Origin of the sequence: Bacillus sp. JJ1521, from assembly GCF_036965165.1 — a bacterium.
Taxonomy (GTDB): domain Bacteria; phylum Bacillota; class Bacilli; order Bacillales; family Bacillaceae_L; genus Ferdinandcohnia.
On record NZ_JBALOX010000011.1, the window covers coordinates 15,312 to 72,982 of the forward strand.

The 57,671-nt window shown below is 40.0% G+C and carries 44 protein-coding genes (1 of these 44 only partly in view); 3 read left to right on the forward strand and 41 right to left on the reverse strand.

Annotation, left to right across the window (positions count from 1 at the left end):
• Positions 1 to 65 precede the first annotated feature (65 nt).
• The gene (locus V7147_RS02045) at positions 66 to 1,697 is read right to left on the reverse strand and encodes a catalase (RefSeq protein ID WP_438824529.1); all 1,632 of its coding nucleotides are present in this window, start codon (positions 1,695 to 1,697) and stop codon (positions 66 to 68) included.
• Positions 1,698 to 2,011: 314 nt separating this feature from the next.
• Between V7147_RS02045 and katA the strand changes: the two genes are divergently transcribed.
• Together katA and V7147_RS02055 are read left to right on the forward strand one after the other, a co-directional pair.
• Complete coding sequence (katA, locus tag V7147_RS02050) at positions 2,012 to 3,472, forward strand: catalase KatA (RefSeq protein WP_335366193.1); 1,461 nt, start codon at positions 2,012 to 2,014, stop codon at positions 3,470 to 3,472.
• 118 nt (positions 3,473 to 3,590) lie between these two features.
• A complete protein-coding gene (locus V7147_RS02055) occupies positions 3,591 to 4,019 on the forward strand; it encodes a Fur family transcriptional regulator (protein ID WP_335366194.1) in 429 nt (142 codons plus the stop codon).
• A gap of 163 nt (positions 4,020 to 4,182) precedes the next feature.
• Here V7147_RS02055 and ftsX read toward each other — a convergent pair whose 3' ends face one another.
• The 33 genes from ftsX to V7147_RS02220 all read right to left on the reverse strand — a co-directional run bounded on the left by ftsX (position 4,183) and on the right by V7147_RS02220 (position 48,605).
• Positions 4,183 to 5,076: a permease-like cell division protein FtsX gene (gene ftsX / locus V7147_RS02060; RefSeq protein WP_335366195.1), complete on the reverse strand. Its 894-nt coding sequence runs from the start codon at positions 5,074 to 5,076 to the stop codon at positions 4,183 to 4,185.
• Positions 5,066 to 5,752 carry a cell division ATP-binding protein FtsE gene (gene ftsE / locus V7147_RS02065; protein WP_335366196.1) on the reverse strand — a complete coding sequence of 229 codons (687 nt, stop codon included), beginning with the start codon at positions 5,750 to 5,752 and terminating at the stop codon, positions 5,066 to 5,068. Before ftsE ends, ftsX begins: the two co-directional genes overlap by 11 nt.
• Before the next feature lie 281 nt (positions 5,753 to 6,033).
• A complete protein-coding gene (locus V7147_RS02070; RefSeq protein ID WP_335366197.1) occupies positions 6,034 to 7,014 on the reverse strand; it encodes a nuclease-related domain-containing protein in 981 nt (326 codons plus the stop codon).
• 383 nt (positions 7,015 to 7,397) lie between these two features.
• Positions 7,398 to 7,739, reverse strand: coding sequence for a cytochrome c551 (cccB, locus tag V7147_RS02075; RefSeq protein WP_335366198.1), 342 nt, complete (start codon positions 7,737 to 7,739; stop codon positions 7,398 to 7,400).
• 54 nt (positions 7,740 to 7,793) lie between these two features.
• Entirely contained in the window at positions 7,794 to 8,660 is an 867-nt protein-coding gene (locus tag V7147_RS02080; RefSeq protein WP_335366199.1) for a YitT family protein, read from the reverse strand.
• Positions 8,661 to 8,831: 171 nt separating this feature from the next.
• A complete protein-coding gene (locus V7147_RS02085; protein WP_335366200.1) occupies positions 8,832 to 13,520 on the reverse strand; it encodes a lamin tail domain-containing protein in 4,689 nt (1,562 codons plus the stop codon).
• Between the two features lie 205 nt (positions 13,521 to 13,725).
• Positions 13,726 to 13,851 (reverse strand): hypothetical protein, encoded by a 126-nt coding sequence (locus tag V7147_RS02090; protein ID WP_335366201.1) that lies wholly within the window; start codon positions 13,849 to 13,851, stop codon positions 13,726 to 13,728.
• A gap of 134 nt (positions 13,852 to 13,985) precedes the next feature.
• The gene (locus tag V7147_RS02095) at positions 13,986 to 17,468 is read right to left on the reverse strand and encodes an Ig-like domain-containing protein (protein WP_335366337.1); all 3,483 of its coding nucleotides are present in this window, start codon (positions 17,466 to 17,468) and stop codon (positions 13,986 to 13,988) included.
• Positions 17,453 to 18,922 (reverse strand): Ig-like domain-containing protein, encoded by a 1,470-nt coding sequence (locus tag V7147_RS02100; protein ID WP_438824530.1) that lies wholly within the window; start codon positions 18,920 to 18,922, stop codon positions 17,453 to 17,455. The genes V7147_RS02095 and V7147_RS02100 overlap by 16 nt, the downstream gene beginning before the upstream one ends.
• 5 nt (positions 18,923 to 18,927) lie before the next feature.
• A complete protein-coding gene (locus V7147_RS02105; protein ID WP_335366203.1) occupies positions 18,928 to 19,485 on the reverse strand; it encodes a hypothetical protein in 558 nt (185 codons plus the stop codon).
• A gap of 140 nt (positions 19,486 to 19,625) precedes the next feature.
• Positions 19,626 to 21,566 carry a protein kinase domain-containing protein gene (locus V7147_RS02110; protein ID WP_335366204.1) on the reverse strand — a complete coding sequence of 647 codons (1,941 nt, stop codon included), beginning with the start codon at positions 21,564 to 21,566 and terminating at the stop codon, positions 19,626 to 19,628.
• A gap of 136 nt (positions 21,567 to 21,702) precedes the next feature.
• Positions 21,703 to 22,470 carry a PP2C family protein-serine/threonine phosphatase gene (locus V7147_RS02115; RefSeq protein ID WP_335366205.1) on the reverse strand — a complete coding sequence of 256 codons (768 nt, stop codon included), beginning with the start codon at positions 22,468 to 22,470 and terminating at the stop codon, positions 21,703 to 21,705.
• Between the two features lie 12 nt (positions 22,471 to 22,482).
• A complete protein-coding gene (locus V7147_RS02120) occupies positions 22,483 to 23,739 on the reverse strand; it encodes a DUF6382 domain-containing protein (protein WP_335366206.1) in 1,257 nt (418 codons plus the stop codon).
• A gap of 351 nt (positions 23,740 to 24,090) precedes the next feature.
• A complete protein-coding gene (locus tag V7147_RS02125; protein ID WP_010676860.1) occupies positions 24,091 to 24,393 on the reverse strand; it encodes a pore-forming ESAT-6 family protein in 303 nt (100 codons plus the stop codon).
• Positions 24,394 to 24,433: 40 nt separating this feature from the next.
• Positions 24,434 to 24,736 carry a WXG100 family type VII secretion target gene (locus V7147_RS02130; protein ID WP_335366207.1) on the reverse strand — a complete coding sequence of 101 codons (303 nt, stop codon included), beginning with the start codon at positions 24,734 to 24,736 and terminating at the stop codon, positions 24,434 to 24,436.
• A gap of 804 nt (positions 24,737 to 25,540) precedes the next feature.
• Positions 25,541 to 25,732: a hypothetical protein gene (locus V7147_RS02135; RefSeq protein WP_057997876.1), complete on the reverse strand. Its 192-nt coding sequence runs from the start codon at positions 25,730 to 25,732 to the stop codon at positions 25,541 to 25,543.
• Between the two features lie 23 nt (positions 25,733 to 25,755).
• A complete protein-coding gene (locus V7147_RS02140; protein WP_335366208.1) occupies positions 25,756 to 27,159 on the reverse strand; it encodes an Mbeg1-like protein in 1,404 nt (467 codons plus the stop codon).
• Positions 27,160 to 27,163: 4 nt separating this feature from the next.
• Complete coding sequence (locus V7147_RS02145) at positions 27,164 to 27,889, reverse strand: hypothetical protein (protein ID WP_335366209.1); 726 nt, start codon at positions 27,887 to 27,889, stop codon at positions 27,164 to 27,166.
• A gap of 309 nt (positions 27,890 to 28,198) precedes the next feature.
• A complete protein-coding gene (locus tag V7147_RS02150) occupies positions 28,199 to 28,450 on the reverse strand; it encodes a methyltransferase (RefSeq protein WP_335366210.1) in 252 nt (83 codons plus the stop codon).
• Positions 28,443 to 33,011 (reverse strand): type VII secretion protein EssC, encoded by a 4,569-nt coding sequence (gene essC / locus V7147_RS02155; protein WP_335366338.1) that lies wholly within the window; start codon positions 33,009 to 33,011, stop codon positions 28,443 to 28,445. Before essC ends, V7147_RS02150 begins: the two co-directional genes overlap by 8 nt.
• A 268-nt stretch (positions 33,012 to 33,279) precedes the next feature.
• Positions 33,280 to 34,071, reverse strand: coding sequence for a hypothetical protein (locus tag V7147_RS02160; protein WP_335366211.1), 792 nt, complete (start codon positions 34,069 to 34,071; stop codon positions 33,280 to 33,282).
• Between the two features lie 77 nt (positions 34,072 to 34,148).
• Positions 34,149 to 34,499: a hypothetical protein gene (locus V7147_RS02165; protein ID WP_335366212.1), complete on the reverse strand. Its 351-nt coding sequence runs from the start codon at positions 34,497 to 34,499 to the stop codon at positions 34,149 to 34,151.
• An 893-nt stretch (positions 34,500 to 35,392) separates the two neighbouring features.
• Entirely contained in the window at positions 35,393 to 36,373 is a 981-nt protein-coding gene (locus tag V7147_RS02170; protein ID WP_335366213.1) for a LacI family DNA-binding transcriptional regulator, read from the reverse strand.
• Between the two features lie 143 nt (positions 36,374 to 36,516).
• Entirely contained in the window at positions 36,517 to 37,563 is a 1,047-nt protein-coding gene (locus V7147_RS02175; RefSeq protein ID WP_335366214.1) for an aldose epimerase family protein, read from the reverse strand.
• Between the two features lie 16 nt (positions 37,564 to 37,579).
• Positions 37,580 to 39,064: a UDP-glucose--hexose-1-phosphate uridylyltransferase gene (galT, locus tag V7147_RS02180; RefSeq protein WP_335366215.1), complete on the reverse strand. Its 1,485-nt coding sequence runs from the start codon at positions 39,062 to 39,064 to the stop codon at positions 37,580 to 37,582.
• A gap of 10 nt (positions 39,065 to 39,074) precedes the next feature.
• Positions 39,075 to 40,064, reverse strand: a complete 990-nt coding sequence (galE, locus tag V7147_RS02185; protein ID WP_335366216.1) for a UDP-glucose 4-epimerase GalE — start codon at positions 40,062 to 40,064, stop codon at positions 39,075 to 39,077.
• 144 nt (positions 40,065 to 40,208) lie between these two features.
• Positions 40,209 to 41,372, reverse strand: coding sequence for a galactokinase (locus tag V7147_RS02190; protein ID WP_335366217.1), 1,164 nt, complete (start codon positions 41,370 to 41,372; stop codon positions 40,209 to 40,211).
• Between the two features lie 275 nt (positions 41,373 to 41,647).
• A complete protein-coding gene (locus V7147_RS02195; RefSeq protein ID WP_335366218.1) occupies positions 41,648 to 42,472 on the reverse strand; it encodes a sulfite exporter TauE/SafE family protein in 825 nt (274 codons plus the stop codon).
• 247 nt (positions 42,473 to 42,719) lie between these two features.
• Positions 42,720 to 42,953 carry a ferredoxin gene (locus V7147_RS02200; RefSeq protein WP_335366219.1) on the reverse strand — a complete coding sequence of 78 codons (234 nt, stop codon included), beginning with the start codon at positions 42,951 to 42,953 and terminating at the stop codon, positions 42,720 to 42,722.
• A gap of 137 nt (positions 42,954 to 43,090) precedes the next feature.
• Positions 43,091 to 44,077 carry an electron transfer flavoprotein subunit alpha/FixB family protein gene (locus V7147_RS02205; protein WP_335366220.1) on the reverse strand — a complete coding sequence of 329 codons (987 nt, stop codon included), beginning with the start codon at positions 44,075 to 44,077 and terminating at the stop codon, positions 43,091 to 43,093.
• A 13-nt stretch (positions 44,078 to 44,090) separates the two neighbouring features.
• Positions 44,091 to 44,861 carry an electron transfer flavoprotein subunit beta/FixA family protein gene (locus V7147_RS02210; RefSeq protein WP_335366221.1) on the reverse strand — a complete coding sequence of 257 codons (771 nt, stop codon included), beginning with the start codon at positions 44,859 to 44,861 and terminating at the stop codon, positions 44,091 to 44,093.
• 258 nt (positions 44,862 to 45,119) lie between these two features.
• Positions 45,120 to 47,261: an acetate--CoA ligase family protein gene (locus V7147_RS02215; RefSeq protein WP_335366222.1), complete on the reverse strand. Its 2,142-nt coding sequence runs from the start codon at positions 47,259 to 47,261 to the stop codon at positions 45,120 to 45,122.
• Positions 47,262 to 47,393: 132 nt separating this feature from the next.
• Complete coding sequence (locus V7147_RS02220; RefSeq protein WP_335366223.1) at positions 47,394 to 48,605, reverse strand: acyl-CoA dehydrogenase family protein; 1,212 nt, start codon at positions 48,603 to 48,605, stop codon at positions 47,394 to 47,396.
• 348 nt (positions 48,606 to 48,953) lie between these two features.
• Between V7147_RS02220 and V7147_RS02225 the strand changes: the two genes are divergently transcribed.
• Positions 48,954 to 49,877, forward strand: coding sequence for a LysR family transcriptional regulator (locus V7147_RS02225; RefSeq protein ID WP_335366224.1), 924 nt, complete (start codon positions 48,954 to 48,956; stop codon positions 49,875 to 49,877).
• A 124-nt stretch (positions 49,878 to 50,001) separates the two neighbouring features.
• Here the strand turns inward: V7147_RS02225 and V7147_RS02230 are convergent, their stop codons facing one another.
• From V7147_RS02230 to V7147_RS02260, 7 genes are all read right to left on the reverse strand, one after another.
• Positions 50,002 to 51,507 carry a tripartite tricarboxylate transporter permease gene (locus V7147_RS02230; RefSeq protein ID WP_335366225.1) on the reverse strand — a complete coding sequence of 502 codons (1,506 nt, stop codon included), beginning with the start codon at positions 51,505 to 51,507 and terminating at the stop codon, positions 50,002 to 50,004.
• Positions 51,508 to 51,519: 12 nt separating this feature from the next.
• Positions 51,520 to 51,975, reverse strand: coding sequence for a tripartite tricarboxylate transporter TctB family protein (locus V7147_RS02235; RefSeq protein ID WP_335366226.1), 456 nt, complete (start codon positions 51,973 to 51,975; stop codon positions 51,520 to 51,522).
• Positions 51,976 to 52,071: 96 nt separating this feature from the next.
• Positions 52,072 to 53,058 carry a Bug family tripartite tricarboxylate transporter substrate binding protein gene (locus tag V7147_RS02240; RefSeq protein ID WP_335366227.1) on the reverse strand — a complete coding sequence of 329 codons (987 nt, stop codon included), beginning with the start codon at positions 53,056 to 53,058 and terminating at the stop codon, positions 52,072 to 52,074.
• A 184-nt stretch (positions 53,059 to 53,242) separates the two neighbouring features.
• The gene (locus V7147_RS02245; RefSeq protein WP_335366228.1) at positions 53,243 to 54,508 is read right to left on the reverse strand and encodes an MFS transporter; all 1,266 of its coding nucleotides are present in this window, start codon (positions 54,506 to 54,508) and stop codon (positions 53,243 to 53,245) included.
• 187 nt (positions 54,509 to 54,695) lie between these two features.
• On the reverse strand, positions 54,696 to 55,892 hold the full coding sequence (locus V7147_RS02250; RefSeq protein ID WP_335366229.1) for an iron-containing alcohol dehydrogenase: 1,197 nt from the start codon (positions 55,890 to 55,892) through the stop codon (positions 54,696 to 54,698).
• A gap of 41 nt (positions 55,893 to 55,933) precedes the next feature.
• The gene (locus V7147_RS02255; RefSeq protein WP_438824531.1) at positions 55,934 to 57,442 is read right to left on the reverse strand and encodes an aldehyde dehydrogenase family protein; all 1,509 of its coding nucleotides are present in this window, start codon (positions 57,440 to 57,442) and stop codon (positions 55,934 to 55,936) included.
• Positions 57,443 to 57,569: 127 nt separating this feature from the next.
• A protein-coding gene (locus V7147_RS02260; RefSeq protein ID WP_335366230.1) for a R2-like ligand-binding oxidase crosses the window boundary here: on the reverse strand, positions 57,570 to 57,671 show its 3' end. The gene runs 765 nt beyond the window's last position; the window shows 102 of its 867 coding nt (coding positions 766-867); its start codon lies off the right edge, out of view — the gene reads right to left on this strand; its stop codon occupies positions 57,570 to 57,572.

Here is a 57,671-nt window from a genome sequence, read left to right on the forward strand (position 1 = left end):
AAAATTCAATCAAACGCTTGATTGACATGAAAAAGCATCGGTTCTCTGAAAACCGATGCTTTTCTTTAATACGGGTCTGACTCTAGTCCCATGTTTTTCGATTTCTCAACTGCTTCTGCGGCTGCAGCTGAGCTTGTGTCTGTAGAATCCATTGCCTGAGCAAGGCCCTCTCTTACACGTCTACCGTATTCCTCATCTGCATTTGTGAAGTACTCCACCATTTTGTTTTGGATTTCAGGTCGGCAAACCTTTAAGTTATCTACTAAATTACTGATTAGTTCTTCCCTTTCAGCATCCGAGAAATTACGATATGTCTCGCCTGCTTGTCCAAAATCATTCGGACGGTCAATTTTTTCACGAACGAGCTTGTCGTTATAATGCGGCTCGTGAATTTTGCCCACCTGCTTCGCATCCTTCAATCCTCCAATCGTGGACGGTTCGTAATTGATATGTGGATTTCCGCTCGGTGGTACATCGGCATAATAGGACATCATCCCACCGCGCTGATTGGTCGCAACTCGCTTTTTCGGTGCGTTAATAGGAAGTTGCAAATAATTTGTTCCAACACGATGTCGCTGCGTATCTGAATAAGAGAACGTTCTTCCCTGGAGCATTTTATCATCGGAAAAATCAAGACCATCGACAAGTACACCTGTTCCAAACGCAGCCTGCTCAACTTCATTAAAATAATTCTCAGGATTCTTGTTTAACACCATTTTACCGACCTTCAAAAACGGAAACTTATCTGTCGGCCAGAGCTTTGTATCATCAAGTGGATCGAAATCAAGCTCGGGATGATAGTCATCACTCATAATTTGTACAAAAAGCTCCCACTCCGGATATTCTCCACGCTCGATTGCTTCATATAAATCCTGAGTTGCATGGCTAACATTTGTCGCTTGGATTTCATTTGCTTCCTTTTGCGTTAAGTTTTTAATTCCTTGCTTGAGTGGCTCCCAGTGATATTTCACTAATACCGCCTCGCCATCCTGATTCACCCATTTGTATGTATTGACACCAGAGCCCTGCATTTGGCGGTAGTTCGCCGGAATTCCCCATGGTGAAAAGAGGAACGTAATCATATGTGTCGCTTCGGGCGTTTTAGATACAAAGTCAAACATTCTTTCAGGGCTTGATAGATTTGAGACCGGGTCTGGCTTAAATGCATGGATCATGTCGGGAAACTTGATTGCATCGCGGATAAAAAAGATTTTTAAATTATTGCCGACTAAATCCCAGTTTCCGTCTTCCGTATAAAATTTGATCGCAAACCCGCGCGGATCCCGTGCTGTTTCAGGAGACTCCATTGCCCCTGCAACTGTTGAAAAACGTACAAACACTGGTGTCTTTTTTCCTGCTTCTTGGAACAGTTTTGCACGAGTATACTTAGATATTGGCTCTTCGCCAACCTTACCATACGCTTCAAAATACCCATGGGCACCTGCACCTCTTGCATGTACCACACGTTCTGGAACTCGCTCGCGGTCAAAATGGGATATTTTTTCAATAAAATCGTAATTTTCTAATGTTGAAGGGCCACGATTCCCAACCGTTCGGATATTTTGATTATCCGTAACCGGGTGCCCCTGCCTATTTGTTAATGAATCCGCAGACTCCCCAGTGCCTAAGCGGTCATCATGTGGTCCCCCCACCCCTTCCACGCTAGCATGATGCTTTTTTTCCTTCAATTTGCTCATCCTCCTAAAAGAAATATCAACGTAATTATTTCCAATTGCTTCTTTTCCTATGTACACGGAGGATAGCGTAATCTTCAGGTGATTCTCAAATAAGGATTAAAATGAAATCTAATTGAAAAACAATAGATTAGGATAAACAAGCATCTCAGCATATTTTCCTAGTGAATCATTGTGATTCCGTACATGATAGAGGTTACAACTAACACTCTACTTTTATCTACTTTATAATTAATATAAAAAGGTATTGATTTTTATTTAGTAGATGTTATTATAATAGATGTATTCAAAAAAACTACTAACATGAGGTGATCTAATTGAGTAACAATAGACTAACGACAAGCTGGGGAGCTCCAGTTGGGGACAACCAAAACTCAATCACAGCTGGTTCAAGAGGACCGGTACTAATCCAGGACGTACACCTCCTAGAAAAATTAGCACATTTTAATAGAGAACGTATTCCTGAACGTGTTGTTCACGCGAAAGGCAGCGGTGCACACGGTTATTTCGAAGTAACAAATGATGTATCAAAATATACGAAAGCAAAATTATTTAATGGAGTTGGCAAACGCACTCCTCTATTCATCCGTTTTTCAACGGTTGCTGGGGAAAGTGGCTCAGCTGATACATTACGAGATCCACGCGGTTTCTCGGTAAAATTTTACACAGAAGAAGGAAACTACGATATCGTCGGAAACAACACTCCTGTATTCTTTATCTGTGATGCGATTAAGTTCCCTGATTTTATCCATACACAAAAGCGTCATCCACAAACACACCTGAAAAACCCAACAGCTGTATGGGATTTCTGGTCTCATTCACCTGAATCTTTACACCAAGTGACTTGGTTAATGGGTGACCGTGGTATTCCTGCGACATGGCGTCACATGCAAGGATATGGAAGTCATACATTCAAATGGACAAATGCAGAAGGTGAAGGCGTTTGGATTAAGTACCATTTCCGTACCGAGCAAGGCGTGAAGTCCTTAACGAATGAGGTTGCTACAAAGCTAGCTGGAGAAAATCCAGATTATCATACAGAGGACCTGTTTAACGCAATTAAAAAAGGAGACTTCCCTGAATGGAAGCTTTATGTGCAGATTATGCCATTGGAGGATGCGAATACATACCGCTTCGATCCATTCGATGTAACAAAAGTATGGTCTCAAAAAGACTACCCACTAATCGAAGTAGGACGCATGGTATTAGACCGCAACCCTGAAAACTATTTTGCAGAGGTTGAACAAGCTACATTCTCACCTGGAACATTGGTACCTGGTGTCGATGTTTCGCCTGACAAAATGCTTCAAGGTCGCCTGTTTGCTTACCATGATGCAGCTCGTTACCGTGTTGGAGCTAACCACCAAGCACTCCCAATCAACCGTTCAAGAGTTGAAGTGAACAACTATCAACGTGATGGTCAAATGCGTTTTGATAGCAACGGGGGTAGCTCCGTATATTACGAGCCTAATAGCTTTAGTGGTCCAAAAGAAACTCCAGAAGCGAAGCAACATGCATTCGCAGTGGAAGGCATTGCGGATAGTGTGGCTTATGATTCTGATGATCACTACACACAAGCTGGTGACCTTTATCGCTTAATGAGCGAAGATGAACGTACTCGTCTTGTTGACACAATTGTTGGCGCAATGAAGCCAGTTCAATTAGAGGAAATCAAGCTTCGTCAAATCAGCCACTTCTACAAGGCAGACCCTGAATACGGAACTCGTATCGCAGAAGGCCTTGGACTTGAGGTTCCAGAAGAAGTTTTAGCGAAGTAATTAGAAAAGCAGAAGCGTAAGAAATAAGTAGTTTCATTTCATTTTATTCTCACATATAATAGGTATCCGCGTGTTGTGGGTACCTATTCTTATGATATGAAAAAAGAGGTTGGTAATCGTGCAGGAACAAATGGCAGAACTTATACCTTTTTTAAAAGAACGTGGATTACGCATTACACCTCAACGAACGTTAATCTTACAAACGATCCTTTCCTTGAAAGGTCATCCAACCGTGGAAGACATTCATCGTAAAATACCACATATTAGCCTTGCCACCATCTATAACAATGTCAAACTGTTTGTTTCACTACGGATTTTGAAGGAACTACCCTATGGCAACGGGTTGAGCAAATATGAACTCGCCAACCAGCCGAATCACTACCATATTTTATGCGAATCGTGTGGGGAAATTATTGATTTTAATTACCCGACTCTCAGCCAAATCGAGCATGTTGCCTGCAAATTAACTGAGTTTAAAATTTACTCTCATCAGATGGAAGTATACGGACTTTGTCAATCATGCCAGAGAAAAGAAGGTGTTTATTAGATGCCAAAACAAAACTGTCCGATCTGTAAAACGGAAATCAAAATACTCAAACATAGCACAAGCTGTAAATGTGGGATGAAACTAAAGAAAGCAAAAACCCCTTATGTCGGGTAGGTTTGGTTCTAAGCGCAAAAAAGCACACCTTTAAATGGTGTGCTTTTGCTTATACTTTTAAGAACTTTCGAACAGACATTAAGCTTCCCCAAACCCCGATAAATGCACCAATTAGAAGCAGAAGCCCCGTTACTTGGTAGGCAAATGGATTAAACGCTAAGAGCTCTAAGAATGTTCCAGTCAACTGCGGTTGAATCATATCATACACAAAATTATAGGATCCTAGAATAATCCCAATTGGAATCATCGAACCAAGAATTCCAAGGAACAAGCCCTCTAGGAAAAATGGCCAGCGAATAAACGAATTTGTTGCTCCAACTAGCTTCATAATCTCAATTTCTCTTTGTCTCGCAAAAATCGTTATTTTAATCGTATTTGAAATTAAGAACATGGCAGTAAAAAGAAGACCAATGATTAGCCCGATTCCGATGTTACGTGAAACGCCAACCGTACTAAAAATCTTTTCAACTTTTCCTTTTCCATAGTTTACACTGTGGACAGATTCCATTTTTTCAACCTGCTCAGCAACCTTCATGATTTCCTGTGGTTGCTTCGTTTTCACGACAAACACATCATGAAGTGGGTTACCCTGCTCGTACATTTCAAAAATCTTTCCATCCTCACCAAAGCTCTCGATCATTTTCTGTAGCTCTTCATCCTTGGAAGAGAAGGTGACATCTTGAACCTCAGGTATTTTTACAATTTCTGCTTTTAACGCATCCTGTTGTTCCTTCGTTGACGTTAAGTCCGTGTGAACACTGATACGGACGTCTTTTTCAAGTGAAGTTGCCATGCTGTTTAAATTCATCATGATGACTAAGAATACCCCAACAAGGAGTAGCGTTACAGTCACGGCGCTGACAGATGCGAATGTCATCCAGCCATTACGCCCAAGATTTTTAGAACTTTCCCGTAAATGACGGCGGAGTGTATTAAGCTTCATAACCGTAATCACCCCTTACTTCATCTCTCGCAATTTTTCCACTTTCAATCGCAATTACACGTTTTTTTATCGTATTTACAATTTCGCGGTTATGCGTCGCCATGACGATCGTCGTCCCGCGGAAATTGATTTCTTCAAAAATGTTCATAATTTCCCAAGATGTTTCCGGGTCAAGGTTACCAGTAGGCTCGTCCGCAATGAGCGCACCTGGAGAGTTTACGATTGAGCGCGCAATTGACACACGCTGCTGCTCCCCACCGGATAGTTCATCTGGTAAATGCCGTGCCTTATGCTTAAGACGAACAAGGTCAAGCACATCCATGACACGTTTCTTAATATTCTTCGGATTTTCTTCGATTACTTCAAGAGCAAATGCTACGTTTTCGTATACAGTTAATCGCGGTAAAAGTTTAAAATCCTGGAACACGACCCCAATATTTCTTCGTAATTGGGGAACCTTTTTTTCCTTTAATTTTGCAAGATCAATCCCGTTTATGACGATTGAACCCTTTGTCGGCTTCTCCTCACGGTACATCATTTTAATAAATGTCGACTTTCCCGCTCCACTTGGGCCAACGACATACACGAACTCACCTTGATCGATTTTTACATTTATACCATTAACGGCCATGACACCGTTCGAATACTTTTTATAGACATCCTTCATTTCTATCATTAAGAATCACCTATCATCGTTTTATTATCCCTCGTCTACTTGCAGTATGCCCCCCACCGGATCAATGGGAGATTAAGTTAGTAATCTATCAAATGGAAATAGAAGCGCAAATGCCCTTTTGGACATACTTGCGCCCCTAATCGGCTATGCAAATTGAAATTATAAGTCTATATGAACTATATCTTATTACGTTTTCCATTATAACATCATTATTCGTCAAAAAACGACTAAAAATATTACATTTTGATTTCATGGCAGTTAAGGTTGCTAGGGAAAAGGGTTCAGGTGGTGGTGTGTAAATTTTGGAATTGGGGGATATGGTAGATTCTGCTTTTATTCTCACCTTCGAACTCTGGGTTCATTGATTTTAATAGTTGAAATGCTAATTTTCCAGATGATATTTGTAAAAAGTCCCTCAACTCTTCATTTGTAATTGTAGGTTTTATTAGCAGCATGTAATCCTGGAGTGACTGAATAAATGCGTTTTTAGATTTCGAACAACAACTTTCACAGAACCAATATCCTCTCTTCCTTTCAATCGGTAAGGTAAAACATTCTGGGCAGTGGACTCCTTTTCTAATCTCCTCTTTTTGGATGGCAAATTTAGTTAGGAAATCTGGTTGTTTTGGCGTGTGGTGCTTCTCAATTGTCGCCGCTATTTTCCTCATTTCCTTCATGGTCAATGTTTCTTTAGTATGTCGTTTTTGAATTTTCTCGAAAGTAAAAGGAAGATTTGCGCTATGCATAACTTTTGTGAAGATACTTGATCTAGAAGCTTTTATGATTGTTTTTGGGTCACTGACGATGACTAAATTTTCAATTGGTAGGGTTGGAAGTTTCCGCTGCTGAAGCCAGTTGGTTAATTGGCGGGAATGTCGTTTTGCTTGTAGGATTGGATTCGACATCCCTTCTTCTTCGTTGTTTAGTGTCCGAATCATTTGATTGGATTCATCCTCAAAATATAGAGTTCCTGCGATATTTTTCACTTCTAGGATTAAGTAAAAATGTGGAGTAATCATGAGAGTGTCGATTTGGAAGAAGGTTTTGCCATCTTGAAGTCTTATATCGTGTAAAATGAGGAATTCTGATTTGTCGATTAGGTCTAAATAATAGTTTAATGAAAGCTCTCCGCGGTACCCTTTCTTTCGTTTGGCTAATTCGAATTGGATTTCTGGAATTTTCGGATGATCTTGCGCCAATCTCCTGATTAGTGCTACAAGGATTAAAATTTCAATTGGAATTGTACGTACTTTTCTTATCAAATGCATCTACTCCTTTTCATTTTATTAAATTTTCGACATTATTATTGATTTTCCTGCAAAATTTAAATAATGTTTGAACTTGGTTTTGTGGGTTTTTCGGATATCGACCCGAAATTTGATTATATCGACCCAAGTTCCAGTTTTATCGAACCAAACTTCAGAATATATCGGTCCAAGTTCTGATTATATCGACCCAACATCAAAATATATCGGTCCAAACCAATTCCGCCTATTTTAAAAGCCTTCCGGTTCATCCGGAAGGCAGACTAACTAATGAGGTTTTTTCGGATATCGACCTAAAGCCAAAAAATATCAATCCAATCCCAATTTCCACCCATATTAAAAGCCTTCCGGTTCGCCCGGAAGGCCTACATACTAATGAATTATTTTTTCTCAGATAACCATGCTGCAACTGCGTCTTTTTCGTCACCTTTGATGAGACCTTTTGGCATTGCGCCACGGCCATTGTCGATGATGTTCGCAATTTCGTCTTGAGAATACTTAGAACCTACTGTTTGAAGACTTGGGAAACTTCCAGCACCTGCTAGATCTTTACCATGGCATGAAGCACAGTTTCCTTGGTAGATTTCCTCAGCATTTAAGGCAGTAGCTCCGCCGTTGTTACCTGCTGGCTCTTCAGCTGCATTGTCGCCCCCACCGCCACAAGCTGCTAGAGCAAAAACAAGCGAAGTTCCTAATAAAAATCCAAATAGCTTACGTTTCACAGAATTTACCCCCTGTAATAAATTTTTCCATTATACAATTTTTATTATACCCTTTTACGCCCTTTTAAAACCCTCTCCTAATACCTCTGAAGCGTCCATAACAACGACAAATGCAGAAGTATCAATGCTTCGAACCACTTGTTTCAATTTTGTGAACTCTTTCTGGTCAACCACACACATGAGCATTGGTCGCTCATCGTCGGTATACCCCCCATATCCAGAGAGCTTTGTTACCCCTCTATCCAGCTTGTCAAAAATCTCCTGACGCACTTCATTCTGATTGTTCGTAATAATGAGAGCCATTTTCGAATTACCTAGACCAACCTGTACCAAATCAATCGTTTTACTTGTGACAAAAAGTCCAATCAGTGCATAGAGCCCACTCTCAATATCGAATACAATCGCAGCGGTTACGACAATCAGGCCATCAATGAAAGCAACACACTTTCCAAGGGAGATTCCTGTATACTTGTGAACAATTTGAGCGGCAAGGTCTGTCCCACCTGTCGACGCATTGCCCCGGAATGTGATGCCGAGTCCCAAACCGATTCCGATCCCGCCGAATAAAGCACCCAGCAATGGGTCGAGCGTTGCGGGTTCCAGATTTCTCGAAAGATAAACAACAAATGGTAGAAAAAGAGTGCCAATTAACGTTCTGGCACCATACACCTTTCCAAGAAAAATGACACCTGCAATGAATAAAGGGATATTAAAAGCCCATTGAACATAGGCTGCTTCCCATCCAAACAGGGAGTTCAGGATCGTACTAATCCCACTCACTCCGCCTGATGCAACCTTGTTCGGTAACAAAAACAGATTAAATGAAAGAGCCACAGTGGCTGAACCTAGTAGTATGTATATGTATTCCTTTACCTGTTGAAGTTTTGGATGTACTTCGTGCTGACGTTTTCTTCTATTCATGAATATACCTCCGTTTGCAATCGTGGCGCTTTTGGAAGTATATCACCGCTTCAAAAGTAAGTAAACGCCAGCATAATAACGTGGTAAAGCAACAAAATATACACCTACAATATTAGTTTGTAACGAGAGATGAATAATTATTACAAAAAGCAACTTGAAGGTGACAAAGAGCTATTTACGAAATGTCCAAATATCTGAAACGGTTCTGCCTGTGTATTTGTCCTTGACTACAGCGTACCAGGAATAAGAACGGTTCTTTTCTAAGCCTTTCCAGACAACCTCGGCGATTTTACCGCTTTTTGCCTTAGTCGTGCCGATTTCATGGTCAGTGTAGACATTGACCGCAAAGTAATCCGTTGCAACTCGCTTTGTGACCGGGGCTAAATCCATTTCAATCACAAATTCATCTTTTTCAGGATAAAAATCTGGCTTGTAATAATTGTATTGGTTAAGATATGGCGAATACGTATTTACCACAATACGATTATGATCTTGATCAAAATGCAGCAGTCTCATGTAGCCTTGGCCACCCTCTGGTCCAGCTTGATAATCGGCAAGCATTTGTGTCACCGTACGGTCAGGGACACCATCCCCGTCATCGTCAATTTCATCAACTAACGTTTGTGCCTCGTGATAATGACCACTTAACACCATGATCACATTTTTATTCGGAACAACAATTTCGTTAAAGAGCTTATCACCTAGCGGATGCCTCGTACCTGTAGCAAGCATGTATTCGTGAAAACTTAAAATCGCTTTTCGGTCCGGGTGGGCAGCCAGCACATCATTCACCCACTGGATGCCTTCATCCGTCACTCCCCAACCAAGGTAAACCATAATATAATCATTGCCACCAGCTGAAATTAAATCATAGTGACCACGATTGTTTAGGTAGGAACCGCCATAATATGGCTTATCCTTAAATCGATTTTCGCCAAAATACTTATAGAACTGCGAATAATCATTACTTACTTGATCCACATCATGGTTTCCTGCGAGAACTCCGTATGGAATGTTATTGTCATCCAGCACCTTCATTGCTTTATCTGCGTTCTTCCATTGATATTCCTGGTTTGATTTATTCACTAAATCACCTGTATGGAATACATATTTAATTTTGAGCTTATCCTTCATTTCAGCAATCCACTCGGTTTGTCGGTCAAAAATATATGGGTAGCTCTCTGAGTAAAATTGGGTATCTGACATCCAGACAAAGGTATAATCATACTCATCTGTCGTGCTTGGAATTTCATCTTGGACAATCACATTTATTTTTGACTCGCGTACAAAGTCGCCTACTCCAACTTCACCGGAGAGTTCAAAATCCTCTTTACCCGCTACCTTAAAATCAATTAACGTCCATTTTTCTGTTATGTGGTTCCAGGCATACATCGAAACCTTTCTACCCTCAAGTGAATTCCCTTTCCACAAAAGCTCAACAAGGTCCTTTTCATCAAGTGACGCATCCACTGTGACCTCAAAACGATGGTAAGGGAATTGTGTATCAGAATCGGACACCAAATACTTGCCGTCTGCTTTTGAAACAAGTGAAGTGTCCTCAGATGTAAACGCCTTTTCCCCGTCAGGAATCATTTCTTGTGGAGGCTCAAAATCACCTGCATTTTTAAAGCCTTTCACACCTGAGTTCACATCATATTGATAAGCCTCATAAAATGTAACATCTAATTGATCATTCGTTGGGTCCTTTACTTTTACCTGTAAAACTGGATTGCCATCAACATGAGCATTCAATTTAGGTGAGACAAGCTCAGGCTTCATTGGATTTTCATCAGCAACTTCAAATTGAAAAACTTCCTCTTTCTCGTTTCCTACTTTGTCAGTTGCAGCAACCTTCAGCTCATGTTTCCCAGCTTCAAGCTTTGAAGACGCTGTTTCAAACGGAACTTGAATTTCCTTGCCATCCAAGGTGACAATTACTTTTTCAATCCCAGAAAGCTTATCCTTCACATCGACTTCAATGGTAAAAGCACCCTTGTACGCTTTCTTTTTCAGGTTCGTTTTAATATCAGGTGCTGTGTTGTCGACCAAAACTTCTGCGGCGATCTCTTCATCTGCATCCTGAACGAGAACCTTATGCTTCTTGTCTTTAACAAAGGTCGTATCCCATTTATAGGTTAAGGAATGTGCTTCCTTTTCCGTAATCGTAAACGTAAAATCGACGAATGGATTATTGTCGTTCATTTTTAAAATACGTGCTGGGTCACTGAAGTTCGGATCCTTGATCACCGTACCATCCGCGAGGACTAATCGTACGTTTCGTAAATCATAGTCGTCTCGGTTTTCTGCGGATCCAAGATCAAACGGTGACGCCTTGTTACCGGAACGAACGGTTATTGTTGTCTCACCAACTGGAAGTCGCTCAGGCTCAATGGGAATGCTGAATGTTTTCCATTGTGTGAGCCAGTCTTTATCCATGACATATAAAACTTCTTCGCCCATCGTAACAGCGTTTTGGAAATACGTATTCAGTCCATTTACTTCAAACGCAAAATATGCCGTGTGTTCAATGGAGGGATATACCCCCTCTTTCACTTCACTACCATCAATAAACAGCTTCATTTTATCTGGAGAGTCAACCGCTGAAGTGGCCTTGATGATTTTTTCCCCGCGGAGCATTTCCCCATCTTTTAAATTAAGTCGTAGGCTTGAGTCATCAAGGTCATTCGTAATGGTTACACGATAGGTCTCACTTTTCACTTCATTTTTCCCATCAGACACGACGAAGTAATAATCCACATACTCATGTCCGATTAAATCAGGTGAATAGATGGTGTGATGATAAAGGAGATCATCGTAATTTTCCTGTAAAATCGCTTCGCTGTATTCATCCTGATGGTTGATCTTATAATACAAACGGACCGATTTGACTTCCTTGTCGTCTGTGACGTTTGCAACAATGTCGATATTGTCCTTCTGATTCACCTCAGTGATTGCCGTTAGGTTTTCAATCGTCGGTGGGACTGTGTCTTCTTCTATTTGGACAGGCTGACTTGGTACCTGGAAGCCTTCCACTTTGCCTGGTGTCGCATCTAGGATGCCCACTTTTTTTGAAAGAGTAGATTTATCGGTTGGATAGAGATAAACAATTCCTTTATTCGCAATCGTGTCATCTACGTTTGGTTCATCATTATAATAAGCAACCGAAATCTCTTTATGTGTGTTCGTTCCAATCACAAGTCCACGCATGCTGGCATTTGCCATGCCGTCACTGAAGATGCGAACGATATTCTTATTTTCTACCAAATTAGAGCCATAGTTCGCGTTAAAATCAGCAACGGTCTTTCCACCGTTTTGGGTATTGATAATCCATAAGACAAGCGTTTCCCCTGCTGGAATCACGACATCCTCTGGGACAGACGGCCAGACAACATCTGTTCCAGGGTCTGTTCCGTATCTGTAATACATTTTATAATTTTTAAAATCGATTGCTTCACTGCTGTTATTGTAGATTTCGATAAATTCATAGCCATCAGCTGACCCTACATTCGTTGAATCAGGGACAAGCTCTGTGACAAGCAAATGGGGGATTTTTGAAAAATCAACCTCGGGCTGCACGACCTGAATCGTATATTCATCGGTTTTTTCAGTATTTACACCATCACTTGCTTCGAGATAATAGGTGATTTCTTCATACACATGAAAACCTGGAATTTCCGCTGTATAGGTTTGCTCGTTTGGACTCATTGGTAATGACGTGAATACATTCGAGTCGCCATTTTTATAAAAAAGCGTCACACTTGGAATGGCGAGATTATCCGTGACGTTCGCCTCGATTTGGATTGGCATCAGAGGCTTGCTGCTTGTGATTGGTGTATGTGTAATCACAGGTGCTTCTGTATCCTCAGGTACATCCGGTAAATTCACCGGTGTTTCTGGGACTTGTGTTTGCCTGATTTCACCTGGAGTTGGCTGTGCTAGTACTCGGTGCTTCAGCATTTCAGTTCCTGTTTCAGGGTATTGATAGTCGACAACTGCTCCTGTATTATCAGTTTCCCCATCTAGATAGCTAGCAGAAATGATTTCAGTACCTTGAAGGCTTTTAATGACGAGGGCGCGATTGCCGCCATTTGCAAAGCCAGGAAAAACATCTGAAAATTGGACGACTTTTTCCTCCGGTAAATCAGTTCCAAAATTCGCGTTAAAATCAGCTAACGTTTTGTTTCCGTTATTAAACCAAAAAACGAGAGTTTCCTGTGGTTTCATGGTTGTTGCAGGGATTTGAAATAACAAATCTTTCCCAGTGTCAGTATAACGATATGTAAACGTGTAATTTGTTAATGTTTGCGGTTGATTGGTGTTATTGTATAGCTCAAAATACTCGTAATAGTCAGTTCCAGCACCCTTTGAGTTCGGTGAAACTTCCGTAATGAGAAGGTGTGGAAGACTATCAAAGTTTACCTCTGTTGATTGAGTTTTTTCGCTAGTTGGTGTAGGTGTTTCCTCCATGATTGTTGTGTTGTCTTCAGTTGGTGGTACCTCTTCTGTTATTGTCTCGTCTTGAGTCTCAGGCTGTTCCTGAGTTGCCGGGGCTGACTCAGTTTCGGGATCTTCCTGGGTTACTGACTCGGTTGATTGTTCTTCTTGGATCTCAGGTTCTTCTTTTTCCCCAGTTTCAATCTGGTTGGTTGGTTCTTCTGTAGGTGATTCCTCCACCTGTAATGTTTCATCCTCAGATGATTGGTTCGGTGCCTGCTGTGCAGAATTATTTGACTGAGCTTCCTCCGCAAATATCATTTTCGGCCCCAATGCAAGACTCACATTGGACAGTAAAATGGTTAGGACGAAACTGACAATCAATCCTTTTTTCAGCTTGTTCCTCACTCGTTTCCCTAAAATCATTTCATGTTCCTCCTGCAATTTTTATCTTCAATGTAAATCTTATCTGTATACTGTTAATAGCTTGTAAACTTACGGTAAAAATTATGATAAAATTGGTAGGAATAGGAATTTAGACTTAGATTTTGTTTTTCAGTTAGTTCATACTTACTATTCGAAATTAAAAAAAGACGACTGTAAAAGTCATCTTTGGTTTCGGGATATGTTTTTATACTTCAAATGAAGATACATAATTAATTGTAAGGTTTCGAGCAAAATTAGTAGATGATATCCCAGACAATAGTTGTGACCCAACTAAAGCGATATCGATTCTAATCGATAGAATTTCTAACATACGCATCGCCTCAAACTTTTTTTCAAAAACAGGCATTCGCTTGAACTGCGAATGCCTGAGGCCCACACGATGCGGGTCACAAAGACGTTGCCACAGGACGTGGCGTTCTTAGTCTTTGATCTTATGTTCCAATGTTACATATCCTTCGCGTCTCTTCTTCGGATAATGCTTCGACGTAGCGCGACAGCACTAGCTGCTGCTGCACCGACAAGTCCAACCATTGTGCCCGCAAATAACGGTTTATTCTCGTAAAACTTCACGAGTACGCTTTTCTCAATGATTTCGAATTCCATGACTTCATTTTTCTCGTTACCCGCTTCATCAACAGCTAATACTTCAATCTTGTATTGGTTGATATCAGAAAGTGTAACGGTAATCACTTTTGTACCGTTCACTTCTTTTACATCACCGTTAAAGAGCTCTCCATTGATCATCACAGACTTGAGGGCATCACTTGGATTATCAAGGCTGATGGAGATCGTCACTGGGTCACGATATGTTTCGTTTCTTTCCACGCCATCGAAAAGAACTTTCGGAGGTGTTTTATCAATAATAAACTCAACACTTAGCTGCTGGATATTTCCTGCTTTATCCTTTACCTCGAAGAAAAGTACGTGCTTTCCTTCTTCCTCAATCGGATCGCCTAAGTTATAAGGCTGACCATTCAAGGTTTGTGAAATGATATCATAGGCATTTAGATCCTCAATCAACAGCTCTGGAAGCAAGCTTTCCTTGAAATATTTCTCTGAAATAGCTTCCTTAAATTTAATAACTGGGGCTGTTTTATCAATTGTAAACACGATTGTTCGGGATGACACATTGTTTGCTAAGTCATAAATCTCAGCTTTTAAAATGTAATCTCCTTCATCACTTAGCTGCAACCCATTTACATACGGGCGACCATTCAGTGTTACTCTTGAACGACTTGAATCAAGATAGCGGTCTGAATAAGTTACATTCGGCATTTGATTCTTGTTAAAGAATCCATCAATAACACCTGTAATATTCAACAACGGTTTTGTTGTATCAAGGATAAAACTAATATCGATTGTTGATTCATTTCCTGCTTTATCTCGTGCAAGAACACTGAATTTGTACGCCATTTCAAGTGAAGCCGTTGGAATTCTGCCTGTCACATTTGAACCATTCATCGTTACCGAAACGATTGTGTCTTCAGCTTGGTCAAGCGCAAATTCAGGTGTGAACACTTCATTTATATACTCGCCATCCTTAATGACACGGCTTTGACCTTTAAATTTCGGTGTGATGACTGGAGCTGTTTTATCGATTGTAAAAGCAATCTGGTTGGTGAACTGGTTGCCCGCTTTGTCAATTGCTTCAACATGGATGACATAGTCACCTTCCTGGCTAAAATTATGGCTGAGTCTTGCTGTCTGATTCGCTACCGCAAAACCACCAGCATTATAGCTTCTTCCATTTCGTGTCACGTTGATACGATTCATATCAAGGTTCACATCACGTATCGTGACACTAACTGGTTTATCTACATTATAATGTGCCGCATTTTCTACACCCGTAATTTCGATCGCAGGCTTTGTTGTATCGATTGTAAATGTCTTGTTCGCATTGATTGGACCGTTTCCAGCCTTATCTTTTGCGCTAATGGCAATCGTGTACAAGCCATCATCATTAAAATTGTAGCTTAAGCTAGAAAAAATATTGCTGTTTTTCCATGCTCCGATGTTAAATGCCTTGCCATCCTTTGTCGCAGAAAGCGAAACATCGTTCGTACCAAAATTCAATTCATCAACAGAAACCGTTACCCGCTTGCCAGTTGGGTTAAAGGACTGGTGGTCAACACCATCAATTTTTACAACCGGATTGGTTTTATCGATGATGAACGCAATTTCATCATGTGTCGTTTTGTTGCCTGATTTATCAGTTGCATTGAAGTATAGGACGTAACTGCCTTCTTCTTTAAAATTATGGGTTAGGCTTGCTTTCGTTCTAGACTGTTCCGGTGCACCAACCTCATACGCTTTGCCATTCTTTGTCACGCGTATTGACGTTTGGTCAATGTTTGCATCGGTTACTTCGAATGAAACTTGCTTGCTCACATTGTAATCCGTCATATGCTCGACGCCTGTGATTTTTAAGGCAGGAGAACTTTCGTCAATTGTGAATGTAACTTCCTTTGCATCCGCAATGTTACCCGCCGCATCCCTCGAGGATACCTTAATCACATAGTCTCCGTCCTTATTAAAAAGGTGACCTAGCTTCGAAGTAGTTCCATATTCATCCCATGTTCCAACATCAAATGGTTTACCGTTTTTTGTCACATTAATTGTTACATCATTATTTAAGTAATTTAATTCATCAACTTGAATTTCTACCCATTGCTCTTTGGAATTAAATTCTTTAAAGTCTTTACTCACATTAACCTTAATTACTGGTGGTGTCTCGTCAACTGTAAAGTTTAACGTGTCAGTGTTACTAACATTCCCAGCTTTATCAACTGCACTAACAGATACATGGTATTTTCCGTCTTCATTAAAGCTATGCTTTAGCTGAGAGATCGTACCAGTATTCTTCCAAGTTCCAAGACTATAAGATTTACCATCCTTCGTAACATTTATTACAACCTTATTGTTTTCATAATGCTTCTCATCTACTTTGATAGTTAATTCCTTGCCTCTTTTGACGAAAGCATTATCTTTGATTCCACCTTCATCGCCAGATACAGTCACTTTAGGAGCTACTCTATCAATTGTAAATGTTAACGTTTCACTTGTATTAGCTTTATGGTCATCTGCTGCATATACAGTTACTTTGTATTCTCCATCCTCTTTAAAGGTTAGCTCTTGCTTTTTACCTTTAATCCACCACCACTCGTATAAGTTCTTCCAGCCTTCTGGACCCTCAACGTCTATAATCGTTTCACCGTCACGAGTAACTGTTAATCTAAGTGATGATTCGTCTAAGGTATAATCTTCAACTGAAGCATTAACTGTAATTCCGTTTTTGAAATTTTCATCCATTTCTTTTTTATTGTAGTGCTTATTGTTTTCTGCACCGGTAATATTAATCTTTGGACCAACCTGGTCAATTGTAAATGTTACCTCAACCTCTTCTGCTGTATTTTTCGCAAAGTCAGTTGAATTAACCTTTAGCTTGTAAACTCCATCATCAGCAAATGTGAGCTCTTTTATAGCTTTATTACCGTCTACATTAAAATCCTTTTTTGTTTCGGGAACTTTGTTATCTTTCGTTATAGTATAAGTCGAGTTGTCTAAATCAAAGTTACTTTCTGTAATACTAACAATAACTTTTTGTTTTTTATTAAAATCTCTTTGCCCCTCTTCTGCATCAACAAAAGAAATGTTTATGTCTGGAGGAAGGTTATCGATTGTAAAAGCAATTGTTTGCGTTGCAGTAGCATTACCTTGACTATCTGTTGCATTTAATGTGATAGTGTATTCACCATTCTCGATAAATGTATGTGTAGCTTCAGCAGTAATCGTACTTCCCTCAATCATTGTAAAAGGAATCGTAGTACTAGTTCCATCTTTTGTAATCTTTGCCGACGTTTGCTCTAAATCTAAATGTAAGTCCTCAACTTTTATTTTTACTTTTTGTTGATCTACACNNTATAATATTTTTTATCCTCAACACCCTCAACTGTAATTCTTGGTGCATCCTTATCTACAGTAAAGGAGATTTCTTCAGGTCCCGCTTTATTTCCTGCCTTATCAGTAGATTCAAGTTTAACAACATATGAACCTTCATCTTCAAATTTGTAAACTTTTGTAGCTTTTTTTCCCGAAGAATCCAATTCTAAATTTTCAACTTCATATGTTTCACCATTTCTTGTTACTGTAAGGCTGGTCTGTGATAAATCGAAATTTGGATCTTCCGCAGTTATTGTCACATTTTTTGGTTTTGTTATTTCGGTTTCATCAGAACTTATTGAAAGGGTTGGTGCCTCATGGTCAACTGTGAAGGAAAATTTATCTAACCTATAGGTCTTCCCATTGGGATGCCAATCTGTTACTACAACATTAATATCATATTTTCCGATAGGAAATTGATGTGTTAGGGTTGCAGTTCTTTTTAAAATGCTAAATTTGAAACTTTCGTCGTCTAGCTTATATGGCTCACCATCTCTATCTGCCGTTAAGGTTATCGTCTTAATAGATATATTACTATCAACCTTTAGCTCTAATTCTTGTGCATTGGTGACACCGTTATGTGATACTTCGGATGCTTTGTCAGCCTCCTTTTTAACAACCGATAATTTTGGTGCATTTTTATTGATTGAGAAGGTTATACTTTCACTAGATTCAGTATCTTTATTACCAACTTTGTCCTCTGTTTTTACAGCTAGCTGATATTCTCCTTCTTCACTAAAGGAATAATCATAGATTGTTAGTTCTCCATTATGGCTTATACTTGGTGTTACTTTTTTGTAATCTTTATCATTTCTTACGATGCTGATATCGGCATCATCTAAATTCAAATTTTTCTCAGTCACATTTACCTTTAAACTTAAACCAACAGAATGTACCCGGTCATCTACATATTCAGTACCGTCTTGGTTAAATATCTCTACAATAGGTGCTGTAGTATCTTTTATAAGTGAAAAGTCCCTTGGATGGTCTGGCAAATCCCAAGAAATATTTTTCTTAGTATTTATTTTTAGTTTTAATTCCCCATCTGGAGTATTTTCATTAACAGGAATCGTTACTAAATATTTTCCTGTTCCCACCGCTCCAGGAAGTTCATTAATAGTAATTCCTACTTCTTTAATTTCTGAATCTTCCCTTACCGATACCTCAACAGGTACTTCTGATGTATTCGTAACACCTTCTTGAACGTTTTCGCTTAAATCCACTTCAAATGATATCTTATTTCCATGGGCATTCGTTATCCATTCTTTATTTAAGTCTATCTGATTATTCGTATCCCAAATATCACCATTAAAGGTAATCTTCATTATGGTTTCAGGTGAAGAAAATGCCTTACCACTAGACAAAACCGCCGACAGCACCAACACAAACGCAATCGGTATCCAGAAGATCGATTTATTTTTTCGGTAGCTTTTTGAGATCATTGCTATCACTTTACTACGCTCCTTTGTTCAATCTGTTTATTTGTATGAATGATCATTACATCCACTTCGATTTGGAAATCAGACTCTTCCTCAGGTTCAGTAAGAATGGCGGTTTCACCATCACCTTCGAGTAGGATCGATGTTTCGTCCTCATCAACTAGCAATGTCGTCTCATCGTCATCCTGTAAAAGGGCCATTTCCTCAAATAAAAGCGAGGTTTCCTCCAATAATGAAGTTTCTTCCCCTGCCAGTAGAGCCGTAGGTGCGATGTTCGTTTCTTCATGAAAGGAGGTGGACTTGAGCTCATGGCTTATGAGGGCTGTGTCCTCAACTGCTGCCGCAACCAGAACCTCTTTTTTCCGTAGCTTGATTTCACTTGTTGTTCGCTTCGTTTCCTGGGCTTCTAGGGAAATGCGGTCGTTATTCCTCTTTCTCTTAAATCGATTTCCCGTAAGGTCTGCAAAAACTTGAGAGATTTGTAGCTTCATATAGACGATAATCGAGATGAAAAGCGTGATCAGCGCGCCTGCTAATCCCCCATAAAACATTATTTGATATTCCAATCGAGTGCCCTCCTTCATTGAAAAGCGCAATGCGCCACATATCGGCGACAAGCATAAGATAAGCGCTGATAGAAGGTGCATTTTACCTTCCGAAGCGATTGGCTAGACCAGAGAGCCGATGGCGCCTGGAGCTAGACAACCTAGCTGATGTTTAAGTTTGCCATGCGTCTTGCCAGTTTTTTATAGGCTTCGTTTTCCTTAGCATTTTCAAGCTGACCAACATTTTCAAAGACTTCCTTTGCTTTGCTGTAGTTGCGCTGGTCCTCCTGCTTTCCTTGCTCAATATCAAGCAATAGATTACCCAGCTTCACATACGCGTTCAGGCTATTCGGGTATTCCTTAATAATCTCTTCAAATTGCTCGACTGCCTGAGAATGATTCCTCATCTCCTGATAAATGACGCCGATATTGACCATTACCTCTTCCTTATTTGGCACATTCAGTTCGAGAAGATGATTGTAATGCTCAATCGCCTGCTCAAAATCGTCCCGAGCGGCAACCTGATCCTCTGAATTAACACCTCGACTGTAAAAGGCCTGGGCAAGCTTTTGCCCGAATTCAATCTCGTATTTCAGCTGTAGCTGCTCATCCGGAGCTAGTTCGAGAACTCTCTGCGCCTTTTGCACAACAGTGATTGCTTTTGTGTTGGCGTTTACGATTTGCCCCTTATACGAAATGTAAATATTGGCAAGCGAATTATAGTTATCTACCTTTTTCGCGTTGTTCGGAAGATTGTCATTGAATGATTCAAACTCTAATAGATTCGTAGAGAACTGCTCGTAATCAATATTCATCCCGCCCAATGTTGTCGCAAGCGTGATATAGTAGGTCGCGTCCGGAATCTTTTTTTCATCCACCTGCTTAAAATACTTCAGTGCTACTGGGTAATCGCGTTTCCGGTCAAAATACGTCATTCCGAGTTTAAAAAGAACTTCACTGTTTTTATGGATATTTCCGTATTCATCATTGATATAGGACTCAATTTTTGATAGGCCCGTGTCCACTTCATTTCGATTGATATACACATCGAGTAGATTGTTATAGGCAGATGCACGTCCCTTGTCAACCTTAATTGCTTTTTCCAGTAGCTTGATTGCTTCCGTATCATCGCCCTCAATTAATGCAATGCTAGATTCATTAACAAGCCCCATGTAATCCTGGAACTGCACATTTTTCATCCCTTGATAACCGAACACTGACGTAGTAGAAAAACCGAGACATAATACAGCAGGTATTAAAAAGAGATAGAGCCGCTTCATCATTTTTTTCCGGTAGCCCGCAGTGAGCTTGTTGATGTTTTCAAGATCGTATAAAAGCTCCTCACACGTTTGGTAGCGATTTTCTGGTTCAGCCTGGGTACATTTTAAAATGATGTGCTCGAGACCTTCTGGTAAAGTTGGGTCCCATTGGCGAATTGGTCTTACTTCATACGGCGGGTCGGCTAGGCTTTTTCCGGTGATTAGCTGATACAGAGTTAAGCCCAAGCTATAAATATCCGTTCGGGCATCGGTACGTTTGCCGCTTAGCTGCTCGGGTGCGGCATAGGTTTTCGTTCCGAGATTTGTCGTGTCCGTCAGGCTCTCGTCCTTAAATTCACGGGCTATTCCAAAGTCAATCAGCTTTATTTTTCCCTCCGGGGTGAGCATGATATTGTCGGGCTTCATGTCGCGGTAAATAATCGGATGTGGCTTTCTTGTATGTAAATAATGGAGCACCTCAGCAAGCTGCTTCGCCCAGTTGATAACGAGCTTTGCGGAGATAATTTTTTCCCGCTTCAGCTTTTGCTTGAGTGATTCACCCTCGACATAATCCATCACGACATAAATGTCGCCCTCCGACTCGATGATGTCGTAAATCTTCGGAAGCGCGCCGTGATCGAGTTTTTTTAGCATATTAGCCTCGACAACTAAGCTGTTAATGAGAAGCTCATTGTTGCTGTTGTCGCGTTTGCGGATATCCTTGACGACGAGGGACTTGTTGAGGCGGTTGTCCATCGCCAAATAGACAATACTCATCCCACCGCGCCCAATTTCCTTCAATACTTCATATCTATCATCTATAAATGATCCAATTTTAATCAATGTGATTCCTCCAAAATTGAAAAGCGCAATGCGCCCGTCTATCGGCGACAANNTGACCTCGAGCCGATGGCGCATGGAGCTAGACTCCGAAACTATATCCGAAGTCCAATCCTTAAAGCTCCTAAATCTCGGCCCTTCACACTACATGCGCAAGAACGATTGAGATATTGTCTACCTCTTTTCGTTCCTTCACGGCATCGACTAGTTTAATCGCCTTGTATTTTAACTGCTTTTCATTTAAAAATGGGTTCGGTCGGAGTTCCTCAAGCAGCTCGGCATCTGTGATTTTATGATAAAAACCATCCGTACAAAGTAAGAACACGGTCCCCGACTCCGTTTCACCGCTGAGGATGATAACCTCAAGCTCACGTGTAGCACCCACACATTGTAAAAGCACATTGCGTCGCGGGTCCCTCAGGGCTTGCTCGGGTGTGATATTTCCGCGCTCCACCTCACGAGCCACTAAGGTTTGGTCCTTCGTTAGCCTTGTCACCTGATCTTGAATTTGATAGGCTCGGCTATCGCCAATATGGATGATATAGTAGCGTGAATGAATAATGAGGAGCGCGGTAACCGTAGTTCCAACCTGGGTATTGGTTTCATCCCCGTAATCTAGTATTTTTTCATTTTCCTCGGTAATACATGCCTCAAGTGCTTCGCGGATGTCCTCATCTTGCTCGTTTGAATGAAGCAGGTCTGGAAGCTCTTTTTCGAACCAGTCGGAGAGTCCGCGAACGACCGTGGCACTCGCCAGTTCCCCTTGGTCGAGCCCGCCCATTCCATCACAAACAACGAACATGCCGACATAGCCATTCGGTGTTTTTGCTGTCTTAACAAGCATGGCATCTTGGTTTGTTTTTTTCTTAATTCCAACATCTGTGTGGTAAGCATGTATGAATGCCACTTTTTTCACCTCTTAAAAAAGACGGAAGACAAATTCTTCGTTTGCTAATTTGATTTTGTCCTCGTGCTTAATTTTCACCTTGTTTTTCGGAATCAACTTGACTCCATTTACGAAACTGCCATTTCGTGATTCCTTATCGACGATAAAATATTCCCCGTTATCAGTAATCAACTCCGCATGGACGCGCCCAACCACTTTATTTTTCGAAGTGTAATCGGTAACTCCAGGGTCACGACCGATTTTAAAAACTCGCTTCGTAACCATGATTTTTTCTTGAGTAGCTGTGAGCAGGAATGGTTGCTGCTGGTGGAAGCTTGTGCCCACACCGAGCGCCGTTGTTCCTTCTTCCTCTTCTGGTTCCTTATAAGCTGTGAGGACGGTTGTCCCCTCTTCCTCCTCCGGATCCTCTGTGTCAAACGAAATCGGGCTGCCAACATTCGGCTTAATATTGATGGAGGTTCCGCCCGCTAACAGGGAATTTCCTTCGCCAAGTTCAGTACGAGTGATCCGCTTGTACTGTACCTCTTCTTCAATCTCAAGCTTTTGTCTTGTCTTTTTATCAGACCATTTACTACTGTATTCTGATGTGATGACGCTATTTTCTTCAGTCGCCTTAATTTCACTGCCAGGACTATAGTAATTCGGTGTCCTTGGTTCCTCATCTTGGATTGGCAGATTCTTAAAGCTTTGAGGTGATTCCGGCTTGTTCAACAACAACTCATGCAGCTTTTTTTGAAACGCATAAAGATTGATTTCCTCTGCTTTCGCGAAATAATTATGTAATCGCACAAAAAAGGTAAGGTCATCATTTTCATCATAGGAGTGGGAGTGTAAGAAGTTGGTGAAAAATTCCCGGATTGATACCTTTTCAAAAATATTATTTTTAATTGGCATGTACAGTAGAATTAATCTGTTTGAAAAATTATCAATGAAGATGTAGTTCTCATCAAAAACAAAGTTGTTCACATTCAACCCAACTCGCTCAGCCTCAATCAATGTTTCGACGATATTGGTGAAAAACGAGTGGATCTGCTCTTTTGTGAGTTGGTTTGTTGAGGTTAGCCCAAGCGTCACCTCGGACACCAAGTCATAGCGGAAGTACGCCTCATCGTCCTTGTTAATCACAACACATGGCAAAAGCCCTGGAACCTTGTTGTTTTTTAGCTTATCGGCTTCTGTAAAATCAACACGGATTTCACGCGGCACCTTGTAAAAGATGAATTTCGAAACACCGTAGTTTTCAATATGTAAATCAACATGTTTGATCATTTCTTGCACTCCCATTTCTATCAAATGCGCCTAGGCGTATTTGCGCCCAGTTTTTTAGGCCCACACGATGTGGGTCAAAAAGACGTTGCCACAGGATGTGGCGCTCGTAGTCTTTGTTCTTACACGCGAAAAGTTTCCATTGAAAATCTGTGGCATCCGCCGAAGGCTTTGGCCAGCACGATGTGGGTCACTCAGAAGTTGCCAAAGGAAGTGGCGTTCTTAGTCTAAGTTCCTTAATTTCAGTCAGGGTTGAACCCAACTGAATTGAATAGTCTTGGCATCCTAGTTAAGGACTTCGCTGAATAAAGTTAGATGAGGACAACCGGCGAGGCCAATTGCCCTCTACATGGATTATTTAAATGCGCTAGCGTTATTGTTAATCGCTGTTTCTGCTGCGTTGTAGTTTGTAACTGTGTTGTCTAGGAATTTTGCGTAGCTATCAATAACTTGGCGATATTCCTCGAAACGTGGAGCCAATGCATTGAAGTTTCCGCGAATTGTATTAGAAGCGTCAGAGTTCCATGTAGCGGCTAAGCCGTTCATTTCCTTCTTGATGTCTTCTAATGCAGTCGAAAGCTGTTGGTTTAGGGTACGGATTTGCCCAGCGGTTTTACTAACCTCGCCAAGGGAAATCTTGATTCCATCAACTGACATAGTGGCACCTCCTTTTTTAGTAGTTTAGTAGGTAATAAAATTAGTTGGTTAAACGACGTGCTTGGTTTACTACCTCGCTTTGTGTTTCACGATATGTTTTTGAGCTTAACTTTAAGAATTCGGAGTATTGTCTCATCAAGTTCGTCATTTTTTGGAAGTCATCCATGAAGCCCTTGATTTGAGAAACATATGCCATATTATCAGTACCTTGCCATGCTGCACCCATGCCTTCAACCTCTGTATAAAGAGCCTTGTAAAGTCTCTCATAGTCAGCAGATTGTTGGTCAATGCGAGTAGCCGCAGTGTCTAATTTCGCTGGATCAACTGTAATTGAACGTGCCATTGTTTTCACCTCCTTTAAATGGAATATGTATGAGTTAACTCGGCTTGGGCCGAGAGAACTTTGGGTTAGTGTTTGCACGGTTTTCGGGTCGTGACCGGGTTTGCGGTATACCGAGTCCGGTTTTCGAGCTTGATGGTATACCGATAATGTCGTTTGCGGTATATCGAGTTAGAGTTTCAAGCTTGGTGGTATACCGATAATGGTACTTGCGGTATATCGAGCTAACGAATTTGAACCTTTGGTATACCGAAAAACGTGTTTGCGATATATCGTTTGTGTATTCAAGCTTTGTGGTATACCGATAATAGTACTTGCGGTATATCGAGCTATCGAATCTGAACCTTTGATATACTGATAACGTGTTTGCGATATATCGTTTGTGTATTCAAGCTTTGCGGTATACAGATAATGGTACTCGTGGTATATCGAGCTATCGAATCTGAACCTTTGATATACTGATAAACGTGTTTGCGATGTATCCTTTGATGAAACTTGCCCTTTGATATATCGCAAATCTGCATTTGTTCGTTTTTTAATAAAAAGGACTATCTAAAGGCGTTCTTAAGGTGCGATGCGTTCCCTATTTTTCTAAAACTCTATCAAATTGGGCACGCATAACCTTAAAACGTTACCTTTTTCAAAAAAATATCATCCAGTCGGGAACGATTATCCGCTTTTCGTTACCATTTTCACTGAAATCATAAGCAAATGGGCACGCAAAGCTCGTATTTGTTCCCTTTCTGCAAAAACGTTGCACAAAACAGGTACGATTCTACTAGTTTGCTAGTCAGCCAGCTTCAAATCTCAAATCCTTCTCAGGTTATAGCCAACCCTTCGGTACTTGTCAGCTGCACTCTGCAGGCTAGATGCACTTTTTGTAGAGCCAATCCCTTTGAACTCACGATTGAGACCATTTGAGATCTCATCGAGCTCCCGTGAGATCGCATTAATTTCAGCAATAATGCTATTAATCTTTCGTTGAACATGAGGTTTCATGGGGTACCTCCTTTGGTCTTCTCCTATCGAATAATCCTTGCCTTCCCGACTAACTTACTTTCGTTAGATTCAAGTAACCGGGCCGCTGTATTTAGATAATTAATGTTCTGATTGAGCCTAAACGAAAATGAAGTTAGGATATCGGCGTTCAGCACATGACGGATATCTAAAAGGTCTACCTCCCAATAGAGGGAATCGATTCTATCATTTAGTGCACTCACACGACGCTTAATGCTCTCAAGTCTTTGAGCATAGTAGACAAGCCTATCGATGTTAACATTTAAGTATGGTTCAACCGGGAAGTAGCCACCGAGCTTTGCGACTACTTTTACAAAAAGCATTGCCGCTTTCTGAGCTAAGTCATTAAAGAACTGGGTAACCTCTGCTTTGATTTTTTGAGATAATTTCTGAACCCCCGCAATAAGCTTTGTTACTTGGTCTTTAACAAATTCGACGGCTATTCTAATCCCTCGAACGGCTGCTTCTAACATTTGCATCGTGGCTTCACGAATATAGACAGAAATTTTATAGATTTGCACCTTAGGTAATTTGGAAACTAAATAAAAAATAGTTGCTGCCCCTGCATTTGCGAAGGTTCTTGTATTCGATTGACCATCAAAATACTTTTCAAAATCGCCAGCAGCTGTAAAATTCACACTATCTAATCCATGTGGATACATAAGCCCCTCATCAGGATTATTGATATAAACCGTTTTATCAACGTATTGCGCATACCCCAGAGAGGAGACAAAATCCCCTTCATGGACAATAAAAGTGTTTCGATCTCCTTTAAGAGCCTCTTGCTGCTCCTTGGTTAAACTCCACCAATACAAGGGCGCTCCGTTCACAATGTAAGAACTTAACCGTTCATCTAGATTATTGACTAGAACGTATGCAGCAAGATTTCCTCCCTTCGAATGACCGAATACATATTGCTCACCATCAAGACCTGCAATATATCTTTTATAAAAGGCATCCGCTTCTCTTTGTTGGCGGATTTCAACTCCGATTCCCGCATCAACATTTGACACCCAATCCGTTGCGATATGGGCTGGATTTGTTAAATCCTCACTGCCCCTATAGATTGCTGTTCCATTACCATCTTTGTCTGTAAACGCATAGCCAACGAAACCACTATGGGATCTACCATCAGAGGTGTTTCCACCGTTTGGATTGTTATTTTGATACCCAACTAATTGAACTTCTTTTAGCGGTGAAAATTTATGAGCGTCACTGTCCATATAGGCTTTAATCGCATCAAACTTTTTCTGAGTCCCTTCATCTAAGGATTTCTTACTCAGTTCCTCCATCATTCGATCGATCGTTACTGGTTTTTTCTCACTAGGGCGAAGATTATCAGGAATGTCTAAATAAGATAACTGCAACAAAATATATTTTTCTTCTTCAGTTAAATTAGTTAGTGACATGGAATCACTCCTCAAACGCTTCGTAGTTCTCGATTACATTTGCAGGACTATGAAGGATTACACTTGGATGAACAATTTCACTAGGATTTTCAGGGTCAAGCCGATCATCCACATTCACTTCTCCGTAAACCTTCGCATCTAAGTTGGACCATGGTAGATTATTGACAAATGATGATCGGATATATTCTGTAATTTCCTCTGATTCATCAACGAATCCAACCGAAATCACATAAAGATCAACACCTAATCCCTTTAGTAATTGAAACAAGTTGTAGATTCCCTCACTGTATTGATTGATATCTGGTTCACCGCTTGTTTTTATGCCTGCAGTGAGAGAAACTTTAACATCCTTATTTTCACTGAGGAATTCATCGACTGACATGTTAGCCATAGTTTCATCATATTGGCCATTACCCGCGGATAAATTCACCTTAAATTCGGTTCCCACTGGGAGTTCCTTCGCAATGTCCTTTTCTAGTTTTTGATGAAGTTCATAGCCCCATTTGGCCGGTAAATAATCATCTATCCATTCACCCTCATCGTTATATTCCTTCACGATGAAGACGATATCCGGCTCTCCCTTTGGATGAACAGTAATCATGTCCCCGCCATATAAATCCTGGAAAAGCTTACTTCCTTCTTTTGACCACATGACCTCAAACTCTTTATCATACTTCTCTTCTAAATACTGGATTGCTTTTTCCTCTGTACCTGCACTACTTGAACTCATACACCCTGTTCCTCCTATTATGAGAATGAATAGAAGAAGGAATAAGACTACCCTCTTTTGTAACCTCATTTGGCACCTTCCTTACGTAAAAAATGACTTCGATTACTAATAGAACGCTTCTGTGAAGTCGTCCAGGTTCCTTTTTCGAATATATCGGACCATGTTATCAATATATCGGACATTCTTTTTGATTTATCGGACAAAAAATTGATTTTATCGGACCATTCCGGTCAAATATCGGACAAACTCTTCAATTTGTCGGACATTGCCGGAATTTCACTTGTACTCGAATCTATCTAATCCCCGAATCTACACCAACATCAATTTCTTCCCATTCAAAAATCCTAACTCTTCCACGGTTTGGTTAATATCAAAAATCGTACCGGTCTCACGGTCACAAACCACAGTGGTATCGGTTGCGATAAAGTAACCGTTGGATAGCTCAGTCATGGTGTTTGCTAGTAAAAATGTGACTTCGTAAAGCTTGCTCCCCGCCGGGATGAAGACGTCATAGGAAACGCCTGCGGCTGGAATGAAAACCTTGACTAACACTTTATCCATGATAGACCGCCTCCTCATCACGAACTGCTGAACCCGTTAAAAGTTTGACTAACTTTGATTTTCCTTTTTTTAGCACATAACCGAAGTCCTCAGGGATTTCTTGATACATACTATTTGTGACTTTTGAAACTTTCATTAAGTACTGATCGGTAATTCCGTTTCCGACCCAGATCCCATCGCTAAGCGAAACCTGCTGCTTAAACCAGGGCTCAAATGCGACTGAGTTCAAAGCGTCAGCGCGGTCTGAGATGACCATAAATACATTGAGTCCGTCCCCGCGTTCTAGAAATACCTTCAACTTATCCTGACCATCTTCCGATAAAAGTAGCATCATATCGTTAAAAGAATGGACTATACAGTAAAGCGGTTCGAACACTGGTGGCGTTGCACCCTCGGCAATCGCATCCTTCGTTGTGTTGTTACGGAACACCAATGTATTAAATAGATACACGATTGTCTCTTCCATCTCTGCTGCACTAACTACATGCTTTCCGCCAAGCCGAATAAGCTCCTCATTCGGGTCAAGCACAATCACTTCATTTTTCTCATTCATATGAACAATTTCGGAAATCCCTTGTATAACTCCCGCACACGCCTCACTGCTACTAGCCAACACAAGATTCACAAACGTTTGACCGAAATCGAAATATGAAACAGCAAGCGAATCTTTTTCCACACCAACGGGTAGTTTATGAGACTTGTTGTAATGAATTTCATCATGCAGATACTCAATATCAACTTTTTCCGGCAAGACTGGAATTCGCTTCGCAGCACTCTTGCCCCAATTGTCGCGCAAACGTCGGCAGTAACCGGTAATGTACTGGTACATGTCCTCGACACCCTCGGTAATAAGAGCGACCTGGAACTCATACGCGCCGTCAACTTTGAAAATCCCCCGACCCTTATGCTTCGATGGAAAAACGCCGTCAACATTTCCGAGCACTGCTGAATATTCGGTTGTGTCATTAAGCTGCAGTACATACAATTGCTTGAAATTTTGCATCAAACGGTAGCGAACTGCACCGGTATGGGCAGCTGTGACGATAAAATAAATCCCGTACTTCGTGCCTTCACGAGTGAGGTATGAAATCGTCTCCTCGTACCCCTCGTACATTTCCGAAAATGCTGCATAGTTGTGAATCACAATGACAATCGATGGCAGGCCATCTTCTGACAGTCGGTTGTAAGTCTGCAGGTCTCCTCCATAATTGGACAACAGCTTTTTACGTCTCTCAATCTCGCTATTCATCATTTTAAAGAGATTATCAATCTTCTCACTGTCATGAGATAAAAGAACATCCCCAACATGTGGTGCTTCACGGAACCAACTTAGCGTTTCCGAGCTAAAATCTAGTAAATACGCATTCAGCTCATCAGGCGTATGGGATTCCATGAGTGAGTACATGATCGACGCAACAAATGTCGTCTTCCCACTTCCCGCAACCCCATAGATGATAGTATTGCCATCCTGCGTGATTGGTAGTCTCATCACATTTTGGCGTTGGTTCGCCGGATCGTCATATTCCCCAATCACCGGGTTCAGTTCAAAGCGATTCGTCGTAACCTCGGGATATTTTTCAGCTAACTGATCTAAATAGATCTTTGCCGGAATCGGGTCCAGCCATAGCTGCTTCACTGTGATATTTTCCTGTTTTGCTAGATTTTCTAAGTAATCTGTCACTTCATCAATCTGTTTCGGTGGATTTTTCACCATCGTTCTACGGTCTATCTTCGCACTCTTGATGACGCGACCTAAGTGGTCAATGACACTGATGCTTTCATCCACATGTTTTTCCACTTTTTCAGAAGGATAATACGGTGCTCCACCCCATGCCGATTGACCAAGCTCGAACAATTCGTTATACCCAACCTGTAGATAGAAACGACCAGTCGTAGAAAGCTCAGCAGCATCTGGTCGCTTGATGACCTCCATACTATCCGCTTTTTCCTGTACCTTCAGACTGATTCTAAATTTCGAGTTACTCCAAATTTGATCGTCCACGACTCCAGACGGCTTCTGTGTGGCTAAAATCAAATGGACACCTAAGCTTCGGCCGATTCGAGCCGCACTCACCAGCTGTTCCATGAACTCTGGCTGCTGGGTTTTAAGCTCGGCGAACTCGTCTGAAATCATAAACAAATGCTGTAGCGGCTCAGAAACTTGCCCCTCGCGATAGAGCTTTTGGTATTTATAAATGTCAATATTACTTACATTCATACGTCGACTCGTCTCACTGAAAATGGACTGACGACGCTTCAACTCACTTTGGATTGAAATCAACGAGCGCTTAACTGCTGCCCCGTCAAGGTTCGTAATCGTTCCAGCTAGATGCGGAAGATTTAAAAAGGCATTCGCCATTCCGCCACCTTTGTAGTCGATTAAAATGAAGGCAACTTCATCCGGGTGATAGTTCACGGCAAGTGACAAAATAAATGTCATGATGAACTCAGATTTACCCGAACCCGTCATACCCGCAATCAATCCGTGTGGACCATGGTATTTTTCATGAAGGTCTAATTTGAACAGCCCACCCATTGTGTCTACCCCAATTGGCGTTTCAATCGAGTGCACCGGGTTGTTTTCCTTCCAACGAGTGAGCGCATTCAAGTGCTCAATTTTACTGACCCCAAACATTTCAAGAAAAGTAACCATTTCTGGTAGCGTATAAGCCTCAACAGAGGATGCAAGCTGGATGTTGGCTAAGCGAATCGCCACCTCTTCAGCATCATCCCGCTCGTAAAATTCTGCATCGAACGCTGTGAATGAACCGGAAATGTCGTCCTTGTCGAAAATCTTGGACATGTCATCCGCAAGCTCAACAACCATCGTACATTCCTTCGGTAAATTTTTAAGCTCATCATACAGGGTAACAAGGCTAATCCCGATGTTCTTTTTCTCTTCTAAAAGGAGGTTGATCATCTCAGCCCTTGACGCGAGCGACTTACTCATCGAGAAAATCAGATAATGCTGGTCAAGGCCCTTTAACTGCTCCTCATCCATTGCCGCACGGTTTGCGATTTCTTTTTCAAAATAAGCAGACAGCTCCTTCACCTCGGTTGCATCCGTCGCAATAAAGCGAATCTGCATCCCCTCATCCCACACATGCGGAAGCCATTTCGAAAACTTCCAGTACTCTTCCTCATCCTTATCGTAAAGGAACACAAGCTTGAGCTCGTCGTAGCTGTGCAGAGCGGTTAATTGAAAAATAAGACCCTTCACAAAATCCTGAACCCGACTGCGACGTCCAATCACACCGCTGACATATTCCTCAACAAAGCTCAAGGTCACCGGCACCTGTTTTAAAATGTGCGGAGCCTCCACCATTTTATAAAGCTCATCCTGAAGATTGTCGTCCTCCAGTGTGAATTTTTTCTCAGGGTATTTTAACTCCGCATTTAACGGAAGATCGCCAATCCCCAGGCGAACCTTAAGGAAATCATTTTGACCAATGGCACGCTCCCACAGATTTCTTTTTCGCATCGTAATCCGGGAGATTAAGTTTTGCAAGGCAACATGGTTTTCATGAAGAATTTCACTCTGTCTTACGCATTCTTCTTCAATCTTTTGAGCCATTTCATCTATGTATTTTGAGTATTTTTCCTGACGTTTTGCCTCATGCTTAATGCGCTGTTTCTTCTCATGTCGTTTCGTTAAAATTGGCCAAAGAACAGTTCCAACCAACATACTGAACGACATGATCAAAGTCGGCATCGCATGACTGATGGGCTCGCCTCGTGCCAACACGTTGTTTAGCGTGAACAACCCCATGGAGAGGGACGCCATACCCATTGTGAGCGATGGTCCGAGCATGAACATCAATGGCGTTTCATCAAGGTCCCGCTGTTGTGGCGGAGGATCGATTTTAATTTCCGTCCTCTTAATGTCACGCTTAAAACGTGGCGAGCGATAAAAGAGGTCATCATTTTTTTCTTCAGTTTGAAAGTCGTCGAGCGGCTCTTCGTCTTCGATGATGGGCTTTTGCACCTCAAACGGACGAAACGCATTGCGGTCTAAAAATACCAAATGATGTGGGTTATTTAGTGATAGCAGCTTGCCATTGAAGATAATTTTTAACCCCATGATGTAAATAACATCACCGGTCGATAGAACTTTTTCCTTCACACGTTCTCCGTTGACATATGTTCCGTTCGAGCTATTGTTGTCACGGATGATCGCGTGTCCTTGGGAATCGTACTGAATCACACAGTGGGAGCTGGATACGAGCTTATTCGAGAACCGGATATGGCAATCACTTCCCCGCCCGATGCGAATGCTGCTTCCCGTCACCTCGTGCTTTGTATATTCATTTCGATCATTTGTCGGTGGCTCCACATATAACAGCGCGGATGCGTCATTGTTACGGGAAATCGTGTATGTTTTAAATGGCTCAATTTCCTGTTTAACAAGCGTTTCCTGCTTGTCACTCGTAAGAAATGCCGATTTGTTGGACTTCAAAAACCATTTGCCGCCCTCCGCCTCAATTGCCATCATATCCGCTGCTTTTCCATTCGCATCCTCAGACGTTAAAACATAACGCCCCGTCACGCGCTCCGGTAGCACAAATGTAAAAGCCTTTTCCCGATCAAATAGAGTTAATATCAAAGCAAATCTCTCCCTTATAACAAATGCGCAAGCGCCTAAAATGGAACATCGACTAACTACTGCCACGTCCTGTGGCAAACGTCGATGTCAGCACTTCCTGTGCAAGTCCGACAAGCACAAGCCAAGCGCTGACAGAAGGCGCTTGGCGCCTGAAGTTAGACATAAACTGTTCATAAGTCTAGCAATCCGACTAAGTCTGACTACGATCAACTAGTAACCTATAAAACTACTTCTTCACTTTCGCACCTTTTTTATATACCTTATGATTTATCAATTTCTTTCTCTTAATCTTTGGAATACGGAAAGATTCAAACCGAAATTTACTAATGGTAAGTAATAAAAATCCTGGCCATGCTAACGCAATCGAATATTGAAGAGCAGTACAAAGAAGTAGGACTAACAGAACTTCGATCATATTTACAAAGACTACTCCCACATCCGATAATAATTGAATGATTGCTACAGCAATTAGGACTGCACCAAAAACAATCGGTATGATTATTTCAATTTTAGAGTCTTTAAACTTGTAAAGTCCATTTCCATCTTTTCGGAACTCTCCCTGCTTCACCCTTTTAAAAGCTCGCAATGTTGCGTATACAGATAACACCAACCCACCACAGAGTATAATCAATCCATAGTTACTCAAATAGCCCGGGGCCATTCTATCTTCCGCTGCAAGGAACAAAAACGGAAAAAAATCTAAGGAAAACTTAAATCCAAAGATACATAGAAAAACAGCCTGCAAACGTTGATAACGATACGCATTCTTTTCAGGGGTAAAGCAAAGGGCGACAACTGCATTAAGCACGAAAATGGCGATGAGTATTTTTTGAATGTTTGGCCAAATAGGGTTTGTTATAACAGGGCTCTCGTTTATAGCTAATGAGGTAAAGCCGACCATTGTCCCGCTAAAGATGAGCGTCAACCAAAAGAACCCAGTGATTTTATCTAGCCTTAGTCGGTGTTGTGCAACTACTTTTATTATGTAAAAATCTTCTTCTTTTGCTCCTTTTAGCATCCCATCATCTCCTACTCAAGGGTCTGAAAATCGGAGGCTCTAATTTCTTTATTTAACTTACTCAGTGATATCCAAACCTAGTAATACCTACGTGGCGTAGCCTGCGACTCCGCTCGTTGACGCGCTTCTTCAGCTGCTTTCCTTCTCGCTTCAGCTTCTGCACGTGCAGCTGCCTCTTCTTCACGTTTGATCTGGTTTGCGACCGAGATAATTTCTGGTGCGACTGAATCAAGCTTCGAGGCAATCTGATTTAGTTCACGATTGATCTCGGCGATAGCTGAATTGATATACTGTACCTCTGTCGCTTGCCAGGCAGAGTTGATATTTCCATTAAACCCATTTAGAGAGCTTTTTAGATTGCGAAGTTGTGAGGCATAGTTGCGAAGTTGGTTTGCTTGTGAAATAGCAGCAGAAACATTAATACCCATAAAAATCACCTGCTTATCGTAAATATGTTTTATATAGTGTAATACCTTTTTTCGAGGTAAAAATTACATAGTACGTTCACATATTTTCCAATTATATACTAAAAATTACCCGATATTTTGGATTAGGTCAATTCTTCCAGAATATTCAAATATCAATTAAACCAATACGAAAGACCTGTTTTGTCTACATTTTTCTACAATTTGTAGGCAATGCCGGACCCGTTTACTACCTAAGGTGTACTACCCTACTAGTACCTTTAGACATCCCATAAAATAGAAGAACATTGATAAACCACTACTTAATATCTCGGATTCAAGCCTCTTGATACCCTTTATTACATTTTGTAGGATAATAGTCCTTTTATCATTAACCTTTGTAATATAAATGTAACTTGACATAAGTCGGTGTGTTCCTCATTTATTGAAAGCATTTTCACTTTTGTGGGTTGGAGGAAGTAAGTTTTCTTTGGAAAATAGTAATCAATCTGTAAAAGAGAGTCCATTTTTTGTAAATTGTGTGTTTTTGGTGTAAAAAATGCGGCTAGCAATAGTAGAAAAATGAGAGGTTTGGACTAAGTTTTCCCGGATTTTCGCAGTTGTTGTGGGGATTTTCATACTCTTTCTTTCCTATTATATAGGAAGCTCTTATTGAGAGGAGATTGGTATCGTTTGAGGTACATCTGCTTGGTGGTGTACTGGAAATTCGATTATCGGTATATCACTCAGGGGATTAAGTGCTTTGGATAGATCGGAAACCGTTTAATCGGTATATCATTTATTGAATAATGGATTGGAGGTATATAGATAACTCTTTTATCTGTATACCGTTTATCGAAAAACATGGGCGCGGTATATCGATACAAAATAGGACGAGAAAAACCCAGTCGGCAGGACTAGGTTTCTCGGATAATCAATTTAGTTGTAATTAATATTTTTTTTGCGATTTGTCTTCCTTCGATGCGCTCAAGGATGGTATCGACGGCAGTTTCACCCATGACTTCGGTATGGACCTTAACCGTTGATAACGGTGGGAAGACGTATTTAGAAACACTAATGTCATTGACACCGATGAGGCTCACACGACCCGGCACATCGATTTTCTCTTCGTTAAGCGCACGTAATGCACCGATTGCGATCAGGTCATTGGCTGCAAAGAAAGCTGTTGGGAGAGCATCGCCTTTTTCTTCAATTGCTCGTTTCATAAGTCTGTAGCCATCTTCAACCGTAAAGCTACCAATATATAGGTTACTTTCATCTAATAGATTTGCTTCACCAAGATAGTTTTTGAACGTTTTTTCCCGGATTTCTTCAATTTCAGCTGAATGGTCCTTGTATTCCTCGCGTCCACCTAAATATCCGATATTCGTATGTCCACTCCGGGTAAAATGCTCCAGAACCGTACGCGTTGCTTTTTCAAAATCAATCACGACTGCATCATAGATATCCTCGTCTGGGTTTGAATCGACAAATACGAGATGCTCCGCCATTTTTGATAGTTCATTGACTTGAGTGGTGCTGAACTTGCCGACCGCGATAATCCCCTGAAGCTCTTCCTGCTTCATGCTCTCAATGCTATTGTAAAAATTGGCCTTCTTGGTGCCGAGCTGCTCACAGCGTTGCTCGATTCCAAGCCGAATTGACATATAATAGAGGTCATTCAGCTCTTCCTTTTCGGTGTACCAAAGGAGAATCCCAATCCGAGCAGAAGGAGACTTTTTCGAGGGACGTTTTTTATATGAAAGCGCCTCGGCAATCTCAAATATTTTCTTTTTTGTGTCGTCACTGACAGATAAGCTGGCATCATAGTTGAGAACCCGCGAAACTGTCGCGATTGAGACCCCTGCTTTTTCCGCTATATCTTTTATCGTCGCCATGGTTCACCTTCTTTCTTGGGAATTGTATTAGTTTTGTGTTGAGTTCCGTTTTCCGTAGATTATTAGCGTCGTCGCCGGGAGATTTGCGACGTTTTCGCGATATTTGCGTCACTCACACAATATTTGCGTCGGTCCCGCCCCAACTACTTTGTTAAAAATGTATACTTTGTTTCCCACAGGTATTCCTCATCTTTTTTCACAACAACAGATGGGAAGTTTGGATGATTAATCGCATCTGGTAGCCCCTGTGTCTCTAGGCAAATTCCGAGATACGGTCGCGCCTTTATTCCTCTAATTTCGAAATCGCCTTCTAACTGATTGCTGGTGTAAACGACAACAGCTGGTTGGTTTGTTTCAACAATCAGAGTTCTTCCAGATGTTTCATCACTTAACTGGATTTCTTGATTTTGATTACTTGTTAAGAGTAACGGATGATCATATCCATTACCTGCCAAAATGTTTTGAGGGTTGTCCGCAATTGTCCCGTCCACAATCTTTCTGCCATTTTGGAAATCAAATGCTGTTCCTGTTACATCAAGCATTACACCGGTTGGCAGCAGCTCATCATTTAACTCTAGGAAACGATCACTTTTTAATGTTAATTCATGTTGGAGAATATCGTCTTTTATATTTCCTGAAAGATTAAAATACGTATGGTTTGTAAGATTTAAGATTGTATTTTTATCTGATACTGCTGACATAGTTATTTTGAATTCGTTTTTGTTGTTTAAAAGGTATCTTACTTTTGTGGTAACGGTTCCCGGATACCCACCTTCACCATCTTGACGTACATAAGAGAACTCTACACCTACTTCTTCCGGTTGTTCAATCACTGTTGCATCCCAAACGAGGTTACTAAAGCCCTTCGCACCGCCATGTAAATGATTATTATTCTCGTTTTTCTCAAGATTATAGACAGTGCCGTCGAGTTCAAATTGTCCTGCCTTAATTCTCCCTGATATCGGTCCAACAATTGCTCCAAAATACGGAGAGTATTTTAGATAGTCCTCAATTTTATCAAAACCAAGGACCACATTCTCAAGATTGCCGTTCTTGTCAGGGGTGATCATGTCAGTTATAATGCATCCGTAGTTAATACAACGAAATGACATCCCCTGGTCATTTTCAATTGTATAGGCGTGAATCGGTTGATTCCCTAGTTCACCAAAAATGTCTGTCGTAATCTTCATCTTCTCACCCTCCAAATTATTCGCTTTTCATTTGTTCTATAAATCTCGTAAACGCAGCTTGGCCCACTTCATTACGCTTGTACACACCGGCATCCTCAAGAACGCGCATGAACTTTTTACCGACTTCGCGCTTCACAAGCTCATGGACATTATCTTTTGTTGGGTTGTAAGCTTTAAGCTCATCCGCCCAATCTTGATGAATTGGGTTGACCGAGATCAATTCACCAACTAGGTAATTTTCAACCTCCTGCAGCTCGGTTTTGAGTCGAGCCGGGAGCACCGCTAATCCCATAACCTCAATGAGACCGATGTTTTCCTTTTTAATATGGTGCACATCTGCATGTGGATGGAAAATGCCGAGTGGATGCTCGTCGCTTGTGCGGTTGTTGCGAAGCACAAGGTCAAGCTCGTATTTACCGTTTCGTTTTCGAGCAATCGGTGTAATCGTGTTATGCGGTGTTTCGCCGGTGAACGCGATGATATCAACTTCAGGGTCGCTATACTGGCGCCAAGCCTGTAAAATGTGATCACCCGCTTCAACTAAGGTTTCAACATCACTGCTTCTTAAGCGAAGAACAGACATCGGCCATTTTACAGTTGAGAATTCGATTGTTCCAAAGCGTTCCCACGTAAATTTCAGCTCATCTTCAGCTTTCGCCATCGCAAATTCATAGTTCCCACCCTGGTAGTGATCATGGGTTAAAATCGAGCCCCCAACAATGGGGATGTCTGCGTTAGACCCAATGAAGTAATGCGGAAATTTTTCAACAAAACCAAGTAAACGCTTGAACGTTTCCTTGCTAATTTTCATATCGCGATGGTCCTCGCACAGCACGATACAGTGCTCGTTGTAGTACACATACGGCGAATATTGCAGATACCAATTTTCACCCTCGAGTGGCACTGGGACGATGCGGTGATTGGAGCGTGCTGGATGTCCAATTCGACCCGCATAACCTTCATTTTCCACACAAAGTAAGCACTTCGGATATTTCTCACCAGTCGTTTTCATTTCTTTTTCAAGCGCAATTTGCTTTGGATCCTTCTCCGGCTTTGACAGATTGATTGTGATATCTAGCTCGCCGTATTCCGTTTCCACCTTATATTCAATGTTTTTTTCGATTCTCTTCATTTGAATGTAATTACTATTTTTACTTAATTCATAAAAATAGTTCGTTGCAGCAGCTGGGTCTTTTTCAAGAAGTTCATAAAAATGACGTGTCACCGCGGACGGAAGTGGGATCATCGTATTCATGATTTTACTCGCAAGAATTTCTTTTGCGTCAAAGTAGTCCTCGATAACCCCGTTCTCACACGCGTAATCAACTAAGTCCTCAACCAAGGTTGGGATGTCTTTTTCCGGTGAGATAGTGGGCTCGAAGTCCTCAAGTCCCAGCAGAGATAGAACCTGGTTTCGAACGTAAATCCTATCTTCTTTTTCGATGAGTCCGACCTTAACGGCTTGTTCTGTTAGTTGTTGTATGATGCCGTAAATGTTCAAGTTGCTCGCCTCAGCTTTCATACCCATTTGGGTGGTTTACATGCCAGTTCCACGCATCCTTGATGATTTCGTTGATTGAAGTACGTTTTGGTTCCCAACCTAGCACTTCCTTCGCTTTTCCAGATGATGCGATAAGAATACTTGGGTCACCTGCACGTCGTTCTCCTAGTTTCACAGGAATGTCACGTTGTGTAACCTCTTTTGCCGCTCCAACCATTTCTTTCACTGAGAACCCGCTATTGCTTCCTAGGTTAAAATAGTTACTTTCACCGCCATTTTGCAGGTATTTCAATGCTAAAATATGCGCATTAATGAGGTCCTCAACATGGATGTAGTCGCGGATACAAGTGCCATCTGGAGTATCATAGTCTTCGCCGAAGATGGTGATAAACTCTCTTGTTCCTAATGCTGCTTGTAAAATCACCGGGATTAGATGTGTTTCCGGATCATGGTCCTCACCGATTTCGCCAGTTGCACGTGCGCCAGCCACATTGAAATAGCGGAGTGACACGAATTTGATGTCATGCGCAATCTCAGACCACTTCATCATTTTTTCCATCGCAAGCTTTGTTTCGCCATATGTGTTAGTTGGGACAGTTGGCATGTCCTCGGTGATTGGTACCTGCTTTGGCTCACCATAGGTTGCTGCGGTTGACGAGAATACGATGTATTTCACGTTATTGTTTTTCATTATTTCAAGGACAATCTGAGTTCCGTACACATTATTGTCGTAGTATTTTAACGGGTCAACCATTGATTCACCGACTAGTGAATTCGCCGCAAAATGAATCACCGCATCAATGTTTTCTTTTTCAAAAACCGATTGTAAAAAAGCTCGGTCACGAATGTCCCCTTCGTAAAACTTCGCCTTCGGGTGAACTGCCTCTTTGTGACCCGTTTGAAGATTGTCGACGACCACAACGTCCTCGTTTGCGTCAATTAATTGATAAACGGCGTGTGAACCGATATAACCTGCTCCACCTAAAACTAAAATACTCATATTTGATTCGCTCCTTTTGTTTGATCAAGGGAATGGTCCCTCAAAAATGCAATTCAGGTAACTAATGCGCAATTATCGAATTTAAAGCGCAATTCTATGATTGGACCACTTAATTAGTGGCCACTACCTGTCCCCGAGTCCCTTTTATAGTTCCTTCGCGCCATCGCCGATGCTTACTTCATAGAAGGAAGCCGGGTAGCCGATGGTTTCTTCATAGATTTTTCCGATGTTTTCGATGATTGCCTGTGCTTTGTCTTTTTCGACTAGGGCAATCGCGCAGCCACCGAATCCAGCACCTGTCATGCGTGCACCAAGGACACCATCCTGCGCCCACGCCGCTTCCGCAAGAGTATCTAGCTCTTTACCAGTTACTTCATAGTCATCTCGTAATGATGTGTGGGATGCGTTGAGTAAGCGGCCAAATTCTGTTAGGTCACCAGCTGTTAGTGCTTTTAGCGCCTCTAGAGTTCGTTCGTTTTCATACACCGCATGCTTAGCGCGTTTTAGTAAAGTTTTACTATCAATTAAACGCTTGTACTGTTCGAATTGCTCGCTGCTGATGTTTCCAAGAGCCTGAACTTTAAGCTCTTTTTGAAGTTGCGCAAGGGCCTGTTCACACTCACTGCGACGCTCATTGTATTTTGAATCCGCAAGCTCACGGCGCTTGTTCGTGTTCATAATTAAAATCAAATGCTCGTCTAGATCTAGTGGTGCGTATTCGTACTTTAATGTATCACAATCTAGTAAAATCCCTGCATTCTTTTTACCCATTCCGATTGCAAATTGGTCCATGATGCCACTGTTGACACCAATGAACTTATTTTCCACAAGTTGACCAATTTTTACAAGTTCAACGCGGTCGATTTTGAGTTCAAATAGTTTTTCAAACATTACACCAGATACGAGCTCGATTGATGCAGATGAAGAAAGACCCGCGCCATTTGGGATATTCCCGTAAAAAAGCACGTCAACTCCTGTCTGGATGTCGTAGCCTTTTTCACGCAGATAACGAAGCATGCCCTTCGGATAATTTGCCCAATCGTGAGCTTTGTTGTAATCAAGGTTGTTAAGGTCAAACTCAATGACCCCTACGTCTTCAAAATTCATTGAGAACATTCTGATTTTGTCATCTTGGCGCTTTCTTGCTAATGCGTATGTTCCTTTTGTAATAGATGCTGGGAATACATGACCACCGTTGTAGTCGGTGTGCTCCCCAATGAGGTTAATGCGCCCTGGCGCGAAGAAGCTTCTGTAATCGGTTTCGTTAAATATCGCTATAAATTTATCTGAAAGTTGGTTGAGATCCATGATGGTTTTTCCTCCAATACTTTAGTTCTTATATTTATTGTAGAGGCCGAAGTAAAAACAGTCAATAGATTTTAGTTAAAGTTTAACTAAAAGTTTTATGAGTTATTTTTATACAAATAAAAGAGAAGCAACCTACATGAGGTTACTCCCCTTTAAGAACCGAAGGAACGATTCTCTTTGATCCTTTAACCCATTCACCCTGTACGGAACCTTGGTAATACCCCAAGGTAAACTCACTGTGGCAAACATTATGCATTCAATGTACAAAACAGCCATTAATGAAAATACATCCTGAATCCTATGATAATTAACAAATAGGATAACATTTGCATAATCACTCGACTTGGTATTCTCTGCGATAGGAAAACACCAATCTGGGAACCAATAATAATCCCAAGTCCTCCAAATAAAACAATCGTCCAATCAATATTCTCATTCATAATCTGTAGAACGACTCCTACAGAAGAATACAAACACAAGGAAAATATTGAAGTTGCTGTCGCGATATGGGTTGGAACACGAAATATGTAAACCAAAATCGGGACAAGCAACCATCCTCCACCAATGCCAAGATAACTTGAGAGAATCCCCATAAAAAAACCAAGTGGAATAAGCCATTTTACTTGTAGCCTTATATGTGCCTGATGATCAGGCGTGGGGCTACCTTTTGAGGTATCTGCAATGCTAGTAGTTGCTGCTACCTCATTTTTAGCATTCTTCTTTTTTACTATATTTGTATTTTTTATGACTAAAAAGAAGCCCAAAAGAACAAGCACACTTGCAAAGAAAATGTAAAAATACGTAGAAGAGTAGAGTTTAAGTAACCATACACCGATAAATGACCCAGGAAAAGCACCAATTCCAAGTATAATTCCAGTTCGATACTGAATCCTCTTTTGTTTGGCGTATCCGACTACACCGGATAATGAGTTTAGTAATACAATTACAAGTCCTGTTCCCGCGGCAATTGCTGGATTGATATGAAAGAGAAGTAGAAGTGCCGGTACAAATAGAAAACCACCACCTGCCCCGACAATTGCTCCATATCCACCCGCAAATATGCCGATTACCATAAGTAAAATACTTGTTGTTATATCCAATCTCCCGCTCCCCTACTTGTAAATCTTACCTATCTAGCTACCTAATTTTCTATTTGTAGTAAAATATTAATGTATGTCAGGCTATAACGAAATGTAATATGAGTATGATATAGAATAGTTCGTCATGACTCTTTTTTAATGAAAAAAAGAAACTACCATTAGTCTAGCGCTATATACTTTTATATAGTTTTATTTTCACAAAAAAATCATTGCCACACCTTAAATAATTTTATACTTTTCAAAAAGTTCATTTACCAAGTAAAGCTTCCTTAGATGTTTTTATTGACTCTGTTGGGCAGCCCTCAATTGCATCATTCAAATCATCTAGTAAACCTTCTGGAATTTGAGAAATACCCTGATTATTATCTAAGATTACATAAGCAATACCTTCATCGTCGTAATCAAATATATCAGGAGCAGCTGCTCCGCAAGCACCACAGGCAATACACGTATCCTGGTCTACCCATGTATAATTAATCAAATAAATACCTCCTTCATCACATTATTTTTTATTGTGTTTCTATAAAATTCCTATATGTTTTCGCACTCTATAGCTAATGGTCCTTCATATAAGAAACTTAAAACTATAAAGGTCCTTCCTTTTTATATCTCCTAAAATTAGACCGATATTTTAGCATTCATAATTTGTTTCAATTCTTCCGTTAAAAGTGGAACAATCTCAAATAAATCTCCAACAATTCCGTAATCTGCTACTTCAAAAATCGGTGCTTCTGGATCTTTATTAATTGCAACGATGACTTTTGAGTTAGACATTCCAGCTAGATGTTGAATAGCACCCGATATTCCACAAGCAATATAAAGGTCTGGTGTAACAACCTTTCCAGTTTGCCCGATTTGCAAGGAGTAGTCACAATATTCTGCATCACATGCTCCCCGTGATGCACCTACTGCACCACCTAATACATTTGCAAGTTCTTGTAATGGTTTAAATCCCTCTCTACCCTTTACACCACGGCCACCAGCGATAACCACTTTCGCCTCCGATAAATCAACACCTCCTGTTGCTTTGCGAACAACATCTCTTACAATTGTACGAAGGTCTTTAATATCTACAGCTATATGCGATACCTCTCCCGTCTTTGACTCATCCTTCTCAAGAGGTGTAATATTGTTTGGACGAATCGTTGCAATTTTAATTTCTCCTTTAACTTGCTTTTTCTCAAACGCTTTACCTGAGTAGATAGGGCGTGTAAACACGATATCTTCTCCATCTTTTTCTAGCGCAATTACATCAGAAATTAAACCTGTGCTCAGTCTCATTGCTATACGTGGTGACATATCTTTTCCAATTGCTGTATGACCTAATATAATTCCTTTTGGATTTTCAGCATTGATCACTTGAAGAAGTGCTTGTTGATAGGCATCTGTTGTATAGCTTTTAAGGTCTGCATGGTTAACGACAATGACACGATCCGCACCATATTGCAACAAGCTATTTGCTAAATGATCAACATTTTCACCTAGAATAACTCCGACAACCTCTCCACCATCTGCAACTACTTTACCTGCAGCGATTGCTTCAAATGATACATTACGTAATTCCACATCTTTAACTTCAGCAACTACTAATACTTTTTTTGCCATCATATTCCCTCCATTAAATGACTTTTGCTTCAGACATTAAAAGTGAAACTAATTCTTTGACTTGACTGCCAGCTTCTCCTTCCAACACTTTACCAGCTTGTTTTGCTGACGGAAGGAATATATCTACCGTTACAGTTTTCGTTTCTATTTCATCTTCATCTAGATCAAGATCATCCAACTCCAAGGTTTCGAGCGGTTTTTTCTTTGCTTTCATAATTCCTGGCAGTGATGGGTAACGAGGCTCATTCAAGCCTTGCTGCGCCGTAACAAGTACTGGCATTGAGACTTCAACAGTTTCTTCATCACCTTCTACATCACGAACGATTGTAGCCTTCCCCGCAGCAACCTCAAGTTTTGTAATCGTTGTTACTTGTGGAATACCTAAAATTTCCGCAACACTTGGACCGACTTGACCAGAACCACCGTCAATTGTAACGTTTCCACCAAGTATGATGTCATATTGTTGTTTTTTGATATATGCAGCAAGAAGAGTCGCTACAGTGAACTGATCAATCTCACCTATATCTTCACTATCAATCAATACTGCTTTATCCGCTCCCATTGCAAGAGCTGTACGAAGTTCTTTTTCAGCTTCCTCTTCACCAACTGTTACAACTGTTACTTCACCACCGTGTTGGTCCCTAAGTATGATTGCTTCTTCAATCGCATATTCATCGTAAGGGTTGATAATAAATTCAGCCCCTCCTTCTTGTATTTCCCCATTGCTTATTATAATTTGCTCTTCTGTATCAAAGGTTCGCTTTAAAATCACATAAATCTGCATCTACTATTCTCCCTCTAAAAGTTATTTTTTAAGAACATGTATAAAAACTAGGATAAAAGTATAGGTAATATTATTATCTAGGTGATTAAATTTACATCTATTTAAAATATCTCCAGAACTATGAGTCTATTGATTCTTTTAGTAACTTCAGATTCCATGAAACGCTACTTTTCCAGCGTACAAGATGTCTTTAAATGTAATAGGGGACCCCTCAGAGTTTCAAAAACCTCTGATATCCTCGAGCAAAGATGATTAGCTTTACTTTATCTCTACAGCTTGAACACTATAACTACTTTTAAGCGTGATTAAGCCATCAGCTGCATTTACTCCCTGTCCCCGTGGGTAGACCAACACAGGATTTATATCCACTTCCTCAATCATTTCCGAATAATCAACGGTTAAGCGACTAAGTCCAACAATAACTTTGCAAAGCTCATCAATATCAGCAGGCTGTTTCCCCCGTAAACCTTTTAGTAGTTTAGATCCACGTAATTCCTCAATCATTTCTTTCGCCTCAATCATACTAACTGGTGCCTTGCGAATCGAAACATCTTTAAACGCCTCTGCGTAAATGCCCCCTAAACCAACCATTATCATTGGTCCAAATACTGGGTCGTACTTTGCCCCTACAATCATTTCCATCATTGATGGCTTGAGCATTTCCTGTACTAAAACTCCCGCAAACTCTGCACCTTCAATTTTGCGAATGTTTTCTTTGATTAATGTAAATAACCAGGTGACCTCTTTATCATTTCGCACGGATAGATGAACAAGATCCGCTTCTGTTTTATGTGGAATCTGTGGAGACATGCCTTTAAGTACTACTGGATAGCCAATTTTATTCGAAAACTCAAGTGCCTCTTCTAAAGTCATGACATTTTTTTCTTTTGTGATTGGAATACAATAATCTTTAAAAATCTGTTTACTTTCTGCTTCAGTTAAAATGGAGGTAGATGGTACAGATAAATTTCTCACTTTATTCTCCCAATGAACCGAAGGCTCTTTTTTCATATATAAATTTCTTGAAATCTCATACATAGCTTTTGCAATCATAGAGACTCTGTCTGGATCGTCAAAAACTGAAATTCCTGCATCGTGTAATAGCTTTTTCGTTTCTGGTGTAACTAACGAGGATAGTATAAACGGAATATGAGGATAATCAGCACGAATCTCATTTATTACTTCAATGAAGTTCTTCACAACTGGTTTAAAATGACCTAGAGCTGCTATATAAGTGATCACCATATCATAGCTTGACTGTTCCAATACGGTTGTCATAAATTCTTTCATTAAATCAGGACGGTTAACAAAATTTCCTGTCATATCAATTGGATTTTTTACTGAAGCATAGGGAACTAATTGCAACAGTTTCTTTTGTATCTCCTCAGCTGGTTCAGGCATTTCTAAACCTTGTTCCGTTATTTCATCTGCAAATAAAATGCCTGCTCCTCCCGAAACACTAAAAATTGCTGTAGACTTCCCTTTTGGAAGCAAACCTAGTGAGCATGCATAAGCGACATCTAATAAATCTGTCATATTATCTACACGGTAAACCCCATATTGCTTAAAAATCGCATCGTACACATTGTCTGAGCCTACTAAAGCTCCAGTGTGAGAAAATGCAGCTTTTTGTCCACTTTCAGTCTTCCCTACCTTTAGTGCAATTACAGGTTTCTTGTTTTGCCTTGCTAACTCAAGAGCCTTAATTAGCTTTTCAGAATCCTTCGTTCCTTCGATATAACAGGCAATAACATCAGTATCTGGATCTTTCGCCAAGTAGGCAATGCAGTCTGCAACACCAACATCCGCTTCATTTCCTGTGCCAATTATATAGCTTAGACCAATCTGCTTTTGCGCAGCTAGTGCATGAAGATGAGAACATAGTCCACCACTCTGGCTAACAACACCAATATTTCCTTTCGGAACAACCCCTACATCAGTTCCAGAACTAAAATTCATAAATGCTCCAGATAGTATATTAAAAATTCCAACTGTATTAGGTCCTATCAATCTCATGTTGAACTCTCTAGCTATACTTATCATTTCAGCTTGGAGTTTTTTCCCTTCTTCTCCTACTTCTGCAAAGCCACCACTAATGACAAGAAGAGATTTTACACCTCGCTCTCCACAATCTCTGACAGATTCTAAAACCATAGAGTGTGGTACTATTACCACCGCCACATCAATTTCCCCTGGAGCTTGAGTTATATCGGGATAACATGTCAAACCAGCAATTTCTCTATACTTAGGGTTAACAGGTAAAATTCTACCACTATACTTATAATCCATAGAATTTTTAATTGGTCGACCGCCAATCCGGGTTAAGGTGGAAGACGCACCAATTATAGCGATACTCTTAGGATTTAATAATGGCCTTAATGACTCAATGTCTGATTTCATATTTCCCACCCTTTCAATAGCACTAACATCCAAACTTACAAATAACTATCATGGAAATTTAAAAAGAAAGGAGAAAAAGATTTATCTATTCTCTTTTTCTCTTAACCTTCTTTCTCTTTCTTTGGTAATCTATTAAACTCGAACAGCACCAGTTTCTCTTCTTATACTAATGATTTCACCAAGTTTATTTCTTCCTTTTAATAAATTGCGCGCAATCGTTTTACGACAAATCTCATCAGAACCTTCATAAATGCGAAATACTCTAACTTCTCGATAAAATCTTTCAAGAGGTAACTCTTTTGTATAACCCATTCCTCCATGGATTTGGATTGCTCGATCAACTACTCGGTTTACCATATTTGTACTTTCTAATTTCACCATAGCTGCTTGATGTCGAATATCCATTCCCTGTTCAGCCATCCAAGCTGTTTGCAAAAACATCAATTTAGAGGCTTCTATTTCAACCGCTGAGTCAGCAATCATCCATTGAATAGCCTGGTTCTCACCAATGGGTTTACCAAAAGACACTCGAGTATTTGCATATTCAATTGACATTTCTAAGACCCTTTCAGCTATTCCGACACAACGAGGAGGGATTACCCAACCACGATTATGGTTAATAAAGAACATCGCATACTTTAAACCATCTCCAACCTCCCCAATAACATTCTCTTCAGGTACTCGACAGTTTTCAAAAATCAGTGTACCAGGAGTTTCTTCCCCCATTGTTAGAATAGGTTCAGATTTCCACCCCATATGTCTATCTACTAAGAAACAAGTAATTCCTCCATGAATCCCTTTTGTTTTGTCTGTTCGGGCAAACAAAATAGCAAAATCCGCATCGACTCCATGTGTAATCCAAGTTTTTTCGCCATTAATGATCCACTCATTTCCATCCTTAACCGCTGTTGTTTGCATTCTTGATGGGTCAGACCCAAATTCAGGTTCACTCAATGCAAAACAACTGACCTTCTCCCCATTAAGTACAGGTATTAGATATCTTTGCTTTTGATCTTCGTTAAGTTCAAAAAGAACATTCGTAGCACGACCTCCGAATTGAAATATTCGCATTGGAATAACTGTTCTACTAAGTTCCATGTCAATGATTGCAGTCATCAATGGTCCTAGGTTTGCACCACCGTATTCTTCAGGAGTATTAATTCCCCAAAATCCTATATCTTTCGCCTTCCGTTGAATTGCTTTAATCTCCTCTTTCGAAATCCCTGGTCTGCCTTCACGCTCGTTTCGAAGAAATTGAGCTTCCATAGGCTTTAATTCCTTATCTACAAATTCTCTTACTGTTTGCTGGATCATTTTTTGTTCGTCAGTTAATAAAAAATCCATATTAACCATCTCCTTTTTAATTGACTAAAATATTTAAGTGCAAATTAAGTAGTAAAGCTTGCTTTATTACTTAATTAAAGACTAATAGAAAGTGACGTATTGAAAGTGCTTACATTTTAGTTGAAAACATATGAAGATCCTTCAAATCTTAATATGAAAACTTACATATTTCAAAATTACTGGGACTTGAACTGTAGTCCCATTTTACAAATTGATCAAAAGCGATCTCCTCCATTTCGTTTTATCCTTAACAATATTCTGAATTTATTGTATTATTAAAAATAACAAAAGTAAAACTGGTTTTTTTTAATATAACTTAACAATTACTGAATGATAAGGAGACAAATTATGCATATTGACCAATTGAGGTATATTGTGGAAGTTGCACAAACAGGATCAATCACTCGTGCTTCTGAGAATCTTCATGTTTCTCCAGCTACTATTAGCCAATCTATTTCAAATGTAGAAAAAAAATTTAAAATAACCCTATTTAATCGATCACGATTAGGCACCATTCCATCAGACGAAGGAAAAAAAATAATAGAAAAAGCATTTGAAATCGTTAGAAAAGCAGATGAATTAGAAAAAGTGGTAGAAACACAGGTTTCGTCAATTGATGATGAAATAAAATTAGTATGTACCTCAGGTTCTCTATTAACATTATTACCTAAAACGATTTCTACTTATAAAAACAGATACCCAAACACTAATGTTGTATTTAAGGAACAATCATATCAACCAAATATTCTTGAGGAAGTTAAACAAAATGATTTTGATATTGGAATTATTTCTGTTAACGCCAATGCCTGGGTTGAATGGGGAAAACTTCATAAGAAATTTTTACATTTCGAAACATTATCACAAGGAAGTATCTATGTAAGTGTTAGTAGGAGTTCTTCACTCGCTTTAAAAGATGAAATAACGCCTGAAGAGTTACTGGATCAAAATATCATCATCCATTCAAATATGAGTCCCATCTTTGAAGACCTCTTTAATCAATACGGGAAAATGAACGTAATATTCGAATCATATAATTCTGAAGTGATTAAAGGAATGATTGATGAAGGGCTTGGTATTTCTTTATTTTCTAATCTGTTCATAAAAGACGATCCTTATGTTAAAAATCATTCAATTGTTCCCATTCGTCTAGTAAATTACGAACGTGCGAATTTAACTTATGGATGGGTACGTTCAAATATTCGGCCTTTTTCATCCACAGCAAGGGATTTTATAAAAATTTTGCGGGAAGAAGTCTTAAATTCTGGCCTGTAATATATAGATATCTATTTAAGAGGAGTATCGAAAAAAAGAGGGAGGAATGGACAAATGACTAGAGCTTACAAAAGCAAAGTAATAATGTCCTTCCTACCTATTATTGGACTAACTGGAAAACTAGTTAACTTTCAAGATCACTTGCTAAAACCGATCGCTTGTTTTTAATACTACTATAAATGCTTAAAATCAGAATAAAAAGAGAAATCCCCATTATTACGCCTGAAATAGGACGAGTAAAGAAAATCCATCCTCCATTTTCTGTAATTGTTAAAGATTGAAGAAGAGTTGCTTCAATTTGTTGTCCTAATATAAAGGTCAATACGGTTGCTGCAATCGGTATATCAAGTTTTTTCATCGCATATCCAATTACTCCAAAGAACATGCACATTCCTACACCCCACAGACTATTACTGGCAGCATATGTTCCTATCATTACAAGGAGTAAAACCAGTGGGTACATTAATTTATAGGGTACCAAAGCAACTTTAGCCCATAATCCTACAAGTGGCAAATTCATGATTAACAAAAGAATGTTACCGATAAACATACTGGCGATTACGCCCCAAATAAAGTCGGGGTTATTTGTGAATAGTGCGGGACCTGGGTTAAGGCCGTGTATCACCAATGCCCCTAGGATAACCGCAACTGCCGGAGAACTTGGAATACCAAGTGTAAATAAGGGTATTAATGCCGCCCCACTGTGAGCATTATTTGCCGTTTCTGGACCAGCTACCCCTTCAATAGCTCCTTTTCCAAATCTAGAAGGGTCTTTAGCTATCTTCTTTTCCATAGAATAGGAAAGTAAAGAAGCAATGACAGAATTTGCTCCTGGTATCAAACCTAGAAACATACCTACCCCAGTTCCCCTTCCAATAGATTTAAATGTTGGAATCCATTCATCCCTTTTGGGCATAAGACCATCAATTTTAGCCACTTTTTCCATCTTCATTTGCTGCTCTGCGTTTGTCAAAATCTCAGCAATACCGAACATACCCATAGCTATGATAATAAAATCAAGCCCATCCAGTAATTCCATCCGTCCAAATGTAAAACGGACTGCTCCAGATACTTGGTCCATACCAATTAACGATAAAATTAAGCCTAAAACAGCTGCAATCAGCCCTTTTATTAAAGATTTTCCTATTAATGCAACAACCATGAGTAATCCGAGCATCATAATGGAAAACATCTCTGACGGGCCAAATTTAAGTGCATAGTTTGCTAGTATTGGACCGATTAATGTTAAGCTAACTACGGCCACAATACCACCAATAAATGAGCCTATTGCAGAAACACCTAGTGCAACACCCGCTCTTCCTTGTTTAGTTAACGGATAACCATCAATACAAGTAATAATGGAGGCAGCCTCTCCAGGTGTATTGATTAATATTGAGGTAATCGCCCCCCCATACATTGATCCATAAAAAATACCTGCGATCATAATGATTGCAGTGACTGGTTCCATACCAAAAGTAAAAGGTATCAACAAAGCTGCTCCAGATACTGGACCAAGGCCCGGAAGCACACCAATAATCATTCCAATTGAAACACCTATAAAACAATACATTAAATTCGTCCATGTCAGAGCTGTTTCAAATCCATGAAGTAATAATAAAAGTGAGTCCATATTCTTACCTCCTTAAAAACCTAACCCATTTACGGGTAACGGTACACCCAAAACATTTTTAAAAAGTAAAAATAAGCAAATAGATAATCCCGCAGAAATTGCAAGACTGATATACCATTTATATGCTTTATAGAGTAGTAATAATAGGAAAATCAAGCTTGTTAGTACAAAGCCAATAGCGGGTAATAAGATGATAAAGATACACATACTAAAAATGATTAATAATATATTTTTTAAAGCCTCTCCTTTAGGCCAATTTTCATCTTTATTTCCCTTTTTTGCAGAGTTTAATAGATAAATAATAGATAGAATAACCATTGTTCCACTTAACCATATAGGAAAAAATCCTGGTCCTGGTCCTGGTCCCATTTCATTTTTATATGGTAATTTGAAAGACTCAATTAGAAAGATGATTGAAATGATTAGTAAGACAGTTCCTGCCCAAACGCCTGAATTCAGTTTTTTCATAAGAGGTCCACCACCTTTATTGATAATTTAAGACCTAATAGCAAATGTGGTTACTATCTTTATGCAGTAACCACATTGTTTTATCATTTTACAATCCTATTTAATCAAACCAACCGCTTTCAATAGTTCTTCACTATTGTAGTAAAGCTCAGTTATTTCTTTTTGAGTCTCTTCTGGTCCTTCATAAGTAGTAATTATGTTTAACTTTTTCAGTTTTTCTTGTACTTCTGGTTCATCATGTGCCTTTTTAAATGCATCATGCAGAATCTCCACAACGTCTTCAGGTACTCCCTTAGGAGTCCAAAGAATGTTCCCACCTTCAAAGTTAAAATCGACTCCCTTATCCTGTATCATCGGAAAATCTTGAACTTTAGTCTGACCCACGTTGAGTAAGACTCGTAATTTTCTAGATTCCAATTGTGGCAAAACTGTTGTGATATCTATTACTGCTCCATGTACATGACCGCCTAATAAGGCATTTAAGACTTCGGGACCACTTTTAAACATTGTGGGTTTGATTTTTATATTATTCGTTAAGCTGATAGCCTCCATAGGCATTTGTTGTGGTAGCACAGATATACCGTACGTAAATTTATCTGGATTTTCCTTTGTGTATTCTAGCCATTCCTCATATGTTTGCCAAGGTGCATCAGCTTTCACAACAAAAAATGCTGGAGAGACTGCTATTTTCATAAGAGCTTGAAAACTATCATGAGTAAAAGGAGTATCTCCTAAATGCGGTAAAATACCAATAACTGCTGGGGAAATTTGACCAATCTTATATCCATCTGGTTTTGCTTGAAAAACTTCCGTCGCTCCCACTGTGCCCGAACCTCCGGGTCTATTGATTACGACAATAGGTTGTTGATTAGGAAGATATTTCGTAACGACGTCTGCATAAATTCGAGCAGACAGATCTGGCCCAGTTCCAGTACCATATGGAACAATTAATTCAATTGGTTTGCTAGGGTAGTCACTTTTTGATTGATTTGTTTTTTGGTTCCCTGTCGCTGATGATTGGGAACATCCAGCGAAAATTAGTAATAGTATTAATGTCGATAATAAAAGAACTAATTTTTTCATTCTATCTCCCCTTATAATCTGTTTTATCTGTCCGTTTATAATCAATTTTTCTCTTTGAAAGATATATCGACTAACTCCTGATAATAGTGGCTTCAACATTATTTATCTGATTCATTGACAGTTCTGGTTTAGGAAAATATCGTGAAGTGGTGAGAGAGATTAATTAGAATTTAAAATGAATGGGTTAAGAACCAGTATTAGTTATTTCAATATTATTGTTGAGATCTCTTGGCTTACCCGGTTTTGCAAAGATAGTAAATAGTAAAGCCACAACCAATAGTGTTATTGCAATAAATAAAAGTGAGTTATTAAATCCTTGGATTTCATTGCTAGCTGATTCTATAATAAACCCTGTTAAAAGCGGAGCGAATATTCCTGCAACATTTCCTGAAGCGATTAATAGCCCTGACAAAGTTGCTGTTTTTTCTGGAAGTTGACTGCTTAAGAGGATATGAGATATGGAAAAGAATGTGACACATAGGCCATTTCCTAAACCAAGTGCTATAACGACCCAGATTGGTGCTTGAATAAAATAGGTTGATGCTACCATTAATGCCCCAATAATCATTGAAACACCTGTAAATATAATTCGGGATTTTCGTACATCCTGCGTCTTTTTAAATAATCTATCAGATGCGGTTGCAAGAATAATCCCAATTATTACGGAACTAATGCCAATCCCCGAAATAGCAAATCCCACTGCACTTTCGGAAATATTCACGACTTTTATTAAATGTAAAGGCATCCAGGTAGAAGACCAAACAACATATATAAAACATGTAAATGTAGCCAACACTGAAAAGATAACGGAGGAAGACCGTAACACGCTCCACAATTCCGACCTGCTAATTTTATTTTCAGGATTACTAACTTGGTCTGGTGAAACAATATGAATGTTTGGATTTTCCTTTGGAACTATAGTGATCCACAAGATATACAAAACCAGACTGCTTACCCCTAAAACAACAAAGGTCATCCTCCAACCAACTGATTGTAAAAGATAAACAATTAGAGGTGACATAATAAACCCACCTGCTACCGCTCCTGCATTATATATCGAATTTATCTTTCCACGACTTTCTGGTGGAAACCATGAAAATAATTGCTTAAAAGCCGCTGGAGCATAGCCTCCTTCTGTTACCCCGAGTAAAAACCGATACATAAGAAGCATTATAAAGCCAGCAATAAAAAATCCACCCATTTGGATGATTGACCAGGAAAGTAGCATATAACCCAGCACTTTCTTTGGACCCATTTTATCCGTCAATGCACCCACACCTAAAGCTGCAAGAGGAAAAATCACATAAAAAATGCTACCTATAACTCCCCATTGACCGTACGAAAGTTTAAACTCATCCATAAGATAAACAGCTGAAAGCCCTGCTACTGATTTATCTGCAAAGTTAATCATAACTCCAAAAAACAGAAGGATTAGAATTGTCCAACGCATAGTATGTTTCACTCCCTTGATAAATTATTAACCTTTCTGATAATCATGGCTAAGATCAACACTCATACCCATGATTCACGTAATCAAGTCGAAATATTCCGAATTTTCCAGGAAAAATATTTCTTTTTAATACCTAGTTCCCCAATTACTACGAGGAACTATGTTCAAATAATCTTCAGGGTCATGATTAAACTTTTGCAGTTATACCTGCCACTTTATTCGCAATCTTTTCAATTATATCCGAAGGTATCTTAAAACGAGCTCCCGTCGGATCATTTTGAACACTCTCAACAAAGTAATCCAGATTACTTATGTTATATTCATTAAACGTATTGGGCAAGTTTATCTCATCACTCAAATTTCGAATAAATAATATTACTTCTTCTAAACAAACTTCAGCATTCAGAGATGAATCTCCAATGCCAATAGCCTTTGCGAAGCTATTAATTCGAGGAAGATAAAGCGAAGGCAATGATTCCATCACTTCTGGTAGTAAAACAGCGTTAGCTAATCCATGTGGTACTCCATACTTAGCACCAAATACATGCGCCAAATTATGAACTGGAATTGCATTGGTTGTTTGAATAAACGGCATAATCGCCATAGAGCTAGCCATAAGCATATTTGCTCGGGCTTCAATATTCGTACCTTGCTTCACTGCAAGTGGCAAGTTATCTATTATTAACCTAATTGCTTGTAGTGCATAGGCATCCGTCATTGGATTTGCCTTTGTTGAAAAATATCCCTCAATTGCATGCGTAAGTGCATCCATTCCTGTAATAGCTGTTATTTCAGCTGGTAAACTAATCGATAGTTCAGGATCCAATAGAGCTATATCTGGACAAAGATAAGGATTGACCAAGGAAATTTTCACCTTGTGTTTCTCGTTATAAATTACTGCTGCATCAGACATCTCTGAACCTGTTCCAGCAGTGGTTGGAATCGCGATAAATGGAATTTGCATAGGCTTAGCGTCAGGATATTGTTCTCGTATAGTTGTTGTTAGGCCTTCTAAAATGTCATTATATTCTTTATGTAAAGCCCACCTAACACCTTTTGCTGTATCAAGGACACTCCCACCTCCAAGTGCCACAATCGTATCTGCGTTGCAATCTTTCATAAATTGAATTGCGCGGTTAATGTTGTCAAATCTAGCATCCTGCTCAATATCGTCAAATTGACCTACAAGTTGAACAGGTCCTGACAATCCATCAAATATCTCTGTAATTTTGTTTGTTACCCCAGCATTATTAAGGCCTTTATCCGTAAAAAGAATCGCTCTTTTTCCTCCAAGTTCCTGAATTACACTCGGGAGTTTGATTCTTACGCCTACTCCACTATTCACAACTGTTCTAATAGAGTGCTGAAAGAAAGTCAATATCATCGAATCACCTTCCTCTTACTTTCATCCAATCGTTGTTCGAACTAGAATAACATTTTAAATGCAGGTCTCTGCTCTACTTCTGGAGCAAGGGTTGTATGGACATGTTTTGCTTGTGAATATTCATAAAGTACATCTTCCCCTAATTCACGACCTATTCCACTTTGCTTATAACCTCCGAAAGGAGCATCAAATCTCATGACATGCCACTCATTAATCCAAACTGTTCCAGCTTTCAACTCTCTTGCAATTTGTTTCGCTTTACTAACATCTCTTGTCCATACCCCTGCACCTAATCCGTAAATGGTATCGTTCGCAATTTGGATTGCCTCTTCAATTGTTGAGTAACGTATCACAGCAAGAACTGGACCAAAAATCTCCTCTTGAGCAATTGTCATTTCATTATTGACATCGGCAAATATGGTTGGTTGAATATAGTAACCGTTCTCTAGGCCTTCAACAGATACTCTTCTCCCACCATAGACTAATCGTGCACCTTCCTGAATACCTGAATCAATATAATGAAGAACTGTTTCAAGCTGCTTCTCCGATGCAACAGGTCCCATACCAGTTTCGCTACTTTGAGGGTTTCCGATTTTAATCGTTGCGGCACGTTTTGCTAAACTATCTAACACTTCGTCATAAATCGATTCATGTACAAGCAAGCGTGTACCAGATTCGCAAACCTGCCCTGAATTAAAACAAAAACCATATAAAATGCCAGGTATCGCAATTTCTAAATCTGCATCAGGGAGAACAATAGATGGAGACTTTCCACCTAATTCAAGTGTTACTCTTTTAACAGTACCTGATGCAAATTGCATGATTTGCTTCCCCACTTCTGTTGATCCTGTAAAGGCTACTTTATCAACGCTAGGATGTGTGGAAAGTACATTACCTATCTCAGACCCTGATCCAGTAACAACATTAAACACTCCTGCTGGAATACCGGCTTCCGTAGCTAATTCAGCCAATTTTAATGTTGACAATGGGGTATAAGATGCCGGTTTCACTACAATTGAGTTGCCCATTGCAAGAGCGGGAGCAATTTTCATCATCGCAAGCATAATCGGATAGTTCCAAGGAGTAATTGCAGAAACAACTCCAATTGGTTCTCTCCAAATCTCGTTATGATTGGATCCTTCAGCTGGGAGAAATTTAACATTTGGAAATTGATTCAGCATTTTAATGGTTTGTCTAATTAACCTAGCAGCATTATGTGGGTCTAAAGAGGCTTTCCGAATGGTCGCTCCTGAGCTAATCATTTCTAAATTTGTTAACTCAGAAGCATTTTTTACAATAATATTGGCAAATTCGCTTAGTATCTCAGCTCTTTCCTTAACTGATTTTCTTGACCAGACCCCTGACTCAAATGCGTTGCGTGCGGAAGTGATAGCCCTTTCTGCATCATTTTTGCTTGCCTTCGCAACCCTTGCTACAACTTTGGCATCAGCTGGATTGATTACTTCGAATGTATTCCCATTTTCAGACTCTTGCCATTCCCCGTCTATATAAAGTGAGTATTCTAACATTAGCTTTGTATCATTAGACAATTGTAATCCCCCTTTACATGTTTAACATGAGTTGCCGTGCACTAACTATAAAACCTCTTTAAAATAATAGATTATTAATCTATTGAACAGATGAAATTTTAAAAAACGAGGTACCCTGTTTATAAAACTAGTAAGCGATTTTACTCGGTCTATAAAGTTGACCTCTTTTCAAAATTTCTAATCGAACATTCATTTGTTTTTTTGCGAAGTTTAACATATCTTCGACTTT

Coding starts and splice junctions, on each gene's coding strand:
- V7147_RS02045 (WP_438824529.1), bottom strand. CDS start 1,697: ATGAGCAAATTGAAGGAAAAAAAGCATCATGCTAGCGTGGAAGGGGTG.
- ftsX (WP_335366195.1), bottom strand. CDS start 5,076: ATGAAGCTTAATACACTCCGCCGTCATTTACGGGAAAGTTCTAAAAAT.
- ftsE (WP_335366196.1), bottom strand. CDS start 5,752: ATGATAGAAATGAAGGATGTCTATAAAAAGTATTCGAACGGTGTCATG.
- V7147_RS02080 (WP_335366199.1), bottom strand. CDS start 8,660: ATGAATAGAAGAAAACGTCAGCACGAAGTACATCCAAAACTTCAACAG.
- V7147_RS02085 (WP_335366200.1), bottom strand. CDS start 13,520: ATGATTTTAGGGAAACGAGTGAGGAACAAGCTGAAAAAAGGATTGATT.
- V7147_RS02090 (WP_335366201.1), bottom strand. CDS start 13,851: ATGTTAGAAATTCTATCGATTAGAATCGATATCGCTTTAGTTGGGTCA.
- V7147_RS02120 (WP_335366206.1), bottom strand. CDS start 23,739: ATGATCAAACATGTTGATTTACATATTGAAAACTACGGTGTTTCGAAA.
- V7147_RS02125 (WP_010676860.1), bottom strand. CDS start 24,393: ATGTCAGTTGATGGAATCAAGATTTCCCTTGGCGAGGTTAGTAAAACC.
- V7147_RS02130 (WP_335366207.1), bottom strand. CDS start 24,736: ATGGCACGTTCAATTACAGTTGATCCAGCGAAATTAGACACTGCGGCT.
- V7147_RS02135 (WP_057997876.1), bottom strand. CDS start 25,732: ATGAAACCTCATGTTCAACGAAAGATTAATAGCATTATTGCTGAAATT.
- V7147_RS02140 (WP_335366208.1), bottom strand. CDS start 27,159: ATGTCACTAACTAATTTAACTGAAGAAGAAAAATATATTTTGTTGCAG.
- V7147_RS02145 (WP_335366209.1), bottom strand. CDS start 27,889: ATGAGTTCAAGTAGTGCAGGTACAGAGGAAAAAGCAATCCAGTATTTA.
- V7147_RS02150 (WP_335366210.1), bottom strand. CDS start 28,450: ATGGATAAAGTGTTAGTCAAGGTTTTCATTCCAGCCGCAGGCGTTTCC.
- V7147_RS02160 (WP_335366211.1), bottom strand. CDS start 34,071: ATGCTAAAAGGAGCAAAAGAAGAAGATTTTTACATAATAAAAGTAGTT.
- V7147_RS02165 (WP_335366212.1), bottom strand. CDS start 34,499: ATGGGTATTAATGTTTCTGCTGCTATTTCACAAGCAAACCAACTTCGC.
- V7147_RS02170 (WP_335366213.1), bottom strand. CDS start 36,373: ATGGCGACGATAAAAGATATAGCGGAAAAAGCAGGGGTCTCAATCGCG.
- V7147_RS02175 (WP_335366214.1), bottom strand. CDS start 37,563: ATGAAGATTACGACAGACATTTTTGGTGAACTAGGGAATCAACCGATT.
- galE (WP_335366216.1), bottom strand. CDS start 40,064: ATGAGTATTTTAGTTTTAGGTGGAGCAGGTTATATCGGTTCACACGCC.
- V7147_RS02190 (WP_335366217.1), bottom strand. CDS start 41,372: ATGGATCTCAACCAACTTTCAGATAAATTTATAGCGATATTTAACGAA.
- V7147_RS02205 (WP_335366220.1), bottom strand. CDS start 44,077: ATGGCAAAAAAAGTATTAGTAGTTGCTGAAGTTAAAGATGTGGAATTA.
- V7147_RS02210 (WP_335366221.1), bottom strand. CDS start 44,861: ATGCAGATTTATGTGATTTTAAAGCGAACCTTTGATACAGAAGAGCAA.
- V7147_RS02215 (WP_335366222.1), bottom strand. CDS start 47,261: ATGAAATCAGACATTGAGTCATTAAGGCCATTATTAAATCCTAAGAGT.
- V7147_RS02220 (WP_335366223.1), bottom strand. CDS start 48,605: ATGGATTTTTTATTAACTGACGAACAAAAAATGATCCAGCAAACAGTA.
- V7147_RS02225 (WP_335366224.1), top strand. CDS start 48,954: ATGCATATTGACCAATTGAGGTATATTGTGGAAGTTGCACAAACAGGA.
- V7147_RS02230 (WP_335366225.1), bottom strand. CDS start 51,507: ATGGACTCACTTTTATTATTACTTCATGGATTTGAAACAGCTCTGACA.
- V7147_RS02235 (WP_335366226.1), bottom strand. CDS start 51,975: ATGAAAAAACTGAATTCAGGCGTTTGGGCAGGAACTGTCTTACTAATC.
- V7147_RS02240 (WP_335366227.1), bottom strand. CDS start 53,058: ATGAAAAAATTAGTTCTTTTATTATCGACATTAATACTATTACTAATT.
- V7147_RS02245 (WP_335366228.1), bottom strand. CDS start 54,508: ATGCGTTGGACAATTCTAATCCTTCTGTTTTTTGGAGTTATGATTAAC.
- V7147_RS02250 (WP_335366229.1), bottom strand. CDS start 55,892: ATGATATTGACTTTCTTTCAGCACTCTATTAGAACAGTTGTGAATAGT.